Source organism: Bilifractor sp. LCP21S3_F8, assembly GCF_052117805.1.
In the GTDB taxonomy this organism is placed as follows: Bacteria; Bacillota; Clostridia; order Lachnospirales; family Lachnospiraceae; genus Bilifractor.
This window is the reverse complement of sequence record NZ_JBQKIK010000003.1, coordinates 1-57,671: the sequence shown is the minus strand read 5'-3', so window position 1 is coordinate 57,671 and position 57,671 is coordinate 1. Positions and strand designations below refer to the sequence as shown.

Below are 57,671 nucleotides of genomic sequence, written 5' to 3'. Positions count from 1 at the left end.
CGTGATAGCGAATCTGCGTGGAAAAATTGTTCTGCCGCAGATAATTCTGTATATCGGCGTCGGTGGACTCTCTCTGCGCCACGAAATGATGGTGGCTCATCTCCTCAATTCCGATGGTATCTCCCTCGGATTTCTTCTCAAAGTCGGCGGAGACAATACAGAGCAGAGGATCCTTGTAAAAAATCTCAATCGGAATATCTCCGGCGCTCGATGCCGAAAGAAAGCCAAAATCAACGATTCCATTCTTGATCCAGTAACGGACATCATCGTAGGTCCCCTCAAAGACCTCAATCCGGATTGCAGGATACTGCGCCTCAAAAGAATGGATGATATCCGGGATCCAGTTGGTGCAAGCACTTGAGAAACAGCCGATCTTCACAGTTCCGGTCTTCAGGCCCTTATACTCCGCCACGACCTGCTGCAGACGCTCATCACTGTTCAATACCGAATTCACGTAGGGAAGAATGTGTTCTCCGTAATTGGTCAGGGTGACTCCCGATTTGTTGCGGGTAAGAACCGCAAAACCAAGTTCCTTCTCCATCGCGGAGATCGAATGACTGATAGCGGACGGCGTGAGGCCGAGTACATCAGCTGCCTTGTGGAAACTTCCCATCTCTGCAACAGTTTTGAATACCTGATACGTAAGTAGTGTCATCGATTCCCTTTCTTTATACGGATTTCTGTTCCTTGATATGAATCTCTGCGCGGAGGATCTCTGAAAAGTCCTGCCGGCCATATCTATTGACTATATCTATTGAAATGATAGCACAATAACATAAATAGGGTAACATATTTATGTGCGATATGGAAGCCCCTCTGCCGCGTCCGTTTTTGCCGTTCATTTTCCGAATTCAGGAGTATTCAGAAGGCAGGAGCTCAGTATCGCGAACATCTGTACTGGAGGTCCTCCCATCGCTTGTCCACTTCATTCTGAAAAACCTGTATCAGGTGTTCATTCTCCGGTTTGAACAGATGGCGGAATCTTCCCTGCGTTCTCAGAAAGTCCTCGATTGGAAGCTTGTGCTTTGGCACATAAGAAAGCTTCCAGACGCCGTGATCCACCTCAAAGAGCGGCCAATAACAAGTCTCGACCGCAAGACGGCAGATCTCCATGACATTTTCTGCCGGATATCTCCATCCGCGGGGACAGGGGGTCATTACATTCAGGAAAGACGGACCCTCTGTATAGATTCCCTTCTCCGCCTTTCTGTGCAGATCCTTGAAGTCTCTGGTCAGAGTAGTCTGTGCGGCATATGGAACATAGTGCTCGGCAATGATGGCGGTAAGGTCTTTGCGGTACTGTACCTTGCCGGCTGATTTTGTTCCGGCCGGAGTGGTGGTAGTATCCGCAAACATTGGCGTCGCGGAGGACCGCTGGATACCGGTGTTCATGTAGGCTCCGTTATCATAGCAGACGTAGAGCATGTCGTGTCCTCTCTCCATCGCGCCTGACAGGGACTGAAATCCGATGTCGTAGGTGCCGCCGTCACCCCCGAAGGTGATAAATTTGAAGCAATCCTTCTCCCCGAGACGATGTTTTCTTTTTAAAACTTTATAGGCGGTCTCAACGCCGGACAGCGTTGCTCCGGCGTTCTCAAAAGCGTTGTGGATGTAGCTGTCCTCCCAGGAAGTGTATGGATACATAAAGGAGGAAACCTCAAGACAACCGGTGGCATTTCCGATCACTGCATGATCTTCCGGCTTCAGTGCGCGGAGAACGGCGCGGACGGCGATGGTTGCCCCGCAGCCGGCACACATTCTGTGGCCCGGCGCAAGCCTCTCCGGCCTGGCGAGCATCGTTTTTAAGCTATAGTCATTACTCATTTCTGATTATCTCCTGTTTATGAGGGTATATTCGGGTTCTGATATCGTGTTTATCCGCGCAGATTCACATATTTGTGCTGCTGCACAGGTGTGCCTTCCTCCACAGCAGCCCGGAGCTCGGCAAATATTTCCTTTACATGATCTACGGTAAAATCTCTTCCTCCGAGACCGTAGATATAATTGACCGCCTCAATGAATACCCGGCTTCGGTACAATCCTGCCGTCACCTCACTGCCGAGAGGCCCGCCGTTTCCGTTATAGCTTTCGCAGCGGTCCATGATTGCAACCGCCTTGCAGTTCCGAAGTGCCTCCGCGATTTCCGCTTCAGGGAAGGGGCGGAAGACACGGAGTTTCAGTACGCCTGCCTTCCATCCCTTTTCGCGGAGCTCGTCAACCGCCTCCTTTGCTGTCCCGGCAGCGGAACCCATGATCAGCATGATGTAGTCTGCGTCTTCCGTCCGGTATTCCTCAAAAAATCCGTACTTTCTTCCGGACATCTGTTCAAACTTCTCCGCGACCTCCAGGATGACCTGGCGCGCATTTTCCATGGCGGTCTCCTGATTTTTCTTTGCCTCCATCTCATAGTTTGAGATCGAATAAGGACCGACGGAAACCGGCTTCCCGGGATTCAGCATGAACTCCTCCGGCTCGTAGGTGCCGGCGAATTTCTTCACGCTCTCATCCTCCAGAAGACAGATGTTCTGCACGGCATGGCTTGTGATGAAGCCATCCTGGCAGATCATCACGGGCAGGTGAACTCTCGGATCTTCCGCAATCGGATATGCCTGAATATAGTTGTCGTAAACCTCCTGGTTGTCTTCCGCGTAGATCTGAATCCAGCCGGTATCTCTCGCGCCCATGCCGTCGGAATGATCGCAGTTGATGTTGATCGGACCGGAAAGCGTGCGGTTCACCAGGGTCAGAACGATGGGCAGCCGGTTGGATGCCGCCAGCAGCAGCTCCTCCCACATGAGAGCAAGCCCAGCGGAGGATGTCGCTGTCATGGTTCGTGCTCCCGCTGCCTCAGAGCCGATAGCGGCAGACATTGCGGAATGCTCGCTCTCGACCGGAATAAAATCGGTGTCCATCTGACCATTCGCGATGTAGGCCGAGACCATCTGCGGTATTTCCGTAGACGGTGTTATGGGAAATGCCGGCATGACATCCGGCTCAACCTGCCGGATCGCATAGGAGACCGCTTCATTTCCGGACATCCTCTCCTTGATTTCTCTGCTCCTGATGATTTCCAGATTACTCATGGTTCAATGCCCTCCTTCATGACAATTGCGTCAAAAGGACAAACTTTTGCGCAGATGCCGCATCCCTTGCAGTGCATATAGTCAAAATCCAATCGTCTGCCGCCCTGAAAGGGGATAGCTCCGTCCGGGCAGACCGGACAGCACAGAAGGCACTGTCTGCATTTTTCCTTCATATAAACAGGGGTATTTGTCCTCCATTCTCCGGTGTTGAACTGTCTGGAGGTTCCGCCCGCAAAAATCTGCATGCCTTCCGTAAGACCGCCGCAGGGCGTCTGTTCGTTGATTTGTGATATATCGGTACGCATAAAAAATCCTCTCTGGACATTCGCTTCACGCGAAGTCCGTATATTCTCTGATCTTTTCTATAACTTCCGTCCGCTCAGATACAAGTGCAAATCCGCGCACAATGCATGTCCGCATACAGCTGCGTATCGGCTATCAATGTGTATCCGAACATAACCGAATGACCGTACACAACCTAAATGTCCTCACGCGCTGCAGGCGGATACAACTGCACGCCGGCACACTGACCGGCGGTTCAATCACCGACCGCTCTGAAGGCATCCTCCAATGCCCGCATGTTTCCATCGATGACCTCCGGCTTTTTCGCGAATTTGTGCTGAAAGGATTCCCGCATGTTGGCGACAAAAGAATCCTTATCCATGACCCGGCTGACCGCAACTGCTGCTGCAAGCATCGGTGTATTCGGGAAATTCTTTCCGAGTGCTTTTTCTGAAATCTCTCTTGCGTCGACAGTGACTACTCTGCCCTGATATCCGCGAAGCAGCGGCCGGATCTCATCCGGGGTTTTCGGCGTATTTACAATGATGGCGCCCTCTTCCTTCAGACCGTCAGTCACATGAACAGCGTGAAGAAGAGTCTCGTCTACGACAACCACATAGTCCGGATCATAAATATTAGAATGCACCCGGATCGGCATCCGGCTGATGCGGTTAAACGCGGTGATCGGCGCGCCCATCCGCTCCGGACCATATTCCGGAAAGCCCTGCACATACGCGCCGGTCTTAAAGCAGACATCTGCCAGAAGCAGCGCTGCGGTTTTGGCGCCCTGGCCTCCCCGGCCATGCCATCTGATTTCAACTGTGTTCTTCATTGCAAAATCCTCTCTGAATTTCTGCGGCTTCATACCGTATGCGGCAATGTTTCTTGCATAATCATTTTTATTCTGTTTGATATTGTTCATCTTTATGTTGATTTGCACTCAACTTTTACTATTATACAGAAAACACCGGAATTGTAAACAATTTTTGTTTATGTATCTTCACAAGAATGATGAAACTATTTCATCATTCTTCCAACGAGATAAAACACGCTGCGCGAGTATTATCTCGCTATCGCGACGCTCGCCGCACACGAATACTTCACATTCGGCTGCGGCTCACTGTTCGCGCAAAAAAATGAGCGGTCCCGGAGGCCTCAGCGCAGAGGTGATTCGCGCAAAGGTCCCGGGACCGCATCAGACCATATTCATTTTACCCCTCGGAATGAAGCTGTAACCGTCTCAACGTTCAAAGGCAAAATAGACAATCACTGCCTCTGCGTCTCTGTGAATCCAGACGCTCGTGTCCTCGCCGCTGTCGCTCTCGAGGTTTCCCGGATAACAGCCGTACTCGTGACCGGCTTTTTCGTCCTTTCCTCTGTCGGGAGCTTCCCCGAAGTCTCCCTTCTGGAACCGTGTCACATAATGGATGATTGTCTGAAATTCACTGCCGACGAAATAGATTTCACGGATACCTGCGGACAGATAGATGGTCTCTCCGTTGATCGTTCCGTAATACGCGGTTCCGTATCCCTTTTTCTTCCCACTGATGTATTTCTTCAAGTCGCTCAATTTCTCCATAGACGGGACCTCCTTTTGACTCATTTTACCGCGGCATGAGGCAAACGGCAATGAGAAAACGTGTGCGAACGGTCATTGTCCGCAGGTAATTCCGCGCAAAACGGGGCGCCTGTTCATCAGAGAAGCGTTACACCGTGGTCCGCTGCGTACTTCAGATCTTTCTCCGGCCACAGGGAGACCTGAACTTCTCCGATATGCGCCTTTCTGAGGAAGAACATGCAGATACGGGACTGTCCGATTCCGCCACCGATGGTGTACGGAAGCTTCTTCTCAAGAATTGCTTTCTGGAAGGGAAGCTCCGCTCTCTCCTCACATCCGGCTTCCTTCAACTGAAGTTTCAGAGAATCCTCATCCACCCGGATGCCCATTGAGGAAAGCTCCAGAGCAATATCAGTGACCGGATAATATACAATGATGTCACCGTTCAGAGACCAGTCGTCATAATCCGGCGCTCGTCCGTCGTGCTTCTCACCGGACTTCAGTCTTCCGCCGATCTGCTCGATGAAGATCGCACCGTGAATTTTGGCAAACTTGTACTCGCGGTCCTTCGGGGAGTCGTCCGGATACATATCTTCAAGCTCCTGGGAGGTCACAAAGGTGATCTGCTCTGGCAGGATGCAGTGCACATATTCAAATTTGTTCTCGACATACTTCTCTGTCACATGGAGGGCTTCGTAAACATTCTTTACGATCCTGTGAAGCGTCTCGCGGTTCCGCTCCTCCTTTGTGATGACGCGTTCCCAGTCCCACTGATCCACATAGATAGAATGAATGTTGTCTGTGTCCTCGTCCCGACGGATCGCATTCATATCCGTGTAGAGTCCCTGTCCCGGCTGAAAGCCGTAGCGCCCGAGAGCGTATCTCTTCCATTTCGCGAGGGATTGAACGATTTCAGCCTTTCGTTCATTCTGCTCTTTAATTCCGAAGCTGACAGGTCTTTCCACCCCGTTCAGGTTATCGTTCAGGCCGGATTCCGGATCTACGAAAAGAGGCGCTGACACACGCTGAAGATTGAGTTCCGCGGCCAGCTGGTTCTGGAAAAAATCTTTAACTTTCTTTATCGCGATCTGTGTTTCCTTCAGATCAAGTTCCGAATGGTAGCCGTCCGGAATAAAAATGCTGCTCATGGTCTATTCCTCCTATGTTTCTTCTAAAGTAGGTCAAGTACTTCTGACCTAGCTACAATAGCACATTTTTCACCGACGAACAACAAATTATGGATGAAAACAAGCACATCGCGACTCTGGAATACTTAAAATTCAGATGACTTTTGCCGGCATGTGCTCTGAAATAAGACGAGAGATCTCCCGGCGCCGATGCTTCCGGTCTGTTCTGACACAGACCCGCAATTTATGACTCATAGATCTTTGGATTTGATTTGAAATCTATTTTTCTAATGCTATGATGTCTGCTAAGGATGGAGACGTTTCCATATTGTATGTGGGATCGATCCCATCCCGAAACTGAAGCCGGACCTGCTTTGTAAGCATGAAGGAGAGTGAGAGTATGACTCGTTACATCGTAAATATTCCTTCCGTTGAGGAAGCGTCTGTTTTTTCTGCGAGAATCCAGAAAATGCCTTTTGATGTTGATCTGCACAGCGGCAGAACCGTGATCGACGCCAAGTCGGTTCTTGGTTTGATCTACTTTGGGGTAGGTCGGAACGTTTTTCTGGAGGCGCATACCGATCGCAAGGCTGATCAGGAAATGCTCGAAGAAGCGGTCCGGGATTATCTGGTGAAGGACGATCAGATGGCCCGGGTCATATAAAAAAAGCAGCCGCCATATCCTCGTGCTTAGTGGCGGTGACGGAGGAATCTGGTAACAGGTGCGTTGTGCGCGACGGTATGAGCCGTCAGGCTGCTTTGGGTTCCGCAAAGTCGCAGGTGTAAAAGCCTGCGGCTTTTTTTACGGTGCGCCGCAGCCGAATGCAAAGTATTCGTGTGCGGCGAGCGTCGCGATAGCGAGATAAAACTCGCGCAGCGTGTTTTATCCCGTTAACCGTTTTCCGTACAGATACATGCCTGAAAAATGCCTGAAAAACGTAATTGAAAAAATAAAAAAACGCTTGCTTTTCTCATTGAATTTGATACAATGTAATTGCGCAAAGATTTTACGCAATGTTATTGCGCTCAATTTAGTAAAAACATACGATATATTTTATGCCGCCGTCAGATCATGGCCATCTGCAGAGGAGAATGATTCACAGATGATGCCGGCGGAACAGCAGAAAGGACGACAGAATGAGTATTTATGATTATTCGGTAACAACTCCTCAGGGAGAGGAAGTTTCACTTGGACAGTTCAAGGGGAAGGTTATGTTGATCGTGAACACCGCGACCGGCTGTGGATTTACTCCGCAATACAAGGATCTGGAGGAAATCTACGAGGCCTTCCATGATAAGGGACTTGAAATCATCGATATTCCGTGCAATCAGTTTGCCGGACAGACCCCGGGAACTGATGAGGAAATCCATCAGTTCTGCACCCTGAAATACAACACACAGTTCCCGCAGATGAAGAAATCGGATGTGAACGGTGAGAATGCCCTTCCGCTCTATAAATATCTGAAGAGCCAGCAGGGATTCCATGGATTTGGCAAGGGTCCCACCGCTCTGATGATGAGCGCTATGCTGAAGAAGATCGACAGCGATTACAAGAACAACCCGGAAATCAAATGGAATTTCACCAAATTTCTTGTGGACCGCGGAGGAAATGTTGTGGCGCGTTTTGAGCCCACGGAAAAAATGAAGGATGTAAGCGCGGAGATCGAAAAACTGATTTAAATGGAACGAAACAATGAAGATCTGGACGGATTACACTGATTTGATTTCTGATCCAGAATGTAATTGCCCGGGGCCAGAGAATTTTCCGGTTCCGGGCAATTTCTGCTTTTTACGCGAACAGTGAGCCACAGCCGAATGCGAAGTATTCGTGTGCGGCGAGCGTCGCGATAGCGAGATAAAACTCGCGCAGCGTGTTTTATCTCGTTACGGTTCCTCTGCTTCCCGGGTGTCGAGCCAAACATCATACCAGTCCAGACATTTTTCAGTCCAGACATCTCTCGCCTCTTCGCGTTGATGATAGTTTATGGAATCGGCATTCATGTACTCATCCAGCGTTTCCGGAATCTGCCTCTGTTCCTCTTCCATCCTTAGGCAGATCTTCCGGAAGGCTTCCCCGGAGGTCTCCAGCTCCGGTCGTATCAAGCCGAAACGCCAGTCAAGTGTCGCTTCTTCAGTGGAAAATTCCCGAAGGCGGAAGTGCTCTGCCTTCGGAACCGCCTTTAATTCCTCAATTAACCGCTGATCCTCAGCGGTCCGAAGCGCGGCGATGTCTGTTCCGCTTTTCGCGAGTTCCCTCTGTTCCATATAGTGGTCATATCCGAACGGATAGTAGTGGATTCCGGTTTCACAGGAATCAAACAGTAAGAGAGAGTCCGCCACACGGCTCAGAAAGTACCGGTCATGTGAGACAAAAAGTATGGTTCCTCTGTAGCATCGAAAGAGAGATTCCAGTGTTTCCTTTGCGGGAATGTCCATATTATTTGTCGGTTCATCCAGAATCAGAAAATTCGGACGGGGATTTAGCAGGGAAGCAAGCACCAGGCGCGATTTTTCCCCGCCGGACAGGTTTTCCACCATTTTTCCGAGGTCTCTGGCGCGAAACAGATAACCAGCCAGAAAATCACGGATTTCTTTCTCGTTCATCGAAGGATAACGGTCATGGAACCATTCCAGAACATTTCTTTTTGCCTCTTCTCCGGCGATTTCGGCGGAGAACTGATCAAAATAGGCAGATTCGATGTGTGCGCCACTCTTCCGCTCTCCATCCAGAGGGGACAGAAGACCCGCGACCGTCTTGAGAAAGGTTGATTTTCCGGACCCGTTCGGCCCGATCACACCGATTTTCTGTCCTCTGCGAATCCGGAAAGAGATTTCCTTGAGAGGACGGTCCTTCTGGTAACCGATTTTCATATGAACGCATTCAAACACCCACTTGCTGCCCGGGCGCGCGGGAAGCAGGTCTCCGGTGTGTATGAAAGCATCGTCCGTTCGCGGCTTTTCCACAGGATTCATCCTGTCAAGGATTTTTTTTCTGGAGCGGGCAAAGGCAGCCTTCCTGGGTTTGTTCCTGAATTTCAGGATCAGTTCTCTTTCTCTCTGGATCTCCGCCTGCTGCGCTTCATATGCCTTCAGCTGTCTCTGGTATCGCCTTGCCTTTTCTTCCGTATAGGCGGTGTATCCGCCGGAATACCGGGTAACCTGTCCGCCTGCGACCTCCCAGATCACATCAGCAGTCCGGTTGATAAAATATCGGTCATGCGATACCAGGATCACCGCCTTCGGGTAGCAGCGGATATAATGTTCAAGCCATTCTACTGATTCCAGATCCAGATGATTGGTGGGCTCGTCGAGGATCAGAACATCGGGTTCGGCCAGGAGGAGCCGGATCAGCATGATCTTACGCTGTTCTCCGCCCGAAAATTCACAAAGTTTCCTGGTCTTGTCACTCTTAGCGAGCCCGAAGCCCGTGAGCATCCGGTCATAGAGCTGTTCATCGTCATAACGGTCCCTGGAATACCGGTATCCAGCCGGCTTACCGGACATCACTGCTTCCAGAACTGCCTGCTCAAGGGTTTTGTCCGGATCCCCGGCAAATCTCTGATCCATCATCCCCGTCGTAAAAGCCCGTGAGCGGGTGAGCCCCGCGTCCGGATGCTTTTCATCGGCATCCAGGTCCAGCTTTCCGGATATTACGTCGAGCAGTGTCGTCTTTCCCGCGCCGTTCCGGCCGACAACTGCTGCCTTCTCCGTTCCCCGGATCTCAAAGGAAAAACGGCTGAGTACCGGGATGCCGTCACGGCTTACTGTCCCGTCTTTTATTTCAAGAAGCATTTCTTTGTCTCCTTAAGTTTTGACCTGCTGCCAGATAAGCGATGATCCGGGCAGTGAACCTCCCGACATTTTCCCCCTGATTGCAGCTGTGATTGCGGCGGTCAGTTTCGGCTTGATTGCAGCTGTGACTGCGGCAGCCAGTTTCGGCTTGATTGCGTCTGTGACTGCGGCAGCCAGTTTCGGCTTGATCCCGGCTGTGATTGCGTCTGCCAGTGGTTTCAACGGGGAAAACACCAGAATCAGATAGACAGAGGTACACAAGAAGGCGACAAACATCAGCCAGTTGACGACGCCGTCCGAGCGAAACATTTTTAGAGAAAATCCACGTTTTGACGGCCACAGAAGCAGCTCCCACTGCCGGTTCAGAAGATCTGTGAGCAGGTGGGAGAGGTATCCTGCGGCAAAATAACAGGTGATCTGGGGAAAGATGACGTTGACACAGAGGCAGAAAAGGATCATCGCCGCAAAGGAATGCATAAAGCTCCTGTGATGTGTCCTCCTCCCGATGACGCACAGAAGGAGAAAGGCTGCGATTCCGGCGATAACACGCGATGTGCTGCTCCGGGACATCAGTGACTGATAGATACCGATATGGAAGAAATAATCGGCCAGTATGATCAGGGATACTGCCGCGGTGCATACCCCGATGATTTTCTCAGTCTCTCTTGAGGCCCCGGACGTTCCGGCGTCTATATCCGGCAGAATTCCTCCCATGGCTGCGGCCCCGGTTCCTGCCACAAGAATCGGCAGGGAGGACGGCTCAAAAATCGCCAGTGCTGTCGTGATTCCAATAAAAAAATGCGTCCTTCCAAGCATGTGTGAATGATCTTCTCCCCTGATCTTTTTTCTGCGACTATTATAACGGATCACTGTTTTTTCGCAAGGAGCACCTCGGAGAGCAGAGCTGCCCCGCCCGGACACATCGCAGGTGCTTTTTCCGGGGTGATCATCAGGTTGCCTCAGAAGCGGGGTTTCCCCGGCCGGAAATATCGCAGGCGTTTTTCCGGGGTGACCATCAGGTTACCTCACAGGCAGATCTTCCCCGCTGAGGCAGGCGCCGTAATATGCCTGCCCGAGCGCGATCCCTCCGTCGTTTGGGGGGACCAGGTGATGCGTAAGCACGTGGCAGCCGTTCTTTTCGAGCAGATTCTGCATCATCTCGAGAAGGAGCGTGTTCTGAAAGCATCCGCCGGATAAGGCAACGGTGTCGGGCAGACGGCAGTCCAGCCTGCGGAGATGAACGAGCAGACGGCAGGTCTCTCTCGCGAGCAAATCATGAAATAACCAGGCAAGCCGGTCCGGATCTTCTCCGGAAAGCTTACCCAGAATGATCCGTCTGACAATCCTTCCGGTGGGAATCCGGAATATTCCGGAACCGGAAATTTCAATTTCCGGTTTGACGTTTTTTTTCACTGCGGCTTCTGGATTGTAATATGGATCCCGGTTATTCAGATCCGTGTTGTACGAATTCTCTGTGTCACAATGGTTCTTCTGGTACTGCAGGGCGCGGTACATTAAGGTGGTAGAGGCTTCTCCTTCGAAGGTCGATGCTCTGCGGATACCAAGGATTGCGCTGACTGCGTCGAAGATTCTCCCGCAGCTCGTAGATACGACGGCATTCAGCCGCTTTTCGTGCATTTTTCGCATAATTCCGGCCTCTGTCGGAGAACAGAGATCAAGCGCTGTCATGATCTCTTCCGGCGACAGATGATCGATTTCGTTCCGGCTCCACGGAGGAATTCGTTCCTCCTGTGATAATGGGCTGCCGCCCTGATCCGGGAGCGTGAAAATTCCGCAATTGTCACGGGATTCATGTCCTCTGTCATTCTTCGGGAACGGGAGAACCGCGCAATTGTCACGGGATCCATGTCCCCGGTCATTCTTTCCGAACAGGCTTATGATCAAGGATGCGGCGATCCGCCAGCCCTCTCGTGAGGCGGTATCTCCGCCGATATGCAGGAAGGGTTCCACACTTCCGAGCCTTCGGAAACCATGCGTGTCCGCAAGCAATATTTCTCCGCCCCAGATAGTGCCATCGGTTCCGTATCCGGTACCGTCAAAGGAAAGGCCGAGCACGGCATCCGTCCGATCATTTTCCGCCATACAGGAGAGAATATGGGCGTAGTGGTGCTGGACGCGCACTACCGGGACGCCGGCCGCAAGTTCTCCGGCGATTTCCGTGGACCGGTAACCGGGGTGGAGATCACAGACAACCAGATCCGGCTTTGCCTCAAGCAGAGTTTCAAAGCGTCCGACTGTCTCCCGGAGTGCCTGCGCGCTGCGGACATCTGCAAGATCTCCAATATAAGATGATGGATAAAAAAGGTTTCCTTTTCCGATGCAGAAGGTGTTCTTCAGTTCGCCGCCGATTGCCAGAACCGTCCGTCCGGGGGCCGGTCCCTCAGTGACCATGTATGGGAGCGGCGCGTAGCCTCTGGATCTTCGGATCATGTACGGGTTGTTCCGGTAGAAATCCATGACGGAGTCGTCACAGCGGATATTGATTGCGCGGTTGTTCGACAGGATGATATCTGCGATGGTGGAAAGCTCTTCAAGTGCCTCCCGGTCGTTGTGACAGATCGGCGCTCCGCTGACATTTCCGCTTGTCATGACCAGCATAGGCGTCATGGAGCGGCCATCATCATATTGGAAGAGAAGAATCTGAACCGGAGCGTAAGGGAGCATAACGCCGACGCTGGGATTATCCGGGGCCACTGCTGGCGACAGTCGGATGTTGTCTTTCTTTTGCAGGAGAAGAATCGGCTTCTGGTGACCTGTCAGGATGGCTTTCTGTTCCTCTGTCAGGAAACACTCAGCCTGCACACAGGCTTCGTCCCGCATCATCACCGCAAAAGGTTTCGACGGCCGGTGCTTCAGCTCCCGAAGACGCCGGACGGCCTCTGTATTGGAGGCGTCGCAGCAGAGATGAAAGCCGCCGATGCCCTTGACTGCCGCGATGCCGCCATCGATCAGGATGCGCCGGGTCTCCAGGATTGCCTCTCTGCCGGTGATCGAGGGCGCACTCCCGTCTTTTGGAAGGATGTAAACATGGGGACCGCAGTCGTTGCAGCAGACAGGCTGGGCGTCATATCTGCGTGTGGACGGGGTGACATATTCGTGACGGCATTCCGGACACATGGGGAATACCTTCATGGATGTCCGCTCCCGATCATAGGGAAGAGATTCAAGGATCGTAAGCCTCGGGCCGCACGAGGTGCAGTTGATAAAAGGATGCAGATATCTCCGGTCAGACGGATTCAGCAGCTCCGCCCGGCATTCGTCACAAATGGCGATGTCAGGGGACACGAAGATCTCTCCTTTTGTCTTCCGGCTTTCAATAATTGAAAAATCCGAAAAATGTGGCGCTGCTTTCAGTGGACGGACATCCATCTTCAGAATCACTGCCCGTCTCGGCGGCTGTTCGCGGACCAGACGGATAAACGCGTTGATTTTTGCGTCGTTTCCCTCAGCAATCACCTCGACGAAGGAACCCTTGTTGCAGACAGTGCCACGGATGCCGCAGGCAGCCGCATGTCTGGAAACTGTCGGCCGGAATCCGACCCCCTGTACAATGCCGTATATTTTGATCTGTCTGATGATGTCTGCGGTGTCTGTCATTTTCTATATCCTCCTGGCTGTAAGACTCCTCCGGTTTTTCACAGCCTGTGGTCTGTCGTAATGCGCGGTTTCCTGCAGCCGATACGGTTTCAGGCTTTCCTGTTTCCCGCTTCTCTCGCACCGCTGGAAACGGAAGCAACAGGCAATAATTCCTATCTCACAGCTGCCCGTTCTCCGTCTCCCCCGCACCGCCCGAAACAGAAGCGACAGGAGATGATTCATGGTTCACACCTGTCTGTTTCTCCGCTGCACCGCGAAAGTCGGGGTGATCGCCTCTGGATATCACAACGTGGCAGCCGGTTGTTTCGATCCGCCTCGCCATACACGCCCTGCATTCCGCAGCCTCGTCCCCCGTACAGATTTTTCCGTCATAGAGCATATATTTCGCCCGGACTCCCTTTGGAGACAGGTTTGGCATGACAACATTTGCGCCGGCAAGTATTCCCATCTCTCTACCCCTGGGATGAATCGTTCCGAGTGCCGTGGTCGCCGGGAGAAGCGACGCTGGAAACATTAATCTCAGGATGCTCAGAAGATGAAGTGTATCCTCCAGTGTTCCGTCCGGTTCATAGCGGAACGGAGTATCCTTGTGGTGAATAAACGGGCCGATTCCGATCATCTGCGGCTGCAGATCCCGCATATACATAAGATCAGCAATCACATTGTCCCAGGTCTGATAAGGGCTTCCGACCATGATCCCGCAGCCGACCTGATATCCGATGGATTTCAGGTCGCTGAGACAGCGCTTGCGGTTCCGGATGGAAAGCTCCGCCGGATGAAGTCTGGCATAATGCGCCGGATCTGAAGTTTCCTGGCGCAGCAGATACCGCTCTGCTCCGGCGTCAAAGTATGCCTGATATTCTTCCCTGGTTTTCTCGCCGATCGAAAGAGTTATCGCGCAGTCCGGATGCTTTCTGCGGATGCTGCTTACAATATCACAGATATCCTCGGTGCTGTAGGACAGGTCTTCACCGCTCTGGAGCACGAAGGTTCGGAAATCCAGCTGATATCCGATATCGGCGCATTCGAGAATCTGTTCACGGGTCAGGTGATAGCGCTGGGCCTTCGTATTGCTTTTCCGTATTCCGCAGTAATAGCAGTCGTTTTTGCAGTAGCTGGAAAATTCAATGATCCCCCGCAGGTAAACTTCATTTCCGTAGTATTGTTCCCGGACTTCCCGGGCGTTCCCTGCCAGGAAGTCTTCCTCCGCCGGATTCATCGTTGTAAGCAGAGCCTTGAAATCATCCCGGGGAAGTACCTTCTGTTCCCGGAGCTGCAGGATTCTGTCTTTATTGTTCATAAAATTCTGTCTCCAAGCCTTTCTTAAACAGCCATGCTGTAAACAGCGTCACATACCGCATAAAGCCACATGCTCCGCTGCTTTATCACTTCCGGGGAAGCTGGCTTCCGGCTGCCGGAAGCTGTTTTCAGACAGTTGGAAGTTCTGCCGCAAGCTCCGCGAATTCCGGGAGCATGCGAAGGGACCTGCCGAGGATTCCCCGCATATAGGAAACCGCGATGCCGTAATTTGTAATCGGTGTGCCCTGACGGATGGCGTGATCGCGCCGTGAAGCCATCTCCCGGTCGTTGAGCACACACCCGCCACAGTGGATCACGAGCCGGCAGGAGGACAAGTCTTCTTTCATCGTGCTGCCTGAAGACAGTTCGATGTTCAGTTTTCTGCCGGTGTATTTTTTTAAAAGCGCCGGAATCTTTACGGATCCGATGTCTCCGCAGGTCCGGCGATGTGTGCATCCCTCAGCCACAAGAACCGTGTCTCCGTCCGTCAGTTTTTCTATTTCCCGTACGCCTTCAACAGCCGCTTTAAGATAGCCGCGGTACCGGGCCATCAGAATGGAAAAAGAGGTGAGCGGAACGTTGTCCGGAACGATATCCTTCACCCGATAAAACGCCTGGGAGTCGGTGATGACCAGACGGCAAGCCGGGTTCTGGTTCAGGACATCTGCCAGTTCTTCCGTCTGGCACACACAGGCGGAAGCGTGGTGGAGCAGAATCTCATGGAGAACCATCTGCTGAGGAAGAATAATTCTTCCCTTTGGGGCTTCCGCGTCCATGGGAATAACCAGAATGACAGTATCATTTTTCACGATAAGATCATCCAGCATCCCCGCTGTCCGGATCTTCTCTTTCGCCCGGACCCGGATGGCATGTGTCAGCTCATCAAAACCGTATCCGGTCTCCGCTGAGACCTGGACCGCATCCTCCGGCAGCGAGACGGGCAGACCGAGATCCTGCTTATTGAAGCACAAGATGACAGGAATATTCTTTTTTGCGAACCGGGTCTGAAGTTCCTTCTCATCCGGAGATATTTTCCCATCCCCGATTACAATGACGGCAAGATCAATCCGATCCATCATGTCCTTTGTCTTTTGGACCCTCAGCGCTCCGAGCTCTCCCACATCGTCAAGGCCCGCGGTATCAATGACCACACAGGGCCCGAGCCCGTGGATTTCCATGGCCTTCCGGACCGGATCAGTTGTCGTGCCGGGGACATCCGATACCACGGAAAGGCTCTGTCCGGTCAGACGGTTGATTACACTGGATTTTCCGGCATTCCTGCGCCCGAAGAATCCGATCTGCACTCTTTCTGATGAGGGTGTTTCATTCATGCTCATAACGGTTTCCTCCTGATGTCCTGAATTTATGTGTATCCAACAATTTCATACGCAAATTGCCCTGTCTGAGGATTCTGTGTCAGGATGCATCCTTCCTTGTTCCCGGTATTAATGTTTATAGAGAAAGGAAAATGCAGAGATGGCAGAAATCAACCTGAGAGCAGAAGGCGAACCAGTCTGTCTGAAATGCCGCTGTCAAAATAGTTGACGAAATGATTCCGGTAGATTCTTCCGGAAAGCGCAAGCGTCGGAAGAAAAATCCGGCGTATACGTTCAGGCTCCGGGAGGATATGGTCATACATGGGATCACAGACGAGATCCGCATCCGGAAAGCTCGTCAAAAATGCCTCGATTTCCTCTTCGCCGAAGTGAGCCGCATCAACGCCCGGGATTCGGACGGACGGATCGGTTTCCAGCGGGTCGACGACGATGGTTTTTCGTCCGGTTCTCCGGCGGACCATCGAAGCAAGCGATGTGCCAAGTACCGGCTCTGTGAGAAAAATTACCGGCGGGCGGGAGTCCGGTGCCTCATGTTCCGGCTCCTTTTCCCGTAAAGCTGCTCCCTTGAATCCTGCGGTCACAAGCTGCTGCAGAGTGGGATCGTCCTCATCGTCAAGCGGAACGCCGATCACATATGGGATGCCGTATCTGTCGCTCAGATATTTTGCCGGAGGAAGCCCTGCCTTTGAGAGAACCAGCGAGACGTCCGCCTCCGCCATGTCGGGAAGGCAGCGGAAGCTGCAGGTATTACCGTCCGCCAGAGCAGTCCGGATCCGTAATCCTCGTTTCCGGAGAAGCTTTTCCAGAGAAAGCGCGGATCCCTCTGCCGCAAAGTCAAGCGGCATCATACCGAACACATTGACAGAAATGGCCTCTCCCTCTTTTCTTCTGACGCAGGCCTTCGCCGCGGTGTTTTTTCGTTCTCCGAGAAACTTCTGAAGAAGTCTCTGCCAGGCGAGGCCCGCTCCCCGTGCATAGTCATGACATCCGTTTGAAGGGACATAGAACGATGGTATTCCGGTCTTTCGTTCCAGAATGCCTGCAATGGCTTCGAAATCCGTTCCATTCAGCCATGGCACTGGCGAATTACAGAGCGCGATGAATTCCGGACGCGACGGAAGAGCGTTCTGGGCATCCAGGATATCCCGGATAAACCGTTCATCGTTTCCCAGAACGGCGTCCTTCATGTTAAGCCCTGAAATAAAGATGTTTGAAGATTCCCGGTACCAGCGCAGTTCATCATGCGTATTATAGGTGGAATTACATCCGGAGGGGTCATGGATGACCGTCATTCCTCCGAATTCATATAGAGCTCCCGCAATGCCGGATACATCTCCGGCCCAGACCGGAAGCACTCTGTAGGTCTCTTTCATCGTCAGATTCTCTCTCCCTGTCAGCGGCTCGAAAGTGCGAATATGTGCAGGCAGTGAGCCACATCCCCCACACAAAGTTTGAAGCGATGGGCTAAAGCCGCGGCTGACCGACGAAATCAGTCACCTGTAAGACTGCGAGAGTGCGTAGTACGGAGCAATCCGCAGCTTTTACAGGTTATGGCATATTATTCAGGTCAGAAAAAACGCGCCCTTCTTCGGGTGTTCTCCGCAGAGCGGATCCCAGACACCGGGAAGGCCAAGGCCTTTTCCCGTTACAATTTCGGGATTTTTCGGTTCCCGAAGCGCATCGCACATCAGCCGCAGCATGTGCCGGATTCCCATGTATCCGGTGGCGCCGTCGGCTTCTATCGCATTGACGAAATACGGGCTTCCTGTAAAAAAAGAGGCCTTTGGGCCGACCGCGAGGACTTTTCCGGGTGCTGATCCGGATTCAGAGCGCACCGGGCGATACTGCGCGTTGAATCGCTCCCGTTCATACAGTGAATCTGCGGCGCCTGTAGACATCAGCTCAATATCTGGATATCTTTCTTTCAGTGCGGCCAGGTCGGCAGCTTCCTCCGGGCTCACCTGATCCGCCAGGATGCGCACGACATTGAGATGGTGCTCCAGGAGAATCCGGGCGAATCCCACGGGCCTTGGCTCGCAGATGTAGTCCAGTACAATCGGCGTGTCACCGATGACAGCTCTTGCCTCCCGGAAGGCCGTTTCCGTCAGCGCGCGCTGCTCTCTGATCCGGACCGAGAGCTTCTCTCCGGCTTCCGCCCGTGATCTGCCGCTCGCTTCACACAACAGATTCATAAGAGAGCCGAGCTGATCGTCGATTTCGTCATAATTCACAGCAGCGGGGAGATAGAGGCTCTTTCTCCCGCCAAGAGACGACGCCCTTTCCAGACCATATCTGGACAGCGGTGACTTCGTGATCCACAGAAAGGAGTGTCCCATCGCAAGATATTCATCATACGTCCGGCAGTCCTGCACCTGCAGGATTCGGAACCCCTCCTGCTGTAGGATTTCCAGGAAGTCACTGTCCCTCGTCCGCAGATTCTCTCCGAGTATGCTCACGCTTGAAAAATCTGCCGGTACGTTCTCTTTTGCGAGCACCTTCATCATCTGAAAACGCTGCCGCTGTTCCGGTGTGGTCGTCAGCTTCTGCCGGATCGGGTCCATGAAACACTCCATGAAGTCAATCTCCGGGAATGCCTTCTCCACCTGATCGAAGATGTATCGCATATCGCATCCGATGAAATGATGCATGCAGACCGGAAAAAGCTGAACCGCCCGCGGCCGCTCCGGCAGCTTTCGGATCACATCCTTGATCCCGCGTATGGTGATCTCCTCCAGTCTTCCGTCGAAGATTTCCGTTTCGTCCGGCATGACGGATGAAATGCGGTCGGCGGCATCCATCTCATCTGCCGTCATAATGACGCCGCGCAGACAATTATCTGTGCAGACATAGATCTGATGACATTCCGGAATCAGCATGCCGGTGTGGACGATATTCCAGTGCTCATGCACGGGACAGTTATATTCCAGCCCCCAGGGAAAGGTACGTCCCGTGGCAGCGTCCCGGATTTTTATGATATTGTTTCGGCCGTTATCCGGCGTATTCAGCGAATGAAGCATAGTTACCTCGAATAGGACCGTTAAATGTTAGAGTAAGCGGTTTTTACGCTGACGCCGTCAATGGTTCCGAGCTTTCCGGAAATTCCGCTGATAACTGGCTGCGGCGCATCCAGAACAATGCTGATGATGTTAATTTTTCTCGCACGGTAGGGAATTCCCATTCTCCCGATGATGAAACCGCTTCCCTCGTGAAGAATCCGGTTGACTTCGGGTACGACGTCCGGATTCTCAACAATAATTGAAATGACTGCTACCCGTGTTTCGCTATCCATTTGTCCTTCCATCCTCCGATTTGTATCAATGCGCATCCCCGTTACAGACGATCATAGAATGACGACCGGCGGCAGCTGTTATCCGGAAAACGCCCGTACGATAAAATTGTGCCGCAAGCTGTATAAACTGCGGACTGCTGCCCCGTCTCATGTATATTGTGTCAGCAGATTCTTGGCAGCAGCTCGTTTCCGGGTTCCGGGAGATAGGTCTTTGCTCCGATTTCCGTCTCCATAATAACTCTTCCACTGTTCTCGGCGGTTACTGTACCGATGACAGCCGCTCCGGAAGTATATTTCTGCCCGCGCAGGATGTTCAAAGCCTTACCGGTCAGGTTTTCCGGCACAAAAAGTACCATGGTTCCCTCACAGGCAAGGTAAAGAGGTTCAAGGCCCAGCATTCCAGTGACGCCTTTTACTTCTTCTGCGACGGGAATTTTGTTTCTTTCGAGGGAGATACCGACACCTGCCTCCTTTGCAATCTCGTAGAGAACGGTGCCGACACCTCCTCTCGTAGCGTCACGGATCACGTGAACACCGGGAACCTCCTGAAGAAGCGCGTGAATCGGATGCCACAGCGGCGCACAGTCAGTCGTCACATCCGCATCAATTCCATAGTCGTCCCTGGCAAGGAGAATTGCCGTGCCGTGACGTCCGATATCTCCGGTTACGATCACAGAATCTCCGGGAGCCGCAAATTTTCCCGATGTCGATACACCGTCAATAATTTCACCGACTCCGGTCGTCGTGATAAAACATCCGTCTGCCTGCCCCTTTCCCGCGACCTTGGTATCCCCCGCGACCAGATTAACTCCCACCTCAGCCGCTGTCTTTTCCATCGAGGATACGATCTTCTCCAGATCGTTCATGGAAAATCCCTCTTCTATGACAAAGGCACAGGTCATGTAAAGAGGTCTGGCGCCCATGCACGTCAGATCGTTGACCGTTCCGCAGATTGACAGCTTGCCGATATTTCCGCCAGGGAAAAACGCCGGGGACACAATAAATCCGTCCGTCGTCATTGCCATCTTCCCGGAGGGCGCCGGGAGTACGGAGGCATCATCGGATGTGAAATACCGGTTTTGAAAATGTTTTCTGAAAACGCGGTCGATCAGCTCGGCCGTCTGTTTACCGCCTGCGCCGTGCGCAAGTGTGACTGTATCGTTCATAATTGTCAGCTTATCCTTCCTTCTGGGTAAATGTCTCCAAAATATGTCACGAACAGGGCTGCTGCTGTTTCATGCTCTGATCGGAGCGGTGATTTCATGTCCCCCTGCCGCCCGCAGAACAGCTGCGGCAAAAGCGCAGATACTTCTCGCGATCAGAGAAGCGTCTGATGGGATCCGTAAAGATAGTATGCGCTGCACGCTCCCTCGGAGGATACCATACATGCCCCGGCCGGATGCTCCGGCGTGCAGACTTTTCCGAACAGTGGACACTGCCCGGGCTCGATCCTGCCCTGGAGCACGGATCCGCATCTGCACCCGTTATTTGTTCTGCCCTGCATGGGAGGAATCTGGTATCGGCTTCTGGCGTCATATTCCGCGTATTCCGGCCGCAGCCTCATTCCGGAGCCTTCAATCCGGCCAATTCCCCGCCACAGATCATCACAGGGTTCCATCATGGAATCAACGAGCCGGATCGCCTCCGACTGTCCCTCTTCCCGGACGACTCTGGGATAACAGTTCACGAAAAAATATCCGCCCTTTTCAAAGTTCGTCACGGCAACCGCAAGGGCGGTTACGAGTTCTCTGGCCGTAAAGCCGGCGCATACACCGGATACCTGATGGGTATCCGCGAGCATACGCGGTATGGAGAGCCCGGTTATCGCATGTACATGGCCTGGGTAGAGGAACAGATCGGTAGAATCCTTCATCGCCTCGTAGGCCATGGGCATCGTTTTGTTGGCCGTGAGGAGACTGAAATTCCGGATTCTATCGCGAATCGCATTTTTTACCGCGATACAGGAACTGGGCGTGGTCGTCTCGAATCCGACCGAGAGAAAAACGCATTCCTCCTCCGGGTGTGCGGCCGCGTATGCTTCACCGTCCTGTGGAGAATACACCGTGCGGATCTTTGCGCCCTTTGCGCGCGCCTTCTGCAGAGATTCCCTGGAGCCTGGAACACGGACCAGATCTCCGAAGGTGAGAATGGTGCATTCCTTTTCTTCCGCCAGCCACAGTGCCTCATCGATATAGCCCGTCCCGGTCACGCAGACAGGACATCCGGGGCCGGAGATCATGTGAATCGCCGGAGAAAGAATGCCGCGTATGCCCTGACGGAAAATCTCGTGGGTATGGGTGCCGCACACTTCCATAATCCGCACCTCCGGTCCGTCATATCCACGGAGGATGCTTATTGCTCTGTCCATCTGATTCATCTGAGATCCTCCAGCAGAGAATCCGTCTCCTCCTCATCGTCATCGGTGATCTTCGCGATCGCCGATCCCGCGTGCACCATCACATAATCTCCGGGATTCAGGTCGGTAAGAAGCTCGGAGGAAACGGTCTTCTTTGCGCCGCCGGCATCTACAATCGCGACGCCGCCCTTGATACTGACCACTTTAGCGGATATTCCAACACACATGTCTGTTTACTTCCTTTCTGATGCATTTGTTGCAAATTTCTTCAAGGCTCTCCTAAAAAGCCTTCTAAAAATCATGATAAAAAATTTTTTCAAAGCTCTGCACAAATATGATAAAACACGGTTTCTGTTCTTGTGGCTGATGCCCTCTCAGGTAAGAATTCTTTTCCCCGATATGGCAAAGCTCGGGAATGAAATCAGGGATGCCCCTCCCGCCGGAATTTTCGCAATGGCGGGATCGGCAAAGATATAATCGTAGGTCTTCTCGCGCAGCAGTGACAGAAGGTCGTTTTCCTCCCGAAGGGACACATCCGGCTTCACCGGCACACCGCTGACGGTATATGAATCCTGTTCACAGGCTTTTCCCGCAAAAAAGGATGCGCAGTCTATTCTGATCTTCTCTCCGGAAAATTTCTCCAGAAGAGCAGCCTTCAGCGAAGCCGCTGCCACAGGGTCGTGCAGAATCAGGATTCTTGCGGTACCTGCGCGGCAGGTGTCTTCAAAACCGGACGGCAGGTTCCTGAGATACCAGGCGATGCCCGGATATCCGACTTCAAAAGGAGTGCCGAAGGTTTCCCGCAGATATTCGGCGGATCGGATTCCTGCTCCCGACAGGACAAAATTCCTGACGTTCTCCCCGGCGTTTTCATAATCCTGCCGGTCTGCATCAGAGCCGTAGAAAACAACTCTTCCGTATCCTCTACTCTTCAAAAGATCCCGGATTCTTTTCTGGTCCGCGATGTCCACGAATTCCAGCGGAGTGCACCCGATCACGCCGGCAGTTCCGGACGCCTCTGCCGGGTGACCAGACAAAGCCGTTCCGCTATGCGAATAGCCAGGCAGATTGCCATCTGAAGAGGAAGCTTTCCCTTTCCCGGAAAAAGAACGGAATAAGGTCAGATATGTCTGCTCCAATCCGGATTCGCAGGTTTTCATTCCGCAGGTTGGTATGCTGATGACTGGGCAGCCGCATTTTTTCTCCAGCATCCTCTCAAGCGCCCGATAATCCGTTCCGATAATGGAAGGCACCGGAGTTCCGACCAGGGCGATGAACGAGCATTCCGTTCCGGAAAATGCAGAGATAGCCTTCTGAACAAGCTCCCGGTCTCTTCCCATGATGGCATCCATGTCGCGGAGTCCCGCGGAGAAGACAGCTGCCTTGTGGTGCTGCCATCTGGGCTCATCGAATCCGAGAATGTTGCCGGTGCATCCTCCCGCGTCCAGAATGACGATCATTCCATCGAGTGAATAGAGCGCAGAGACAGCGCCGGACTGATCCGGGGCAAAGGGAGTCAGGTACATATCGAGTCCCTTTACCGGTCCGGCAAGTGCCCTCTCAGGTGCCATCGGGACTGCCGCCTCCTCTTGCGCGGATAATTTTTGCGGAGGAGTTGAGCCCTCCCGTGCAGGTGATACCTTCTCCCGGACGAGTTCTCCAAGCCTCTCCCAGAGATACCAGGCAGCTTCATAGCCGAAGGGCTGGGAGTCCTCATTGAAATTCAGATGGAGGGCGTCCGGATGATAGTATGCGGCATCCTTTCCGATGGTGATATGCGTGCCGCTGGTTCCTTCCGCACTGCGGATTTCATAGCCGAGCATCGACGGATCTGTGTTGGAATACACCCGGATGTCGGGACACAGGGCGGCGATGCGGTCGATGTAGGGATAGCAGTCAGCAGCAGGGTTTGCAAAAATTTCGGTTACCCTCCAGCCCATCCGCAGAAGAGCGAGCGCCAGCTCAAAAGGATTGGCGTTTACAACCTCTCCTATGCTGAATGAGAGATCCGGGTATTCTGCCCGGAGCGCCTCCCCCGCACTGTCCGCCCTCTCCTTTGTCATCGCATTCACGTTCTCCGGAACAGTCATGCCCAGTGCCGCAAAGAATGCCTGATATTGATGCCCGGTCAGATCCGTCTCGTAGAAACGGGTGAGCTCGATGCTGGGAATGCCCAGCCGGTTTGTGAGCGCTTCAGCTGCTCCCCTTGCTTCGGGATTCAGCACGAGATTGAAGTTTGCTTCTCCCATTCTGTAAAAATCATTCACATCCTTACAGGCTGAAATCTGACGGATTTTCCGGATTCCCGCAGATTTTAAGAGAGAGAAGAGCTCGCTCTCGGGATGAAGCGGCGCAAAATATCCAAGAAGATTCACACTGGTGCTTCTCTTCTTCTGACGGGGAAGCATGGAGTACAGCGATTCCCGCACATATACCATCGGCGGCTTTCTGCCCTCTCTCGTCAGCGCATACATGTAGCACGGGCGGACGGGAAGGTTCACTTCCTTTTCTGCTCTGCGGCATACCCGTTCCAGATCCGTGCCGAGGAGAGCATCCGCACAGGTGATGCAGATCATGATCACGGACGGCTTCACCGGAAGAGATCCGGCGATCCGGCGGACCGCAGCCGGTATCTTTTTCAGATGCCGCCCTGTAACAAGATCCGTCTCATCCATCTGAAGATAGAAAAAACGATCTTCATAGCCGCGGATTCTCGTGATTTCAGCGGTGTTTCTGCCGCAGCACCCCGGCGATACGATCAGCATGACCGATCCGGGAACGGACAGCCCGGCCCGCTTAACGCCGAAGCCCTCGGCCCCCGGTGAATTGTAAGCCAGTGTGGCCGGAGAAGAATAGATCAGGTGACGTCCCGTCTGATAGAGATCGGGAATATGATCTTTTCCCGCCCTGGAAAGCTCGGCGGCAGTGTAGTAATTCGGTTCGATTTTAAAGTTCTTCTCAGATTTATTTTTCAAAGCAATCCTCTGTCAGCTTAATCTTCCGGAAGAGTCTGTGACGGCCTGGCTTCCAGACAATGCTGTGTCAGCTTGTTTTTACAGGCAATCCTCTGCCGGCAGGCAGAATCCCATGACTGTATACCGGTTGCAGCCGCTCCGTTTGCGGGACAAGGGATGATCAGGTCCCCCGGTCAGGATCTTCTGACTTCCCGGGAATCGGTCAGCAGTTACAGTCATATAGTCTGGAAAAATGAAAACGTTCAGCCTGCCCGGCTTCTTGCGAGTCCACATCCGGAGCTGCCCCGGAGAGAAGGTTTCTGGCGAGATCCATAAATTTTCCGGCGATTTCCGAATCCGGAAACTTCTCAATCACGGTCTTGCCGAGATCCTCCGCCTGATTGATCAGGTTGGACCTGGGGATATCCGCGATGACATCGATGCCCTTCTTTGCGGCAAAGGAACGGACCCGCTCCTCCTCCTCCGGAACATTCCGCCGGTTCAGGATGATTCCCCCGACCGAAGCATATCCTCTGTCCTCAAAATTTTTCACGGCAGTGGAAATGTTGTCAGCTGCATAGAGAGCCATCTTCTCTCCGGATGTCACAATAAGAACCGTATCCGCATATCCCTCCCGAATAGGAGCCGCAAAACCCCCGCACACGACGTCACCGAGGACATCAAAGAGGACCACATCCGGCTTCTCCGTTTCCAGGAGCTCCAGCTCATCCAGAAGGTTGAAGGTCGCAATGATTCCTCTTCCGGCACAGCCGAGTCCGGGGGTCGGACCCCCTGTCTCGATACAAAGAACATTGCCGAATCCCCTTCGGGAAATCTCTGAAAGACTTGAGGGATCCTCCTCATGCTCCCGCAGATAATTCATAACGGGAATCAGCGGCTCTCCCGACAGGAGATTCGAGGTGGAATCCGCCTTCGGGTCACATCCGATCTGGATCACCTTCCTGCCAAGAACAGCAAACGCTGCCGCCAGATTAGAGGTCATCGTGGATTTCCCGATGCCTCCCTTGCCGTAAACTGCGATTTTTAACATATAAAACCTCCGGAAACTTTATCACCGATTCCCCGGATACCGGCCGGTGGTGTAACGGCATGTGCAGGATGTGAAATTCCTGCTTTTTCCGCCGGGCATGAGTGACAACGAGATAAAACACGCTGTGCGAGTTTTATCTCGCTATCGCGACGCTCGCCGCACACGAATACTTCGCATTCGGCTGCGGCTCACTGTTCGCGTAAATAAAAAAGGCCCGCAAAAGGGGCCTTGAAAAGATCAGATCATAGTCCGGCTGTTCTGCTTCTCAGGGAGCAGAAGTCTTTGGCCGGTTTTCTTCTTCACGGACCCTTTCCCACTCAGAAAAAGCCGGTTCCCCGTGCCGACTGTGCGGACAATTCCGGAAAACGGTACATTAACTTTGCAGTCAAGTCTGATATAAATCAGTATACTCTGTTTCACCTTTCAGCGAAAGGGATGCACGCCAAAAAATACACATACATCTGTCAGAAGTAGTGGTACGTCTCCCGCTTTCTGATCAGAAACAGCACAGATATGATAAACGCAAATACATTGGACGCCGTGACCGCCCACCAGATACCGTCCGCGCCGAGCAATCCCGGAAGCAGAAGGACACAGGCACCCTGAAAAACCAGTGTCCGCAGAAAAGAAATCGCGGCTGAGATCTTTCCATTGTTCAGCGCGGTGAAGAAGGAAGATGCATAAATGTCAAATCCGGACAGCAGGAAACCAAGACAGAAAATCCGGAACGCGTGTACTGTCAGCGCATACAGTCCCGCATCATATCCGACAAAAATCCTGGAAACAGGATCTGCCAGAAGGAAGGCAGCAACGGTCATCAGGACACCCGTGACCCCCATGATTACTGAGCTCTTTCGCAGCATGTTTTTCAGCTCGTCTGTATTGCCGGCGCCATAATGATAGCCGACAATCGGAGCAGAGCCGACCGAATATCCGATGTCAATGGCGACAAAGATAAAGCTGACGTACATCAGCACTCCGTATGCGGATACCCCGTCCTCGCCGAGCATCCTGATCAGCTGAAAATTATACAGCATGCTGACAATAGATGAGGAAATGTTGCTCATTAGCTCGGAAGATCCGTTGCCGCAGGCCTTGAGAATCGGAGAGAGCTCAAGTTTCGACGGTTCGAGGCGGAGCCGGCTTGAATTCGTTCGGGCAAAATAAAACAGAGGCAGTACCCCTCCGACAACCTGACTGAACCCGGTTGCCCACGCGGCGCCCGCAACACCCATGCGGAACACGCCGACGAGCAGCGCGTCGAGGATCATGTTGGTGAGGCCGGCGGCTATCGTAACATAGAGGCCGAGCCTTGGCTTCTCTGCGGTTACAAAAAAGCTCTGAAACAGGTTCTGAAGCATGAATGCCAGATTGAAGCCGTTCACGATCCATCCGTAGACCAGACAGTCATGCATCATCTCCTCGGTCGCGCCAAGGAACAGGGCCATCTTTTCCATGGCGAGGTTGCCCAGTATGGAGGTGAGCGCGCCGGTTATGACCGTAAACAGGATCATCATGGAAAACAGCTGATTTGCCCTCTGCTTCCTGCCCTGTCCCATTGTCATGGAAACAAGAGCGGAACCACCTGTTCCGATCATAAAGCCTAATGAACCCATCACCATCAGATACGGCATGATCAGATTTATAGCAGCAAACGCGGTTTTCCCGGCGTAGTTTGAGACAAATAATCCATCGACCACGCCGTAGATGGAGGTAAAGACCATCATGATCACTGGTGGAAGCGTAAAATGGAACAGTCTGCGGTAGGTAAAATGATCCGAAAGACGGATCGCGTTGGTTTTCATCGGAACCTCCTTGAGAATCGTGTTATCTTTCTGTTACGGAGAACACGCCTTGCCGCAGTCGTAACCGTCCGTATCCCTGGTATGGTTCAACTGTTCATCGGACACCGACTGCTGAAGTCCGGAAATATATTTTCCGAACAGCCTGAGAAGCTGCGCTCTCTCCTGCTCTTCCATCTTACAGAGACTCGACGCCTCGGCGCAGATTACCCGATCCGCGGTCCTTCGGGCAAGCGCCTCCCCTGTCTCCGTCAAAGTGACGGTCTTCCTTCTGCCATTTCCCTCCCGGGACAGAGAGATAAGCCCCAGAGCCTCCATTTTCTTGATGCTGGAGTTGATTGTCTGCTTTGGCATGAAGGTTACGTTTACGAGGTCAGCCTGCGCCATTTCGCCGCCGCGAAGCCGCATCTCATAGAGCGTCCACAGCTGCCCCTCCGGTATACCATATAATCTTGACAGATTCCGGTAGCACTCATCATACTCTTTGGCAATGCGGTTCAGTTCTTTCTGCTGGTCAAGCAGTCCCTCATTTGGCGACTTCTCAATGTTCATCAATAAAATCCTTTCGTTTGCCGCAGGCGGAAACCCGCTGCCTTTAGATCGTGGGTAGTTGACGTCGGCAGATCCTTTCTGTATAGATGAAGGATAATATGTCCGAAATCGGACTTATATCTCAGAAGTATAGTCCGATTTCGGACATATGTCAAGGGCTGAGAAATAGAGAAGGATGGCCTGAAAAATAGAGAAAAACAGACCGCTACTGCATGGATTGTAGAAGAGAATGAAACAGAGGTGTGGAAAGCCGATGACTGAAAGTCAGGAGAAAAGCTGATGTGCAAACGATAGAAAAAGAGCCGCAGCAGACTGTGGCTCTTTTGATAAATCTGTTCAATTGCTGCGCAACAATCGATTTTCCCGATCCGGAGATCCTGCAAACCGGATCAGGACGCGCTGGTGTCGGTGCTGTCGGCATCTTCGTCTTCAAGCAGCGCACGATCCTCTGCCTTGATGTGCCGGTGCTCGGATACATGAAGAACACTGGTATCCAACGGAGTCAGCACATGGATTCTGTCGTTTTTCGCGATATCAAGATCCTTTACCTGAAGCTCTGTGTTGACCGGATAATCTGCAACATTGATGACAATATGATCAACAATATCTGCCGGATATGCTTCATATTCAATCTCATTGCAGTTGCTGGTGATGAATCCGTTCGCGTGATCCTCATTCTCCAGAATGATCTCGGCCTCACCTTTAACCTTTTCATCAGCCTGAAGCTGCTGGAAGGTCATATCAATATAATGATTGGTCAGAACGCTGAAATCCGCGCTCTTGATCATTGTCATATACTTTGTGCCATCGACATCGACAAGGGCCTTGCTTCCAACCGTGTGATGAAGCATGAACTGCTTTACGTTCTTCTCAGGAATCTGAAGGCTGATGGAGTGTTCCAGCTTTTTGCCGGAAATTGACCCGGTGATGAAGCCCTGTTTTCTCAGCTGTCTTCCCTTCTTGCTCATGTCTCTTGCGTTTGCCATTAATGTTTCCATACCTGTACCTCTTTCTCCGGGCCGCTTAACCCGGCTGAATCATGTATACGTCCGCTATGCGGGGCGCTGGACAGAAACATCGTATTACATCCTTATCGTCATCCCGCGAAAGATGAATGCGATTGTTGACTACGCCTTTTACTATACCGCAGTTGGCACGAAATGATTCACCAAAATTCACGGCGCAATTCAGGAAAAGATTCCCCTTGATTTTTACAGAAGAACACAGATATTTCACACTTTCAGAAAAGCTGCACAAGATGCGCTCCCGGAAAACTGCAAAAGTTCCGTTCTCAGAAAAACTGCAAAAGTTCCGCTCTTCTGCGGATCCATTCATCGAGCGTCAGGGGACGGTAATCAGAGTAGCCGCAGAAGCAGTTCACCAGGTTGCAGATCACCGGCTCCGCTCTTCCACCAGCTGTTGTGACGGTCACCTGCGCAGCCCTTCGCTCAAAATCATAGAGAAGTTCCGCCTCGCTGGTATCATGAACATGGCCGTGGAGCATAAAGGTCCTGAGATTTCCGTTTTTGTCCCTCATGTGATTCATGCCATAGAAGGGCATGGGATAATGACTGAGGATGACATTTCTCTCCGCATCACGAATTTCCGCGTAATGGCGGATCCATTCGAAACGTCCGCTGTCTATGTCAGGCCGGTCAAACCACTTCAGATCATGGTTGCCGATGATCAGATAAATTCTGCCATTCAGCCGGTGCAGCACTGCATTCAGCTTTTCAGGGTCACGACCGGTTCCGGACCAGGAAAACATGTCACCGATTACATAGATTTCATCATCACTTTTCACCGTATCGTTCCAGCGGCGGATCATACACTCGTTCATATCCTCTACGTTCCGGAACGGCCGGTGATCGAGCTGCAGCATGACGTCATCATCATAGAAATGCTGATCTGAGATATACCGTTTCATCAGGTACCTCCTTCCCGGAGAAATTCCATTTTTTTTACGCGAACAGTGAGCCGCAGCCGAGTGCGAAGTATTCGTGTGCGGCGAGCGTCGCGATAGCGAGATAAAACTCGCGCAGCGTGTTTTATCTCGTTGTCAGAGCCTGGTTTTCAGTGAGTTTTTCAGGTTAGTTCTTTCTTCCTTTGATTCCGCCAGCCGTTTATCGATCTCTTCACGCTGTTTCAGCAGTTCCTCATCGGAAAGCGTGCGGAGCATCAGATCATTCGCGATGTTCTTTACGCTGCTGCTGCGGTCTCTGTATTTTACACTGAAATATCCGATCACGCTGAAGGCGACCGCACCGATAAAATTGACGATGAGGTCCTTCATGGTATCGATGATTCCAATGTCAAGATAACCGCCGTTGATGGTGTAGGTCTTACCGTCCGCCGTGTCGATGATCGTCTTTGTGATGTGGGAGATCCTGACCGGTATCTGGGAGTGTGTCGGATCCAGAGTTACGGAACCGATGGTCTTTACAATAAAATCCTTCTGCATATCCAGGAAAAAAAGCTGATCCAGGGTAAATTCAACGAACTCCCAGATTACGCCAATCGTCATGGAAAAGCAGAAAGCGACAAGGGCGAGATACAAAGGTGAGAGGTTGAGCCTCCGGCTCTTCCGGTTCATGATATCAACGAGAGAAAACCCAATTGCCGCGCACAGAAATCCGTTCAGTGTGTGAAGCATCGTGTCCCAACCGGGTATCGCCGTGTAATAATGGTTTACCTCTCCCAGAATCTCTGCCGCGTAGATAAACAGATAGATGATGCCCTCAAAAAGAGGCGGTATTTCCAGCTTCAGCTTTTCCTCGAAAAATGATGGGAGCAGGAAAAGGATCAGCGACAGAAGACAGAGCGCGAAGCCTTCGTAATTCTGTGTCAGGAAGCACCGCACGGCAGTCAGAATGACAAGAATACGGAGCACCGTATACAGAAGAAAGGTTTTCCGGTCCAGACGGATTCTTTCACGAAGATATTTTGCCTTTTTCCAGATGTTTTTCATACCATTCACTCTTTCTGCGATGAAACGGCATCGTTCTGCCGTAAAAATCCGTCACTTTCTTGAATTCTTCCGATCATTGAAGTAATGAGGCAGCCATTTGTGCAGAGATGCCGTGGATCCCGGTCATGATCTGTTGTTACGGCTTAAACTTGCGGAAAAATTCGTACCCCATCCGGTTGATGTGCCGGATGTGACGAAGCAGAGTCCCCTCAATCGCATCACGCGCATCGATCGACAGGCTCTCATACTCCGCGAGTCGGGGAGAACGGAGCAGCTCGCGGTCTTCCACTTCGTCATAGCGCCAGCCGGCGGAAATCATCCTTATCCTCCATCCCTCATGGAGCAGCTGGCAGAGATACCGGAGATCTTCTCCCTCCGGCTCATGCAGCGTATCCGGCGCGTCCGGGATGATATGGCGGATACCGATTCTGGATCGGGGATCCATCAGATGCTCTCCCACGAAACGGATGATACTGCGGTAATTCTCTCTTCTGTCCTCCCCGACCAGATTCCAGTGGGGCGGTTCGGAAGCGTCTCCTGCCTCATCCTCATTACCGATCTCGTAGAGAGCTTTTGCGGTCGCCTCCATTCCGGCGCCGATGAACTGCTCGAACATGATCTTGTCGCGGAAATCACGAACATCGAGATGGATATCCAGCTGTTCACTGGGCGGAAGAGATGCCGGGGTGAATTTTTTCTCGCCGGAGAGTTTCGACATTGCCAGAATAAATTCCAGCGAACGGGAGCCGTGACGGTACTCCGACACCCTCAGAAGCGCTGAGAGAAGGCCTCGCGAGATATTGATCTGACCGGAATTCTCATCATAAATTGCGGGATATTTCCGGATGATCAGGTTGCGGAACAGCAGCGCTCTGCGAATGATGCTCGTCCGGTCGGTCGGGCTCGTAGGATTCGGTCCCTTGATATCGAGCATGCCCTTTAGGCGGCTTACGAAATCCGGTCCCTTCAGATTGCGGAATTCCGCCCGTTTTTCCTCGGTCTGCGGGAGAAATTCAGAGAATGAACCTGCGGTTCCGCCCGCGAACACGAAGACCGCCGCGTCAATCGTCATCGTCTTTTTCTTGAGTGTGTACTCACCATCCTGCATGGGCGCGAGGAAATATTTCAGCCATCCGCGCTCCATCCCCTCAAAGGTGGAGTCAAATTCATCAAAAAAGATCAGCGGGATGCTTCCGTCCTCCGATTCGGTGAGTTCCCGGTGCAGAGCGAGGAAAAGTGCCTCGGTCGTACGGAACTGGGAACAGTTGATGGTTGCGATCCGAAAGCGTCCGACACTCCCGGCGATCTCTTTGATACCGAAAGACTTTCCGGAACCGGGAGCGCCGAATACAGCGATGGACAGAGGCTGGATCGGAGCGGCGGACGTCCGGTGATCGTACTGGTAGGCATAATCCTGCATGAGTGCGCGGATTGTGCTGTAGCTGTCAATCTCAGATACATCAACGGTCTTCAATGCGCCACAGGAAAGCACCGGAACATTCTGGTACAGCTCCTGGGGACCGTTTACCACGATGTTCTTAGCCACAGTCAGGAAGCCGCCCCTGTGGAGAGCAGCGTACTCATCGAGGATACTGTATTTCTTGGCTCCCATCAGGAGAGAGCGTTCACTGTATACTGGAAGAAAGATACGGACCATCCGTCCCTCCTCCACTTGCTTCAGCATGTCGATATATACAGGATACAGCCGGGTATCCGGGCTGAGTGTCTGGTTTTCTGTCGTTCCCGGAGTAAAGAGGAAGGCCCAGACCCCGCTGTCGCGGACAAGGGCCCCTTCATTATCCAGAAGTACAACCATGTCCTGCCGCTCTTTCAGAGAACGCATGGATTCATTCAGATAGAGCTGCTGAAAAAATGCATTAATCGTATTTTCATAGGAGAGCCCGCGCCCGATCATAAAATCGAGCTGTCGCAGATGTTCCATCTGCAGAAGCGGGACCTTGTCCTCCGGAAATGCCGCGTTCAGAGACAGCCCCGGCCGGTATTGAGCGAAGCTCTCTTCCTCCAGTCGTATACTCATAGACTACCTGCTTTCTTTTACACCACCCGTACGCCTGACTTTTGAAAATCGTCTGTATTTTCGGGCAGCGCTGAATTGTCCAAAACCGCCGGAAGCGGCCTTTGTTTCCACGATCCCTTCCGGTATCGGAGCGTACTCATTGCTCCGGATGAAAGAAATCAATGATCTTTGAGATCGCGAGATCCATGATTCCGGGGTCTGAGAACGGATGATCTGCGTTTTCCATACGGATCAGTTCGATGACGTTGTCTTCCGCAAACTGACGGACAGTGTCAAAGGGGATGAACGCATCCTTTGTGCCCTGGAGGATCAGCATGTCATCGGCAAAATCGAAGTATTCTCTCTTCCGTACATCTGCCGCGCGGAGCTGATCAAAAAATTCCGAGGTGAGACGAATCTTTCGTGTATATCCTCTGACGATCTCCTTTCCGCGGTCCAGTTTCGTCTGCTCGTCCGGTGTGATGTCAGCCATCATGATATCATAGAGATTGATCGCGGGACAGCGCAGAGCAATCTTCCGGAAAGGATTGCCGTACTCTGTCAGATAGCGAAGCGTGATATACCCGCCAAGGCTGGTTCCGTATGCATACAGATTTTGAGCGTTCATTTCCTTTCGGGCGTAGTTTACGGCCAGATCAAAGTAGGTCACACATTCATCCGGGAGGAATCTGTTCAGGGAGTCCGCCCCGTGAGCAGGCCAGTCAAAGACAACGACTCCGAAATGCTTGTATTTCGAGATCAGTCTCTCCGCGAATTTCTCGGTCGCGCTGTTATCCTTATTGCCGCCAAACCCGTATGTCGCGATCACGATATCCGTCACGGAATGCGGGTCCTTTCCGCAGTAGTATTTACAGCGGATGCTGTATTTCTGTTCATTGATGTCAAAATTTTTAACCATGTCGGTATCCACTTCTTTCTGTCTCGTCAGTCCAGTGCCGTATCAGACGCCATTATCTCTCTGTCCTTTCAGCCCAGTGCCAAATTGATCTCGATCATCTCCCTGTCTTTTCAGCCCAGTGCCACATCAAGCGCCATCATCAAAGTGAAGCCCAGGGAAAACATGAGCACTCCGAGATTGGAGTGACTGCCTGCGGACATCTCGGGGATCAGCTCCTCCACAACCACATACATCATTGCTCCCGCCGCGAAGCTGAGCAGATAAGGCATGACAGGGACAAAGACAGAGGATGCGGCGATCACAAGTGCTGCGCCGACCGGTTCGACTGCTCCTGACAGAACACCTGCCGCAAAAGCCTTTCCCTTTCCCTTGCCCTGCGCGTGCAGAGGCATGGAAATGATAGCCCCCTCCGGAAAATTCTGGATGGCTATTCCCACGGATAAGGCGAGTGCGCTTCCTGCCGTTATCTCGGCAGATCCGGTGAGAAATCCGGCGATGACGATTCCGACCGCCATTCCCTCCGGAATGTTGTGAAGCGTAACGGCAAAAACCATCATGGTTGTTTTCGCAAGATGGCTTTTGGGGCCTTCGGCCTGTTCCGCGTTCAGGTGAAGATGTGGGATAACATGGTCCAGAAGCAGCAGAAATAGTGTTCCGAGCCAGAATCCGATGACGGCCGGCAGGAATCCAAGCTTCCCCCATGAGCTGCTCTGCTCCATAGAAGGAATCAAAAGACTCCAGACGGATGCGGCTGTCATAACTCCGGCGGCAAACCCGGTCAGCATCTTCTGAACCGGATTGCTAAGTTCTTTTTTCATGAAAAGGACGCAGCCGGATCCGAGAGCCGTTCCGGCAAACGGGATCAGCACGCCCTGAATGGCCTGTAGTGTCTGCGTGTTCAACGGATATCCTCCCTATTATTATGTAATGATATTGCTGCGTAATGATTGTTGTGTAATGTAATGCTGCAGCAGATTCTAAACTTGTAACTGCCTGTGGAGATGCACATAATAGGCAGAAATGCGTAATGTGATGCTGCAGCAGGTTCTGCACTTGTAACCGGACACGCCGTGAGACGGCTGTTTGTTTTCATCTTAAACGAAATCGCAGACACACACAAGGTATAAATAAATTTTACGCATGGAGGTGTAAATGAATTTCACACATGGAGGTGTAAATGAATTTCACACACGGAGATATAAATGAATTATACACACGGAGAAGATTGCATGCAGGGAATGGATGAAGGCGGCGCTCCCCCAAAAATAGAAAACGGCCTCTCTGATGATGCTTCTTGCCTTACGGCTTTCCGGAAAGTACCGGAATGCCACAAGGAAAGAAGCTAAATCAGAAAAGCCGCATGCATAAGGCAGTCAATCAAAAAGTTACATCGTTATCCGTCAATGATCTCTCCGTTCGTGAGTTTCAGGATAACTTTTTCGTCCTCCTGCCCTCCGGTGTGAAGGACGGCATAGGTTCCTTTCCTGTCGTATCGTCTGGATCTGGTCAGACTGCCCGGATTGATCAGAAGAACGCCTTTTTCTTTCCGGATCAGAGGAACATGCGTGTGACCGAAGCAGATGATATCCGCATGGTTCCGGATACCTGCTGCCGACAAAAAGTCCGTGTCGTCATTTACATAATGATGGTGACCATGAACAATCAGTATCGTATGATCGCCAACCTGCGAGGTCCGTTCTTCCGGAAATGCGGAGCGGAAATCGCAGTTCCCGCTTACGGCAAGGAGCCGGAACTCCGCACGATGCTTCAGAACGAGATCAAGGCTACACTGCGCGTCCCCGCAGTGAATGAGCACATCAAACGGCCATTCCGCCTCAATGATCTGATTCATGGGGAGAATATCGCCGTGATTGTCCGAAAAAATCAAAACCTTATTATTCGTCTTGTTCATGTCCGTTCCTCACAACATGTTTCTGTCATCCTGTTTCGCTGACGGTTCACTGCATGCCCAGATCCGCATCAGACCCACGCGCGGATACTGCCGGGACAATTTTCCTGCGTGCGCCGGTCAGCTCATCCTCCGCATCAAAGCCATGCACGGATCTGGCCATATACACCTTCTCCGTCGAGATGGTACTTGTGGAGAAGCTCCACAGCCGGTCCGGACTCGCCGAATACATCGTTGACGCCGATCCGGAGCACCGGAACCGGTGCCTTCGCCGAAAGTACCTCGCAGACCGCTCCGCCGAGTCCTCCGATCACAGAGTGTTCCTCCACGGTGACGACCCGCCCGGTCTTCTTCGCGGACGCAAGGATAAGCTCTTCATCCAGCGGCTTGATTGTGTGAATATTGATCACCTCGGCATCAATGCCATCCACCGCAAGCTTCTGTGCGGCCTCAAGCGCCGACTGCACTTCCAGTCCTGTCGCGACGATGGTCACATCCTTTCCCTCTCGAAGGGTGATGCCTTTTCCGATTTCAAACCGGTAGTCCGGTCTGTCGTTGATCACCGGAACCGCCAGGCGTCCGAACCGCAGATATACCGGTCCCTTGTACGCATATGCTGCCTCGACAGCCGCCCGCGCCTCAATGTCGTCCGACGGAACGATGACGGTCATCCCCGGGATCACGCGCATCAGCGCGATATCCTCCAGGCACTGGTGGGACGCTCCGTCTTCTCCGACAGAAATTCCAGCGTGTGTCGCGCCGATCTTTACATTCAGGTGGGGGTAGCCGATGGAGTTTCTGACCTGTTCATAGGCGCGTCCCGCCGCGAACATGGCAAAGCTGCTCGCGAACGGAACCATTCCCGCAGCGGCAAGTCCCGCCGCAACGGCCATCATGTTGCCCTCGGCAATTCCGCAGTCAATATGGCGCTCCGGGAAAGCCTTCTTAAAGATTCCTGTCTTGGTCGCTCCCGCAAGATCCGCGTCCAGAACCACCAGGTCGTCGTGCTTCTTTCCGAGCTCCACCAGAGCGTTTCCGTAGCTCTCCCGGGTGGCGATTTTCTTTACTTCTGACATAATGCTTCACCTGCTTTCTTCAGTTCTTCCATTGCCTGCGCGTACTCCTCGTCATTCGGTGCCTTGCCGTGCCAGCCGCAGTTGTTCTCCATATAGGAGACACCTTTTCCTTTCACGGTTCTGCAGATGATCGCCGTCGGCATGCCCTTGATCTGTGCTGCCTCGCGGAAAGCGGCGCGGAGCTGATCAAAGTCGTTTCCGTCCGCCACGGAGATGACGTGAAAACGGAAGGACTCAAACTTCCGGTCGAGCGGAAGGGGGGAATTGACCTCCTCCAGGGTTCCATCGATCTGGAGATTGTTGTAGTCCACAATTACAGTCAGGTTGTCCAGCTTCTTGTCGCCCGCGAACATCGCGGCCTCCCAGACCTCACCCTCCTCGCACTCACCATCTCCGAGCAGTGTGTATACATGATAGCTTTCTCCGGACAGCTTCGCTGCGAGTGCCATTCCACAGGCGACAGAAACACCCTGTCCGAGCGATCCCGTCGACATGTCCACACCTGGAGTGTCGTTCATGTTCGGATGTCCCTGCAGATAGGAACCCACATGGCGGAGGGTGACGAGATCCTCCTTCGGGAAGTAGCCCCTCTCCGCCAGAGCGGAATACAGTCCCGGCGCGCAGTGGCCTTTGGAGAGCACAAAGCGGTCACGGTCCGGCTTCTTCGGATCATGCGGGTCAATATTCTTCAGCTCCTCAAAATACAGATAGGTAAAAATATCCGCCGCTCCGAGAGACCCGCCCGGATGACCGGATTTCGCGGAATGTACGGCAGTTACGATGTCCTTGCGGACTTCATTTGCGATTTTCTGTAATTCCAGATTTTCCATTTCTTTCATTGTCTCCTGTAATAAATGTCATATGGCAGTGACAGCGATGTGGTAAAGATTATTTCCATCAAAAATACACGGTAACGGTAATGACCATCAGCCGGAAGCGACAAGGTCACTGCTGTTTCTGTACAAAAAAACAGCACCGTGACCCAATAGCCTGAATGATCACGGTGCGGCCCTGTGTGGGAATCCGAGACTGATTAAGTCTGTGGCACCAGGTATCTAATGTCTGCTTACTCTCCAAAGACAGCCTTGTAATCGTTCTGGAATTTTACAATTCCCTCATCGGTAAGCGGATGATGGATCATCTGCTTGATTACCTTAAACGGAACGGTTGCAATGTCTGCGCCCGCGAGTGCACAGTCCGTAATATGCATGGGGTTGCGGATCGATGCGCAGATAATCTGGGTGTCGATATCATCGGCAACAGCAAAGATGTCGGAAATCTCCTGGATCAAATCAACGCCTCTCGTGCTGATGTCATCCAGACGTCCCAGGAAGGGAGATACATATGTCGCGCCTGCTCTTGCGGCAAGAAGTGCCTGATTTGCCGTAAAGATCAGCGTGCAGTTTGTCTTGATTCCTTCCGAGTGAAGAACCTTGATCGCTTTCAGCCCCTCTGCTGTCATCGGGATTTTTACAACCATGTTCGGATGAATCGCGGCAATCTCCCGTCCTTCTTTGATCATTCCTTCCGCATCCGTTGTGGTAGCCTTTACCTCTCCGGAGATCGCTCCATCAACAATCGTGGTGATTTCCTTCAGAACCGTCTTGTAATCGCGGCCTTCCTTTGCGATCAGAGACGGGTTTGTGGTAACGCCGCAGATAACCCCCATGTCATTTGCCTCACGGATTTCATCTACATTTGCTGTGTCGATAAAGAATTTCATGATTAAGGTCCTCCTTAAAAATAAATGATATCACATCTTACATTGAAACCAATGAATGGATGAGCAAAGCTCTCAGAAGCCTGATGGCATATATCTTTGCTCAACATATAGATTAATTCGATTAATACATAAAGTCAATATTAAATTTCCCTGTGAGGCACGGGCAGTCCAAATCTTATACCGTTTGTCGCACGATTTGTCGCATGGTTGTTTGGTTTACAAAGATTACTGATCTTCCACATTCATGGTCCGTCACGATTTTACAGTGAAGGCTCACACGAATAAAGTCACGGGAATGCGGCAGCATCATATGCAACAGGCGCTGCCGGAATGGATCACTCGCCTTTCTTTTGCGTGTCACTGAAAAAATCAGCCGGATGACGGAAAATATCCGTGATTGCCACTATAGCAGCGCCATTCACCATCGAGTCATGTTCAACAACGGAAAGACTGATATTTGTGCTTTCGAAAATTGCCGGGATTGTGCGCTCCCGCACCCTCTGTCTCACCCTCTGAAGCATCAGGTCCGGCGCCACGTGGGACATTTCATCCCCCAGCATGAGGTATTTCGGATTAAAGCTGTTGATAATATTGACAACGCCGACCGCCAGACGATCGCAGCATTCCAGATAGACTGCTACGGCATCCGCATCTCCATCACGGACCAGTTCCGCTGCCTCCCGGAATGTCAACACTCTGTCTCTTTGCGGCGAACCGGAAGAGCTGTCTTCCGATGAACTGCGCCTGCGCATCCGCTCATTGACAAATTTTGTAAATGCAATCGATGAGCAGTAATTCTCGAGGCATCCTCTGTTGCCGCAGATGCATCTTGGCCCATTCATATCGATGGAGGTATGCCCGATTTCTCCGGCGGTGCCGATGCTTCCACGAACAAGCTCTCCGTCACTGATGATTCCGGCGCCGATGCCCTGCCCGGCAGCGACATAGACAAGGAGATCATTGTCCAGTTTGTCGCGATTATACCAGTACTGAGCAACAGCCGCCGCGTTTGCATTCTGTTCGATATAGATCGGAATGTGATACCGGTTTTTCAATTCCTGCTCAATCGGGACCTCATTCCAGCCGGATGCCCCCGTCATAAGCTCGATTCTCCGGGTTACCCTGTTATAGGGACCCGGAATTGCGACTCCGATTGCAAGGATCTTACGTCCCCCTGCCTCGTCAATGCATTGATCCACGGATGTTAACAGGTGGGAAAATACCTCCTTTGCGGACACTCCGGTGAAATCTTCAGATATACGGGAAAAAATCTCTTCTCCTGCAATGTTGAACAACCCGAATGAGTAGTTCTTCCTGGTGATCCGGATTCCGATGACACCGTATTCTTCCTTGTTCAAAGAAATGCCGATCGATCGACGCCCCTTCTCCCCGGTCAGAAAACCGACTTCTTTTACAATTCCCCACCGGATAAAGTCATTGATAATGTTCGTCACCGTGGCCTGCTTCAGACCGGAAAGCTTTGCGAGTGTAATCCTTGCGCACTCGCCCTCACTTCGTAGAAAATTCAGGAGAAGCTCCCTGTTCAAATCCTGGATGTTCGTCTGATTCATGCCTGTTCTCGCTACACTCATATCTCGTCCTCATGTCTGCCGATCCGGATCCGGCCCCCTGTTCAGAATGTGTTCCCGGACAACGTTCTTTTATCTGATTATAACACGGAAACGAATAACTTATAAGACGTAACTAAGTGAAAGATACCGGAAGAACCGGCAATAGGACTGAAAAATCCTTACCGCACATAGTTGGGGTGAACAGTAACCGGCAGGAAACGGCCTCGCGGTGAGAAACGGGAAGTAAGAGCCTCTGGCAAAACAACGGAAAGGAAACGGATGAAGTGATCCTCTGGTCAAACATGTTGTGGTACAATGAGAGAAACCCTGGAGGAAAACGATTCGATGAAAACACAGAAATACCGGGATTATTCACTCAAATTCTATTATGAGGTAGCAGGAATCCGCTGTGAGGTCCTGGATCCTCAGAAAAACGTGCTGCAGGCAGGACTTTTCCAAAGTCAGGACGAGGCGGAACGGTGGGGACGTGATCTGATTGATCGCATTATTCGTTCGCGTGGCGACCGCTATTCGCAGGGAAATTCGCCTTTCGAGGCGGATGCCGGCTTCTCTTCTGGCACTTTCGGGAGGAAAAAACGGTCCGGCCGCGGGACTACAGTTCCTGTCATCACAATTCTGCTGATTCTCGCGAATGTGCTTGTGTTTCTGTTTGAAGAAATGACCGGAGGAAGCAATGGAGACAACGCAGTCGTCGCGGCAGGCGCGCAGTATGCGCCGCTGATGATCAAAGAGCATCAGTGGTGGAGGCTGTTTACAAGCATGTTTATCCACTTCGGGTTCAGCCATATATTTTCCAATATGATCTCACTGACTTACTGCGGCTGGTCTCTGGAGCAGCAGTATGGAAAAATCCGGTATCTGATTCTCTACCTGGTCAGCGGGATCGGCGGAAATCTTCTCAGCCTTGCTGTCGACCTCTCTACCGGAAACTACGGAATATCTGCCGGCGCGTCCGGAGCCGTTTTCGGGCTGATCGGCGCATACGCAGGGGCTGCGGTCATAGACAGAAAGAAGACAAACCGCCGCGCGAATCCATGGCTGATGATTATTTTTTCCGTTTTTATGTTTCTCCAGAATATCGGGGCTGGTGTCAATGCCTGGGCCCATCTCGGAGGCATGATCACCGGTTTTATCCTTGGCATGGTTCTACGGGATAACGACCGAAACGGCAGACCGGATTTCCTTCAGAGAAATATCTGATCATATTTTTTTCTCCCGAATTGGAAATACTCATATATCCAAAAGCGTATAGAATAAGACGCAGATTTTCAAAATTCAATGGCGGGAGGAAACAATTATGACAGAGAAAAATACGACAAAGAAAACAGCAGCATCAAATGTAATCCCATTTAAAAGCCGTACTCAGGATCTGGTTACCACTGCGTTGATGATTGCCCTCACCTATGTGGCGACCTGGCTGATTAACATCCGTCTTCCGTTTGTGGGAAGCGGCGGACTGATTCATCTGGGAAATGTTCCCCTGTTCATTGCCGCGATTCTCTTTGGCAGGCGAACCGGTGCCCTCGCGGGCGGAATCGGGATGGGGCTTTTCGATCTGCTGAGCGGATGGACCGCCTGGGCGCCTTTTACCCTGATTATTGTCGGATTCATGGGCTTTGTAGTCGGTCTGTTCGCAGAAAAACGTCCGATCCGGAATGTGCATCTGAATGACACGGTTTCCATGATACTTGCTCTCTTGATCAAAATTGTCGGTTATTACTTTGCCGAGGTCATCCTATATGGAAACTGGATCACTCCCCTCGGCTCCATCCCGGGAAATGTTCTGCAGGTCGTAACGGCAGCCGTTATCGTTCTGGCTGTTCTTCCGGTACTTCGGAGAGTTACCCGCCGGGCCTATGCGGTGGCTGTCTGAGTCTGTCAGCGTCATTCCACCGCGGAGGCACACGTTTTTTGTTGTGCGGATGTTCATATTTTTTCCATCAGAGGTGATGATATTATGTACAAGATCATGACGGCGGGGCCCTCTCAGGTCCGCCAGAACGTCAGAGACGCAAGGGCGCTGCCCTGCACCAATCCGGACATTGATCCGGCATTCTACGATTTTTATCATGAAACCTGTGCGCTGCTCTCAAAGGCACTGCACACCGATCAGACTGCCTTCATTCTCGGAGGAGAGGGTATTCTGGGGCTGGAAGCCGCCTGTGCTTCGCTCACGGAGCCCGGCGACCGGGTTCTTGTCATCGACAACGGCATTTTTGGAAAGGGATTCGCGGATTTTGTGAAAATCTACGAAGGGGTTCCTGTCCTCTTTACCACGGATTATCACGAGCCGGTACCAATGAACGCCCTGAGAGCTTATCTGCAGAATGACCATGACTTCAAATATGCGACCGTTGTCCATTGCGATACACCGAGCGGTGTACTGAATGACGTGGAGGCCATCAGCAGACTTCTGAATTCCTACGGCATCATGGTCGTTGCGGACTCTGTTGCAGGCATGTTCGGAGAACCTCTTGATCTCGGGAAAAGCTGCATCGATATCCTTTGCGGCGGGTCTCAGAAAGCGCTCTCCTGTCCGCCCGGCCTGACAATGATCTGGGTAAGCGACCGTGCTTTCCGTGCCATGGAAGAACGGAAAACTCCGATAAGGAGCTTTTACGCGAACATTCTGGCCATGAAAAACTATTATAAGGATCAGTGGTTCCCCTACACCATGCCGGTCAGCGACATCAACGGTCTCCGGCAGGCGCTCGACAACTTCCTGGATGACCCGGATGTCTTCGACAGACATGCCCGGATTGCCGGTGCCGTACGGGAAACTGTAAGGGCAGCCGGTCTTTCCCTTTATCTGAGAAGCGGAATGTCCAACACGGTAACGGTGATCAATGTGCCGGATGGTATCACAGACCGGGAGCTGCTGAAGGAAATGGCGGAAGACTACAACATTCTGATATCCGGATGCTTTGATGTTCTTGCCGGAAAGGTTGTGCGAATCGGGCATATGGGCGAGAGCTGCAACCGGCCGGATGTCGCGGACACGCTCTGCGCGATGCAGAAGGTGCTGGAGAAGCATGGAATCCGCCTGAAATGTGACATGAAGCAGACATTTCTGACGCTCACAAAATAATCAGAAAACGCGGTTCATTCCCACAGAGAAATTGATCCGGACGGGTCAGAAAATATCACGTAACAACCCCAAAAGACGGTTCCAGGATACAGACATGTGGATCCGGACGGATCAGAAAATATTACACAAAAATCAAAAAAGGCGGCCCTGTCACACCCGGATCACGGGCAGTGACGTGGACCGTCTTCTTGGACTGTTTTCTCCACCGGTCTTTACCGGAAGAGAAAACAGATAATAAAATCAGCGGATTTCGGCCTTTTCCAGCAGTTCCGGAATCTTGTCCTCCCATCCGAGCGACATGATGTGAACGCCCTGACAGTAGGGTCTGCACTCCCGGATAATCCGGGCAGCGATTTCAACACCGGTGATTCCGGCTTTCGTCTTCTCCTTGTCTGCTCTGAGCTCATCAAGCATGGAATCCGGGACAGAAATTCCCGCGACATTGTTATTCATGAATTTGCACATGCCGACAGATTTCGGAATGATGATGCCAAGCATAACCGGTTTGCCGAACCGTTTTGCCTGTTCCATGAATTTGATGAACTTCTCCGGCTCAAAGACAGCCTGCGTCTGGAAGTATTCTGCGCCTGCCGCTACCTTTCGCTCCATTTTCATGAGCTGTGCGTCTACGGAGTCGCTGCATGGAGATACAACGGCACCCTTGGCGAACTTCGGCGGCTCGCCGACGAGATCGTTTCCTCCGAGATCCCTGCCCTGTTCCAGCAGACACATGGTGTGCAGAAGGGAAACGGAATCCAGATCGAATACCGGCTTCGCGTCCGGATGATCACCCAGCTTTGTGTGGTCTCCGGTAAGCGCAAGCACATTGTCGATGCCGAATAGCGCGGCGCTCAGCAGGTCAGATTCCAGAGCGATCCGGTTTCTGTCACGGCAGGCGAGCTGGAAAATCGGATTGAGCCCTGCATCCTTCAGTGTCTTGCAAACAGCCAGAGAACCGATCCGCATGACGGAAGACTGGCAGTCCGTTACGTTGATTGCGTCAACCTTGCTCAGATATTTCTTTGCGCTCTCCACCAGTTCATCAATGTGAAATCCCTTTGGCGGACCTACCTCTGCAGATACTACAAATTCGCCCTGTTTAAACAACTCTGTAATTTTCATAATTGTCTCTCCTGATATTTGTGATCTATGGCAGATATTCAGCCTCCGGCCCCGGGAACTGTAATTCACGGTATCTCAGGTCCGGAAGCCGAATTGCTTTCCTTTATGATTCTTTACATTCTCTGGTTGCTTCATCAGTTGCAAAATTGTGCAGCTGGGTAGGACAGCGCATGGCGTCGAGCCGACCGAGAGCTTTCAGCCGTTTGTATATGCGCTCCCATCCGCATTCCATCTCGGGATCCACTTCACACATACCGTTTCGGGCACCGCCGCACTGACCGTTCACAAGGCTCTTGGAGCATGCGGTGATCGGGCAGATTCCTCCGGTCAGATTCAGATAGCAGGTCCCGCACTGTCCGCAGTCTGCCTCAAGTGGAGTGACGCCCTGATACCCCGGCAGCCGGATCGTATCGCATGCGGCATACACTGGTTTGTCCCGGTAGAGATCCGCAACCGTCTGGACACCGACTCCGCATGAGAATACAAGAATTGAGTCAGCCGCCTCAATTTCAGCCGCATGGTTTTTCAGCTGGAGCTTCAGGTTGTCCGGGTTGCAGATATAATCTGTTGTGACGATACCGGTCACTCTCCCGCTCTCTGCAAGAGATTTCTCAAGCGCATCTGCTTCCTTCTCGGGGAAGCGTACCTCCATGCATCCGTGACAGTTAATAATGAATGCTTTACCGGTCACAAGGGACTCGATGGTATCTTTTGATTTTAACTCCGTAATCAGCACTTCACTTCACCTCCCTGATCATGACTTTTCCTTTTCTGATCTTGGTGACCAGAGGAATCTTGGAGGAGCAGATATACTGGCAGCAGCCGCACTCAAAGCAATCTCTGATATTTTCTGCAAGAAGAGCCTTCGCGTCGCCTTCATCCACATATTTCGCAAAATTCAGCGGTGCAAGTTCCATCGGACAGACATCCACACAGCGTCCGCAGCGGATGCAGGCTTCCTCTTCACTGTGCTGTGTATCGACAGCGATGATGCCGTTGGAGCCCTTGATCACAGGAACGTTCGTATCGGAAATCGCGAAGCCCATCATCGGGCCTCCCATCTTGATGGTGATATCGTCTCCTGTCGTGCCGCCGCAGTAGTCAATGATCTCCTGCACATTCGTACCGATCCTGACCATGAAATTTCCGGGATGAACCATATGCTCTCCCGATACGGTCACCGCCCGTTCCACCAGCGGCATGCCGGTTCTGATGGCGTCAGCAATCGCCTTCGCTGTGCTGACGTTGTCTACGACAGCGCCGACATCCGCAGGAAGTCCGCCGCTCGGAACCATTCGTCCCATCACATTCTTAATGAGCATCTTCTCGGCGCCCTGCGGATATTTCGTTCGTACGCAACGCACCTCGATGTTCGCAATATCTTCCACCTTTGACTGAAGCAGGGCTACAGCGTCCGGTTTGTTGTCTTCTATAACGATGTATCCCTTCGGCGCATTCACCGCCTTCATAATCGCCTGCAGTCCGAAAATGACAGCGTCCGGATACTCAAGAAGAACGCGGTGATCCGCGGTGAGAACGGGCTCGCACTCACATCCGTTCAGAAGGACCGCGTCAATCGGCTTGTTCGGCTTGAGCTTCACATAGGTCGGGAAGCCGGCGCCGCCCATTCCGGTGATGCCCTTCTCCTTTACGATTTCAATGATCTCATCCGGTGTGAGATCCTCCAGCTTTCCGGCGGGTTTCACAGATGCGTCCGGAGTGTCCTTGCCGTCAGACCGGATCACAATCGACATCACGCCCGGTCCCTTGTTCGGATGGGTATGCGGCTCGATGGCAGTAACGGTTCCGCTCACACTGGAGTGAATGCAGCAGCTGATAAATCCATCCTGCTCGGCAATTTTCTGTCCGACGTTTACGTGATCTCCGACCTTGACAATCGGAACCGCTGGCTTTCCAACATGCATGGACAAGGGAATAATTACCTGTTCCGGCTCCGGGAATTTCGCGAGCGGAATATCCTCGGTAATTTCCTTGCGTTCGCTCGGATGGACACCTCCGTAATAACCGGAGAATCTTCTCTCCCGGAGATTCTTTACATAGTCGTTGATTTCCTTGTGGCTGATTCTGGAATAATCGCGGTACTGCACAGGCTGAGCAAGAAATTCCTCCAGCCTTCCCTGTGCCTTCAGTCGGTCATAAATTCTCTGCCATGCGCAGTCCTTCTCCGGGTCAACTTCGCACTTTCCGTCCTTTGCGCCTCCGCACTGGCCGTTTAACAGGCTTTTGGAACAGTCAACAATCGGACAAATACCTCCGGTAAGGTTCAGATAACACTGAGAACACGCACCGCAGGTCTTCTTCGTCAGGGCCATACCATGATAACCGGTATAGTTCAGTGAATCAGCCGCAGCGAGTACGGGTTTAACCTCCATATTCGCGACTGTCTGAATACCAAGACCGCAGGCAACAACCGCAATATGGTCAGTTCCTTCTGGAATCATATCCGGCAGACGTTCTTCTGTCCGGACCTGATTGCAGAGGAAGTCAACCTTGGCAATGCCTGTGATCCTTTTGCCCTGTGCCTCCGCAAGCTTCGCGAACTCGTCCGCATCCGGCTCGTTCAGGGTGTCGAATTCCTTGAAGCATTTGTTACAGGCGACAACGAAGAGATTGTCTCTGTCTTTGAGAAGAGTTTTCAATTCTTCGCTGTCTTTCAACGCATACTTGGTATAATTCACCATTTTTCTCCTTTCTGAAATATTTGATTGTCCTGACCATCTATGTCCACTTCCGTGAAATTTCGGATTCTCCGCAATCCTACCGTTTCCATTAATCTCGGTTATCCGTTTCATACGCCTAAATAACCAGGACTTGTGTCTATTTTAGCATATTTTTTATCCAAATTCTCTATGATTTTTGGAAATTACATACAGATAATTCTGTCAACAGAACGCGGTCTGTGCCGCGCACGAATACTTCGCATTCGGCTGCGGCTCACTGTTCGCGTAAAAAAACAGGGCAGGGCTTCACAGCCGCGCGAAAAGCGTGCCGTGAAATCTCTGCCCTGTCGGGTGTGGCTCACTGCCTGTGGATATTTCTTGTTGCAACGACATCGATTCCGGTTCCGCAGACGTCCGGAATGACGACATCTCCGATCTTTACGGGAGCTGAAATGCAGACGCGATTGATGGCGTCCATGCATTCGAAAATCATGTCCTTCGGGATATTTCCCCTGGTCTTCACCGAACAGCGCTCCTTGTCCCCTCCTGTCACCGCGACGGTTGAGGTTACGGTTCTCTCCGGGTGAATGACCTCTTTTCTCGCGTACCGGTCTCCGATTTTGCAGCTGTTTCCGGTTACGCTCTTTATTTCTTCCCCTTCAAATTCTACTGTGATCTGGCAGCCCATGGGGCAGCCGATACAGGTCAGATCTCTTTTCTGCATCATACTCCGTGCCTCCTTCACATGGTCTGCCGGTGTGCGGCGCTGTCCGCAGCTCCGGACGTCTCATTCGCATGGCTCATGGTATTCTCCTCAGAAGCGCTCTTTACCGCTTCCGGGGTATCGTCTTCCTCGATTTTTATCGTGATGGTGCGCAGGTCCGGCTTTTCCAGAAGCTTTTTCTTCTGGAGAATGATTTGTTCCATCTCTCCGGGCGCCATTATTTTCTTCTTCTGATGCTGAACCCGCTCGTCATCAAAATAAACGCTCACATAGGCCTGACGATAAACCGCTCCGACCCGGAAGCGGACTGTCAGCAGATCATCCATCCGATCCGTGTGAATCGTTGACGGAACGGTATACCGGACTCCGCCGGCAGCGACAAGCCGAATAGGTGACTGTTCCCCTGATGCCTCAGCGCATCCGCTCTGCACATATCTGGCAGCAGCTTCACCTGCCCTGCCTGCCTCTTCTGATACGTAATCAACCAGATCATGGACATGAAGGACATTCCCGCAGGCAAATACACCGGGAATGTTCGTCTCCATGATTTCATTGACAAACGGTCCCTTCGTGACCGGATTCATCTCCACTCCGCAGCCTGCGGAAAGTTCGTTCTCCGGGATTAAGCCGGTGGACAGAAGAAGCGTGTCGCAGGTATACCGTTCTTCCGTACCCGGAATCGGTTTCATGTCCTTTCCCACCTTTGCTATCGTAACCGCCTTCACACGGTCCTTTCCTTCAATGTCCACCACGGTATGTGAAAGCTTCAGCGGAATTCCAAAGTCATCCAGGCACTGCACGATATTTCTCTTGAGTCCTCCGGAATAAGGCATCAGCTCCGCGACAACCTTGACGGTTGCCCCTTCAAGAGTCATTCTGCGCGCCATGATCAGCCCGATATCGCCGGATCCCAGGATGACGACCTCATGTCCCGGCATGTAACCCTCGATATTCACCAGGCGCTGTGCCGTACCTGCGCTGTAGATTCCGGCAGGCCGGAATCCCGGTATGTTCAGAGCACCTCTTGGTCTCTCCCTGCATCCCATAGCGAGAATCACGGCACCCGCCTGAATCCGGAACATCCCGTCAGTCCGATTCATCGCGGTCACAACCTTATCTCGGGAGATGTCCATCACCATCGTATCGAGTCTGTACTCGATACCCAAATCATATACCTGCTGAATAAAGCGGTCTGCATATTCCGGACCGGTCAGCTCCTCCTTGAAGGTATGAAGTCCGAATCCGTTGTGGATGCACTGATTCAGAATTCCTCCGAGTTCCTTATCTCTTTCCAGGATCAGAATCCTCCGGGTTCCGCTTTTTCTGGCCGCGATAGCCGCCGCAAGGCCGGCGGGACCGCCGCCGACAATCACAATATCATAAGACATCATCTCATTTGTCTCCATCATTCTTCCTCCCCGCTATGCTCTTTCGTGCGGCCGATAACCAGTCTGGAATTTCCCCCGCTCTTGGTGATTTTCTCATATGGAAGTCCAAGTTCCTGATGAAGGATCTCCATGGTACGCGGAGAACAGAAGCCTGCCTGACAGCGTCCCATGCCTGCTCTCGTTCTGCGCTTGACGCCGTCCAGCGAGCGGGCGCCGAGCGGGCGGCGGATTGCGTCCAGAATTTCTCCCTCGGTCACGGATTCGCATCGGCAGATAATTCTTCCGTATGCGGGATTTTTTCGAATCAGCTCGTTTCTCTCCTCAAAGGAAAGAGAGGCAGGATTCAGAATTCCCTTTCGGGTACCGGTCCAGTTCTCCTTCCGCTCCGGTTTCATCTTCTCCTCCAGCAGCTTTCTGACATATTCTCCAATCGCGGGACTCGAGGACAGGCCGGGGGATTCAATTCCCGCACAGTCGATAAAATGAGGCGCATCCTCTACCTCTCCGATAATGAAATCATGGCCGTCTTCATGAGCCCTGAGCCCGGCAAAGGAGGTGATCACCTGGCGCATAGGTATATTTTTCACACTCTTCGCGGCTTTTTCTATGATTTCGTTCAGGCTGTCCGCCGTTGTATTTGTGCCTTCTTTGTTCTCGATATCCTGGGCATTCGGGCCGATCAGCAGGTTGCCGTGAATCGTAGGCGTTACCAGCACACCCTTGCCCATTTTTCCGGGCTGTGCGAAAACCGTGTGAGATACATGATTTCCGGCTGAATGGTCAAGCAGGCAGTAGCTGCCGCGTCTCGGGGTGATATGTATTTTCCTGGCGCTTACCATATTGTGGAAGACATCCGCGTAGACGCCGGCCGCGTTGACAAGGTACCTGGTCCGGTATTCTCCGTTGCAGGTGCGGATCTTCCAGATCCTCTCTCCGTCCGGCTTCAGGTTATCCGCTTCGATTTTTTCCACCTCAGTATTGAAGAAAAAGTCGACGCCGTTGACGTTTGCGTTTTCCGCCATCGCAATATTCAGAAGAAACGGGCAGACAATTCCGCTTGTTTTTGCATGGAACGCGCCTACCACATCGTCCGCGAGATTCGGCTCAATGGCGAGGGCTTCCTCCCGGCTCAGAATTTCCATGCTGTCGGCGCTGAGGCCGTTGGCAATTCCCCGGTCATACAGCTCCTGAAGTCCTCCAAGCTCCTCCGGGTCCGTGCAGACCACAAGAGCGCCGTTTCTGCGGAACGGCACATCAAGATCAGCGGCGATCTTATCCATCATTTCGTTACCGCGAACATTCAGCTTAGCCATCATGCTTCCTGTCGCCGCATCAAAACCGGCATGCACAATCGCACTGTTGGCCTTTGTTGTGCCGCAGCAGACGTCTTCTTCCTTTTCCAGCACACAGATATTGAGTCTGTATCTGGAAAGCTCCCGGGCAATCGAGCATCCGCTCACTCCCGCTCCTACAATGATCACATCATACAGCATCGTACATTCAACCTCCTGATTTGTGGACTTCTGCCCTGCAGGGATACCCGCAGGCTGCAGGGAAAAAACTTACGGATTTTTCTCCGCGATCGTGAAGCTTGCCACATCCGGCCGTCCCACATTCGGATGCGGCCTGCAGCTCGCTATCGCGACGCTCGCCGCACACGAATACTTCGCATTCGGCTGCGGCTCACTGTTCGCGTAAAAAAGAGTCAGCACATAAACAGTACGATGTACTGTTCAGCGACTGACTCATTGTTCTCCAGCTGCAATATTAGATTTGACTATTCACTCTTCCGGAATTCATCGAGGTCTGTCAACAGGGATCGCCGCGCTACCGGCGGTACTTTGACCTCTAAAATCCGAAACTAAATGTATTGTAACACATCTTTCATCGTTTGTGTGTTATTTATCCGTTAATTTTTTTTATTTTTTTACCGGTTACTGATATTCAGTAATAAACCATACATTACATCGTGCCACAAACTGTATAAGCTAAGGATTGCTCCGTGCTTCGCGCTCTCGCAATCCTGGAACTCTGACATCTGCTACGCAGCTTCCGGACCTTGCAGCGGGAAATGCTGAGGATGTTGCTTTTCTTCTTATTATTGCGTATACTGTCTTTATTGCGCAGAAGTTGTGACAGTGAGATAACCCGTGAAACACGGTTGAATCGGTCGGAAAAACCAAAGATTTCAGAGCCAGCAGCTGATGAAAATGTTTTGTCAGCTGCCCACAGCCTGAAGCGAGTGGGCTTCCGCCTGCAACAAACGAAAGGATTTTATTTATGAAAATTGCAGTTACTTATGATAACGGAAATATCTTCCAGCATTTTGGAAGAACAGAGAATTTCAAGATTTATACCGTTGAGGACGGACGGATCGTGTCGAGCGAGGTGATTGGAGCCGGCGGAATCGGACATGAGGCGCTCGCAGGACTGCTTGCAGACCTTGGCGCTGATACAGTTATCTGCGGCGGAATCGGCGGCGGCGCCCAGTCGGCTCTCCAGTCCGCGGGGCTGCAGATTGTCTCCGGCGCACAGGGTGATACGGATGAGGCGGTTCAGGCATTTCTCGCCGGAAAGCTTTCTTCAGCGGGAGTGAATTGTGAGCATCACCATGGATCCGAAAGTCACGGCGGATGCTGCGGAGACAGCGAAGACGGATGCTGTGGTGACAATGAAGACGGATGCGCCGGCGGCTGCTGCGGCGGCGAGGAGGAAGAAGGCTGCGGCGGATGCTGTGGAGGCGGCTGTCATGAAATGAAGGTGATCCTGGAGGGTAAAAACGCCGGAAAGACAGTGAAGACGCATTACGAAGGCACCTTCAACAACGGGACGGTCTTTGACTCATCGTACGACCGGGGAGAACCGCTGGAGTTTGTCTGTGGAACGGGCATGATGATCCCTGGCTTTGACAAGGCGGTCGTAGATATGAATGTCGGAGATATTGTAAATATTCATCTCACTCCGGACGAAGCTTACGGCGAACGCGATCCAAGAGCGATTTTCACGGTAGAGATCAGCCAGATGGAGGGTGCCGCCGGTCTGAAGACAGGCGACCATGTATACCTCTCAAACGCTATGGGACAGCCGTTTCCGGTTGTCGTCACTGCAAAGGATGACAGGACAATTACTTTCGATGCCAACCATGAGATGGCTGGAAAGGAGCTCAATTTCAAGATCGAGCTTGTCTCCGTGGAAGCATGATCGGGATATAAAAGGCGACACCTTGTCCCCGACTGTTTTTTGCATATGACTGACCAGGACAGAGAACGGATCGGAAACGCTTTTCCTGATGCGTGTAAAGCTGCACCGGACTGATCACGACAGCGGGACAGACGCCGGCCATTTCAGCCGGCGGCAAAAATTCCTCCCACCAGAGCCTGATTTCCATATCAGGATCTGTGAGGGAGGATTTTTTACGCGAACAGTGAGCCGCAGCCGAATGCGTAGTATTCGTGTGCGGCGAGCGTCGCGATAGCGAGATAAAACTCGCGCAGCGTGTTTTATCTCGTTTTGCTGCGGGGCTCAGGTGTCATCTCTACCGACGTTCTTCTGTGCTCTCGCGTTTGTATCGATGGCCTTTCCAATATAATGGTGCCCCGTGCGCGGTATAACAGGGGTATAATGAAAAAGTAACCCTGAAGCATACCGGACAGGATCTGTCCGTCAGGAAAATCCGCACCAGATGTATGCCGCCGGATTTGGAAAGGATATCTATTATGAATGTTAGATTAGATCAGATATACGACAGACTCTATCAGAGTGTATTCGGACTTGGGATCCGGGTTTTGCCGGAAAAAGGCCCTGAGGTGGTTTCCGGAGCCCACGCATTGAATCGTATCAATGAAATACTGGAAAAAGAAGGAAAATTACATCCGATGATTGTCACGGGACCGAGAATTGTAAAAAGCGATTTTTTCGTAAACGCGTGTAAAAAGCTGAAGGAATATTCGCTCTTCTCCGATGTCCGTCCGGATCCGGATACGATAACAGTGGAAAAGATCGCTGCCATGTATACACAGGAGCGGTGTGACTGCTTTGTGGCAATTGGCGGTGGATCAAACATGGACGCGGCGAAGGCAGCTTCTGCCCGGATCGCCAGACCGGACAGGTCGCTGCAGGAGATGGGCGGAACTCTGAAGGTTCGCAGGAAGACGCCTCTCTTCCTTGCGGTACCGACGACTGCAGGCACCGGTTCCGAATGCACAGTCGCCGCCGTTATAACCGACACGGAGACACATCATAAGTATTCGATCAACGATTTTGTCCTCTGTCCGGACTATGCGATTCTCGACCCGGTCCTGACTGTCTCTCTTCCGCCGTTTCTGACCGCCACAACGGGGATGGATGCGCTTACGCACGCGGTCGAGGCATACCTCAATCGGCCTTATCACCGGCGGGAGACACCCGGACAATGTCGGGAAGCCGTCAGAGCCATTTTCCGTTACCTTCCTGAGGCATTTGAGAATCCGGACAATCTGAAGGCAAGGCAGGAAATGCTTTTAGCCTCTTATAAAGCAGGACTGGCTTTCACCACCGCCTGTGTGGGAAACGTACACGCGGCGGCGCACACCATCGGCGGCCTGTATCATGTTCCGCACGGGCTCGCCAACGCGGTCCTTCTGCCCATCGTTCTCGAGGATTATGGAAAAAAAGTGGAACGGCCGCTCGCAGATCTCGCCAGAGCAGCTCATATCGCAGCAGGCACGGACAGTGAATGCGCTGCGGTCTTTATTCAGAAAATCCGCGACATGAACCGGACGTTTGGCATTCCGGATCACATTGAGAAAATCTCCGAAGATGACCTGGATCAGATGGCCTCGTGGGCAGTTCAGGAAGCCAATCCTCTGTATCCGGTTCCGGTTATTTATGACCGGGAGCATTTCAAGAGGATTCTCCGCAGAGCCGGACAGCTGTCCTGAACATTTACGGCTGTTTTCTGACCTCACAGTCTTCCAGGTGATCGTTTACGATTCCGACAGCCTGAAGAAAAGAATAGGTAATGACAGGTCCTACATAGGAAAGTCCCCGCTTCTTCATGTCCCGGCTCATCTCCCGGGAAAGCCCGGAGACCGCGGGGATCTCCTCCGGGGTTTTCCAGTGCCCGTCCCGTGGTCTGCCATCCGTAAAGCTCCACAGATACGCGTCAAAGGAGCCGAATTCATCCCGGATCTTCTGAACCGCGGCAGCATTCCGGCGCACACTGAAGATCTTGCTCCGGTTCCGGATCAGTCCCTCATCAGTCATAAGGCCTTCCAGTTCAGCATCGGACATTGCTGCGCAGGCGTCTATCTCAAAATTGTGGAAGGCCCTCTGATAGAAGGCCCTTCTGTGAATGATCGTCTTCCAGGATAATCCGACGCTGGCGCCCTCGAGGCAGAGCATTTCGAATTCAAAGCGGTCATCATGCCTGATTCTGCACCATTCCCTGTCATGGTATTCCATCAGAATCGGATCATCTCTGAAATATTCTGTACATCTGCTGCTCACTGCGATTCCTCACTTTCTTCGTATGATTCGGACAATCTGAATAATTGCCGTCGGTATCAGCGCCAGAACGCCGATGGTCAGAATATGTATGCTGTTCAGGGCTGATACCGAGAACAGGCTTCTGCCCACAGGGGTGACGGAAACAAGGATCACCAGAACCAGTCCGAGCAGGAATGCACCTAGGCTGTAGGGATTTTTTCGGAATCCCAGGCGGAGCAGGCTTTTTTCTCCGCGGCAGTTGAAGCCGTGAAGCAGCCGTGAGCAGGTCAGCGTCAGAAACGCGAGCGAGCATGCCATGGCAGGGGATTCTCCAAGGCCGATATGATAGGCGGTGATAACAGCCACGGAAATCAATCCTCCCTGAAAAATCATCCGCAGCACAAAGTTGCGGTCCATGATTCCAGCCTTCGGGTCTCTGGGCTTTTTCTTCAAAACATCGTCTGAGCCGGGCTCCATTCCGATCGCCAGCGCCGGAAGTGAATCTGTCACCAGATTAATGAACAGAAGCTGTACCGGCTGGAACGGAATCGGAAGCGCCAGAAGCGAGGTAACCAGAACGGTGATAATTGCCGAAAGATTGCCGGACAGCAGATAGAGAACGGCGTTACGGATATTTGTGTAGATGGTCCGCCCGTTCGCCACTGCCTTGATTATCGTCGCGAAATTGTCATCTTCCAGAATCATGGACGCCGCATCCTTGGACACTTCCGTTCCCGTGATGCCCATTGCGACGCCGATATCCGCTTTTTTCAGAGCCGGTGCGTCATTTACGCCGTCTCCGGTCATGGAAACGATTTTTCCCTTTTTCTGCCATGCATCGACAATCCGGATTTTATTCTCCGGAGATACTCTGGCATAGACGGATATTTTTTCGATTTTTCCGCTGAGCTCTTCATCCGACATTTCATCCAGCTCCATGCCGGTTACCGCGAGATCCCCCTCCTGGAAGATGCCGATCTGCTTCGCAATCGCGGTCGCTGTGATCTTATGATCTCCGGTGATCATCACGGTTCGGATTCCCGCTTCTTTTGCATGCCGTACGGCCTGAATGGACTCCTCTCGCGGCGGGTCCATCTCGGAAATCAGTCCGAGGAAGGTGAAGTGATACTCCGTCTCCGGTGAAAGCTCCTCTTCAGACTCCCGGTACGCAAACGCCAGAACACGGAGCCCGTTTTCAGAGAACTTCCGGTTCTGTTCTGTGATATTCTTCCGGTCTTCCTCAGTAATCGGCCTGATTTCCTCATCGCTGATCCGAATGCTGTCACAGCGGTCAAGCAACACATCTACAGCGCCCTTGGTGAAGATTGTGGAAACTCCGTGGATCCGGTGCTTTGTACTCATCAGCTTCCGGTCGGAATCAAAGGGCACCTCCTCAATCCTTCGCAGCATGGTGCGAAGGTCCTCGTAAGAAAGCGTCAGATCCTCTTCCTTCTGCATCAGGCCCTTGACCTTGCCATACATCTCCAGAAGCGCGTATTCTGTCGGATCTCCGACTCCCTTTCCGTTTGATAATGTCGCATCGTTGGTGAGAACGGAGTCGTAGAGAAGATAACGATGTGTCTGCTGATGCATATCAAACTCCTCCGGCCCGAACACTCTGCCGCCGGCATAAATCTGCTGCACCGTCATCTTGTTCTGCGTCAGAGTACCGGTTTTGTCCGAGCAGATAACCGATACGCAGCCCAGAGATTCCACTGCGGAAAGTTTCTTGATGACCGCATGTTCCCGTGCCATTTTTTGCGTTCCCATAGCCTGCACGATCGTAACGATGGAACTGAGTGCCTCGGGAATTGCTGCAACCGCAAGCGCAACGGCGAACAGGAGAGAATTCAGAAGCTCCATGCCCCGCACGATTCCCAGTACAAAAATTACCGCCGAAATAATCAGAATCCCTGTCGCAAGTTTCTTTGAAAAATCATCCAGATTTTTCTGAAGGGGGGTCTTTTTCTCACCGGTCTGGTTCATCAGTGTGGCAATCCTGCCGATTTCCGTCTGCATTCCTGTTTCCGTCACCAGAACCACAGCGCGGCCATAAGTGACAAGGGAACCTGAATAGACCATGTTCTTCCGGTCCGCAAGTGGCAGATCGCCATTGAGCACAGCATCACTCTTGTCCACATTAAGAGATTCTCCGGTCAGAGAGCTCTCATTGACCTGAAGGGAATAGTTCTCCAGGATCCGTCCATCCGCGACGATCAGATCACCAGCCTCCGCCACAAGGATATCGCCCGGCACAACCTGTCTGGATTCGACTTCTACGCGCGTCCCATTACGAATTACCTTTGCGGTGGGCGAGGACAGTGCCTTCAACGCCTCGAGAGATTTTTCCGCTTTTACATGCTGAACTGTCCCCAGAACCGCATTCAGCACAAGAACGGCAAAAATAACCAGTGTACTCTCCACATCGCCGGTCAGCATGGAAATTGTCGCGGCGATAATCAGTATAATCACCATCAGGTCCTTGAACTGTCCCAGGAAAACCTGCAATACCGATTCCTTCTTTTTTTCCTTCAGTTCATTGAACCCATACTGTTCCTGACGTTTCCTGACCTCATCATCTGTGAGCCCTTCCTTACTGGAATGAAGCTCCTGAAGGGATTCTTCCGAATTCTTCTGATACCAGTCCGCCATAGCTGCACCTTCCTTTCTTCTGTTCTGTTCCGTCAATTGTCACGCTGTTCGTGCTTATACCTGTTGCCTTCGAAATCGCATACAGTAAACCTCATACGATAAGTCGTGCCACATACTGTATAAGTCCCCGCGTCGCTTCGCTGCTTCGCAGCTTCCGTGCCGCTAACAGGTGACCGACTTCGTCGGTCTGTCGCGGCGTTCGCCCCACCGCTTCACACTTTGTGTGAGCGGATGTGGCTCACTGCC

At 52.2% G+C, this 57,671-nt stretch carries 47 protein-coding genes and 2 pseudogenes (1 of these 49 running past the window's edge); 7 read left to right on the top strand and 42 right to left on the bottom strand.

Annotated elements, in window-relative coordinates; translation table 11 throughout:
• From ACTQ3A_RS02360 to asnA, 7 genes are all read right to left on the bottom strand, one after another.
• Positions 1-655: the 5' portion of a LysR family transcriptional regulator gene (locus ACTQ3A_RS02360; RefSeq protein WP_441099089.1), read on the bottom strand. Its footprint begins 221 nt before the window's first position; 655 of the gene's 876 nt are visible here — the first part of the coding sequence; the start codon lies at positions 653-655; its stop codon lies off the left edge, out of view.
• A 221-nt stretch (positions 656-876) separates the two neighbouring features.
• Positions 877-1,824, bottom strand: a complete 948-nt coding sequence (locus ACTQ3A_RS02355) for a thiamine pyrophosphate-dependent enzyme (protein WP_441487159.1) — start codon at positions 1,822-1,824, stop codon at positions 877-879.
• A 50-nt stretch (positions 1,825-1,874) separates the two neighbouring features.
• On the bottom strand, positions 1,875-3,083 hold the full coding sequence (locus ACTQ3A_RS02350) for a transketolase C-terminal domain-containing protein (protein ID WP_441493985.1): 1,209 nt from the start codon (positions 3,081-3,083) through the stop codon (positions 1,875-1,877).
• Positions 3,080-3,388: a 4Fe-4S binding protein gene (locus tag ACTQ3A_RS02345; protein WP_441493986.1), complete on the bottom strand. Its 309-nt coding sequence runs from the start codon at positions 3,386-3,388 to the stop codon at positions 3,080-3,082. Before ACTQ3A_RS02345 ends, ACTQ3A_RS02350 begins: the two co-directional genes overlap by 4 nt.
• A 233-nt stretch (positions 3,389-3,621) precedes the next feature.
• Positions 3,622-4,197, bottom strand: coding sequence for a 2-oxoacid:acceptor oxidoreductase family protein (locus ACTQ3A_RS02340; protein ID WP_441475488.1), 576 nt, complete (start codon positions 4,195-4,197; stop codon positions 3,622-3,624).
• Positions 4,198-4,605: 408 nt separating this feature from the next.
• Complete coding sequence (locus ACTQ3A_RS02335) at positions 4,606-4,944, bottom strand: hypothetical protein (RefSeq protein WP_441099094.1); 339 nt, start codon at positions 4,942-4,944, stop codon at positions 4,606-4,608.
• Positions 4,945-5,060: 116 nt separating this feature from the next.
• A complete protein-coding gene (gene asnA / locus ACTQ3A_RS02330; RefSeq protein ID WP_441487162.1) occupies positions 5,061-6,071 on the bottom strand; it encodes an aspartate--ammonia ligase in 1,011 nt (336 codons plus the stop codon).
• A gap of 379 nt (positions 6,072-6,450) precedes the next feature.
• Here asnA and ACTQ3A_RS02325 point away from each other — a divergent pair, with 379 nt between their 5' ends.
• Together ACTQ3A_RS02325 and ACTQ3A_RS02320 are read left to right on the top strand one after the other, a co-directional pair.
• On the top strand, positions 6,451-6,714 hold the full coding sequence (locus tag ACTQ3A_RS02325; protein ID WP_441493987.1) for an HPr family phosphocarrier protein: 264 nt from the start codon (positions 6,451-6,453) through the stop codon (positions 6,712-6,714).
• A 473-nt stretch (positions 6,715-7,187) separates the two neighbouring features.
• Positions 7,188-7,730: a glutathione peroxidase gene (locus ACTQ3A_RS02320; RefSeq protein WP_441475490.1), complete on the top strand. Its 543-nt coding sequence runs from the start codon at positions 7,188-7,190 to the stop codon at positions 7,728-7,730.
• A 204-nt stretch (positions 7,731-7,934) separates the two neighbouring features.
• Here ACTQ3A_RS02320 and ACTQ3A_RS02315 read toward each other — a convergent pair whose 3' ends face one another.
• The 26 genes and pseudogenes from ACTQ3A_RS02315 to ACTQ3A_RS02190 form a co-directional block, all read right to left on the bottom strand.
• A complete protein-coding gene (locus tag ACTQ3A_RS02315) occupies positions 7,935-9,842 on the bottom strand; it encodes an ABC-F family ATP-binding cassette domain-containing protein (protein WP_441493988.1) in 1,908 nt (635 codons plus the stop codon).
• Positions 9,843-9,854: 12 nt separating this feature from the next.
• Positions 9,855-10,658, bottom strand: coding sequence for a metal-dependent hydrolase (locus ACTQ3A_RS02310; RefSeq protein WP_441493989.1), 804 nt, complete (start codon positions 10,656-10,658; stop codon positions 9,855-9,857).
• Between the two features lie 204 nt (positions 10,659-10,862).
• Positions 10,863-13,460 (bottom strand): carbamoyltransferase HypF, encoded by a 2,598-nt coding sequence (gene hypF / locus ACTQ3A_RS02305; RefSeq protein ID WP_441493990.1) that lies wholly within the window; start codon positions 13,458-13,460, stop codon positions 10,863-10,865.
• 157 nt (positions 13,461-13,617) lie between these two features.
• Positions 13,618-14,760 carry a [FeFe] hydrogenase H-cluster radical SAM maturase HydE gene (gene hydE / locus ACTQ3A_RS02300; protein WP_441475494.1) on the bottom strand — a complete coding sequence of 381 codons (1,143 nt, stop codon included), beginning with the start codon at positions 14,758-14,760 and terminating at the stop codon, positions 13,618-13,620.
• 127 nt (positions 14,761-14,887) lie between these two features.
• On the bottom strand, positions 14,888-16,096 hold the full coding sequence (gene hydF / locus ACTQ3A_RS02295; protein WP_441493991.1) for a [FeFe] hydrogenase H-cluster maturation GTPase HydF: 1,209 nt from the start codon (positions 16,094-16,096) through the stop codon (positions 14,888-14,890).
• Positions 16,097-16,245: 149 nt separating this feature from the next.
• Positions 16,246-17,469 (bottom strand): nitrogenase component 1, encoded by a 1,224-nt coding sequence (locus tag ACTQ3A_RS02290; RefSeq protein ID WP_441493992.1) that lies wholly within the window; start codon positions 17,467-17,469, stop codon positions 16,246-16,248.
• A gap of 189 nt (positions 17,470-17,658) precedes the next feature.
• Positions 17,659-19,113: a nitrogenase component 1 gene (locus ACTQ3A_RS02285; RefSeq protein WP_441099104.1), complete on the bottom strand. Its 1,455-nt coding sequence runs from the start codon at positions 19,111-19,113 to the stop codon at positions 17,659-17,661.
• Positions 19,114-19,133: 20 nt separating this feature from the next.
• Entirely contained in the window at positions 19,134-19,385 is a 252-nt protein-coding gene (locus ACTQ3A_RS02280) for a TM1266 family iron-only hydrogenase system putative regulator (RefSeq protein WP_441099105.1), read from the bottom strand.
• Between the two features lie 161 nt (positions 19,386-19,546).
• Complete coding sequence (gene hypE / locus ACTQ3A_RS02275) at positions 19,547-20,551, bottom strand: hydrogenase expression/formation protein HypE (RefSeq protein WP_441099106.1); 1,005 nt, start codon at positions 20,549-20,551, stop codon at positions 19,547-19,549.
• 152 nt (positions 20,552-20,703) lie between these two features.
• Positions 20,704-21,762, bottom strand: coding sequence for a hydrogenase formation protein HypD (gene hypD / locus ACTQ3A_RS02270; protein ID WP_441099107.1), 1,059 nt, complete (start codon positions 21,760-21,762; stop codon positions 20,704-20,706).
• Complete coding sequence (locus ACTQ3A_RS02265; protein ID WP_441099108.1) at positions 21,759-21,968, bottom strand: HypC/HybG/HupF family hydrogenase formation chaperone; 210 nt, start codon at positions 21,966-21,968, stop codon at positions 21,759-21,761. The genes hypD and ACTQ3A_RS02265 overlap by 4 nt, the downstream gene beginning before the upstream one ends.
• A 561-nt stretch (positions 21,969-22,529) precedes the next feature.
• Positions 22,530-24,716 (bottom strand): annotated as a pseudogene (locus ACTQ3A_RS02260) (nitrogenase component 1); the annotation flags it as partial.
• Positions 24,717-24,918: 202 nt separating this feature from the next.
• Complete coding sequence (locus ACTQ3A_RS02255) at positions 24,919-25,746, bottom strand: nucleotide-binding protein (RefSeq protein WP_441099109.1); 828 nt, start codon at positions 25,744-25,746, stop codon at positions 24,919-24,921.
• 464 nt (positions 25,747-26,210) lie between these two features.
• Complete coding sequence (locus ACTQ3A_RS02250; RefSeq protein WP_441099110.1) at positions 26,211-27,551, bottom strand: MATE family efflux transporter; 1,341 nt, start codon at positions 27,549-27,551, stop codon at positions 26,211-26,213.
• 33 nt (positions 27,552-27,584) lie between these two features.
• Positions 27,585-28,100, bottom strand: coding sequence for a MarR family winged helix-turn-helix transcriptional regulator (locus tag ACTQ3A_RS02245; protein WP_441099111.1), 516 nt, complete (start codon positions 28,098-28,100; stop codon positions 27,585-27,587).
• Positions 28,101-28,489: 389 nt separating this feature from the next.
• Entirely contained in the window at positions 28,490-29,098 is a 609-nt protein-coding gene (locus ACTQ3A_RS02240; protein ID WP_441099112.1) for a hypothetical protein, read from the bottom strand.
• 293 nt (positions 29,099-29,391) lie between these two features.
• Positions 29,392-30,027 carry a phosphoesterase gene (locus ACTQ3A_RS02235; RefSeq protein WP_441099113.1) on the bottom strand — a complete coding sequence of 212 codons (636 nt, stop codon included), beginning with the start codon at positions 30,025-30,027 and terminating at the stop codon, positions 29,392-29,394.
• 132 nt (positions 30,028-30,159) lie between these two features.
• Positions 30,160-31,068, bottom strand: a complete 909-nt coding sequence (locus ACTQ3A_RS02230; protein ID WP_441099114.1) for a hypothetical protein — start codon at positions 31,066-31,068, stop codon at positions 30,160-30,162.
• 136 nt (positions 31,069-31,204) lie between these two features.
• Positions 31,205-33,106, bottom strand: coding sequence for a RyR domain-containing protein (locus ACTQ3A_RS02225; protein WP_441099115.1), 1,902 nt, complete (start codon positions 33,104-33,106; stop codon positions 31,205-31,207).
• A 136-nt stretch (positions 33,107-33,242) separates the two neighbouring features.
• The gene (locus ACTQ3A_RS02220; RefSeq protein ID WP_441099116.1) at positions 33,243-34,004 is read right to left on the bottom strand and encodes an alpha/beta hydrolase family protein; all 762 of its coding nucleotides are present in this window, start codon (positions 34,002-34,004) and stop codon (positions 33,243-33,245) included.
• 110 nt (positions 34,005-34,114) lie between these two features.
• Entirely contained in the window at positions 34,115-34,906 is a 792-nt protein-coding gene (locus ACTQ3A_RS02215) for a ZIP family metal transporter (RefSeq protein WP_441493993.1), read from the bottom strand.
• A 491-nt stretch (positions 34,907-35,397) separates the two neighbouring features.
• Positions 35,398-35,916, bottom strand: coding sequence for a metallophosphoesterase family protein (locus ACTQ3A_RS02210; RefSeq protein ID WP_441099118.1), 519 nt, complete (start codon positions 35,914-35,916; stop codon positions 35,398-35,400).
• A 134-nt stretch (positions 35,917-36,050) separates the two neighbouring features.
• Positions 36,051-36,989 (bottom strand): transketolase family protein, encoded by a 939-nt coding sequence (locus tag ACTQ3A_RS02205; RefSeq protein ID WP_441493994.1) that lies wholly within the window; start codon positions 36,987-36,989, stop codon positions 36,051-36,053.
• Positions 36,977-37,828, bottom strand: a complete 852-nt coding sequence (locus ACTQ3A_RS02200) for a transketolase (RefSeq protein WP_441493995.1) — start codon at positions 37,826-37,828, stop codon at positions 36,977-36,979. The genes ACTQ3A_RS02205 and ACTQ3A_RS02200 overlap by 13 nt, the downstream gene beginning before the upstream one ends.
• A gap of 227 nt (positions 37,829-38,055) precedes the next feature.
• A complete protein-coding gene (gene fsa / locus ACTQ3A_RS02195; RefSeq protein WP_441099122.1) occupies positions 38,056-38,712 on the bottom strand; it encodes a fructose-6-phosphate aldolase in 657 nt (218 codons plus the stop codon).
• A gap of 335 nt (positions 38,713-39,047) precedes the next feature.
• Positions 39,048-40,304, bottom strand: a complete 1,257-nt coding sequence (locus ACTQ3A_RS02190; protein ID WP_441493996.1) for an ROK family protein — start codon at positions 40,302-40,304, stop codon at positions 39,048-39,050.
• 324 nt (positions 40,305-40,628) lie between these two features.
• Between ACTQ3A_RS02190 and ACTQ3A_RS02185 the strand changes: the two genes are divergently transcribed.
• From ACTQ3A_RS02185 to ACTQ3A_RS02175, 3 genes are all read left to right on the top strand, one after another.
• A complete protein-coding gene (locus ACTQ3A_RS02185; protein WP_441493997.1) occupies positions 40,629-41,504 on the top strand; it encodes a rhomboid family intramembrane serine protease in 876 nt (291 codons plus the stop codon).
• A gap of 97 nt (positions 41,505-41,601) precedes the next feature.
• On the top strand, positions 41,602-42,177 hold the full coding sequence (locus ACTQ3A_RS02180) for an ECF transporter S component (RefSeq protein ID WP_441099125.1): 576 nt from the start codon (positions 41,602-41,604) through the stop codon (positions 42,175-42,177).
• 84 nt (positions 42,178-42,261) lie between these two features.
• A complete protein-coding gene (locus ACTQ3A_RS02175) occupies positions 42,262-43,392 on the top strand; it encodes a pyridoxal-phosphate-dependent aminotransferase family protein (RefSeq protein ID WP_441493998.1) in 1,131 nt (376 codons plus the stop codon).
• Between the two features lie 240 nt (positions 43,393-43,632).
• Here the strand turns inward: ACTQ3A_RS02175 and ACTQ3A_RS02170 are convergent, their stop codons facing one another.
• From ACTQ3A_RS02170 to ACTQ3A_RS02140, 7 genes and pseudogenes are all read right to left on the bottom strand, one after another.
• On the bottom strand, positions 43,633-44,514 hold the full coding sequence (locus ACTQ3A_RS02170; protein WP_441493999.1) for a methylenetetrahydrofolate reductase: 882 nt from the start codon (positions 44,512-44,514) through the stop codon (positions 43,633-43,635).
• Positions 44,515-44,617: 103 nt separating this feature from the next.
• Entirely contained in the window at positions 44,618-45,250 is a 633-nt protein-coding gene (locus ACTQ3A_RS02165) for a methylenetetrahydrofolate reductase C-terminal domain-containing protein (protein WP_441099128.1), read from the bottom strand.
• Position 45,251: 1 nt separating this feature from the next.
• Positions 45,252-47,216, bottom strand: coding sequence for an electron transport complex subunit RsxC (gene rsxC / locus ACTQ3A_RS02160; protein ID WP_441099129.1), 1,965 nt, complete (start codon positions 47,214-47,216; stop codon positions 45,252-45,254).
• A 337-nt stretch (positions 47,217-47,553) separates the two neighbouring features.
• Positions 47,554-47,919, bottom strand: coding sequence for a DUF1667 domain-containing protein (locus ACTQ3A_RS02155; RefSeq protein ID WP_441099144.1), 366 nt, complete (start codon positions 47,917-47,919; stop codon positions 47,554-47,556).
• 125 nt (positions 47,920-48,044) lie between these two features.
• Positions 48,045-49,310 (bottom strand): annotated as a pseudogene (locus tag ACTQ3A_RS02150) (NAD(P)/FAD-dependent oxidoreductase); the annotation flags it as partial.
• 14 nt (positions 49,311-49,324) lie between these two features.
• Positions 49,325-50,797, bottom strand: coding sequence for an NAD(P)/FAD-dependent oxidoreductase (locus tag ACTQ3A_RS02145; RefSeq protein ID WP_441494003.1), 1,473 nt, complete (start codon positions 50,795-50,797; stop codon positions 49,325-49,327).
• Positions 50,798-50,869: 72 nt separating this feature from the next.
• Positions 50,870-51,019: a hypothetical protein gene (locus ACTQ3A_RS02140; protein WP_441495232.1), complete on the bottom strand. Its 150-nt coding sequence runs from the start codon at positions 51,017-51,019 to the stop codon at positions 50,870-50,872.
• A gap of 568 nt (positions 51,020-51,587) precedes the next feature.
• Here ACTQ3A_RS02140 and ACTQ3A_RS02135 point away from each other — a divergent pair.
• Both ACTQ3A_RS02135 and ACTQ3A_RS02130 read left to right on the top strand, forming a co-directional pair.
• On the top strand, positions 51,588-52,508 hold the full coding sequence (locus tag ACTQ3A_RS02135; RefSeq protein WP_441099130.1) for an FKBP-type peptidyl-prolyl cis-trans isomerase: 921 nt from the start codon (positions 51,588-51,590) through the stop codon (positions 52,506-52,508).
• 515 nt (positions 52,509-53,023) lie between these two features.
• Positions 53,024-54,226, top strand: coding sequence for an iron-containing alcohol dehydrogenase (locus tag ACTQ3A_RS02130; protein ID WP_441494000.1), 1,203 nt, complete (start codon positions 53,024-53,026; stop codon positions 54,224-54,226).
• 4 nt (positions 54,227-54,230) lie between these two features.
• Here ACTQ3A_RS02130 and ACTQ3A_RS02125 read toward each other — a convergent pair whose 3' ends face one another.
• Positions 54,231-54,794, bottom strand: coding sequence for a DNA-3-methyladenine glycosylase I (locus ACTQ3A_RS02125; protein ID WP_441099132.1), 564 nt, complete (start codon positions 54,792-54,794; stop codon positions 54,231-54,233).
• A gap of 9 nt (positions 54,795-54,803) precedes the next feature.
• Entirely contained in the window at positions 54,804-57,425 is a 2,622-nt protein-coding gene (locus ACTQ3A_RS02120; RefSeq protein WP_441494001.1) for a cation-translocating P-type ATPase, read from the bottom strand.
• Positions 57,426-57,671 lie beyond the last annotated feature (246 nt).

Bases quoted from the DNA above. Each gene is read 5' to 3' on its own strand.
- ACTQ3A_RS02355 (WP_441487159.1), bottom strand. From the start codon at position 1,824: ATGAGTAATGACTATAGCTTAAAAACGATGCTCGCCAGGCCGGAGAGG.
- ACTQ3A_RS02350 (WP_441493985.1), bottom strand. From the start codon at position 3,083: ATGAGTAATCTGGAAATCATCAGGAGCAGAGAAATCAAGGAGAGGATG.
- ACTQ3A_RS02345 (WP_441493986.1), bottom strand. From the start codon at position 3,388: ATGCGTACCGATATATCACAAATCAACGAACAGACGCCCTGCGGCGGT.
- ACTQ3A_RS02340 (WP_441475488.1), bottom strand. From the start codon at position 4,197: ATGAAGAACACAGTTGAAATCAGATGGCATGGCCGGGGAGGCCAGGGC.
- ACTQ3A_RS02335 (WP_441099094.1), bottom strand. From the start codon at position 4,944: ATGGAGAAATTGAGCGACTTGAAGAAATACATCAGTGGGAAGAAAAAG.
- asnA (WP_441487162.1), bottom strand. From the start codon at position 6,071: ATGAGCAGCATTTTTATTCCGGACGGCTACCATTCGGAACTTGATCTG.
- ACTQ3A_RS02325 (WP_441493987.1), top strand. From the start codon at position 6,451: ATGACTCGTTACATCGTAAATATTCCTTCCGTTGAGGAAGCGTCTGTT.
- ACTQ3A_RS02320 (WP_441475490.1), top strand. From the start codon at position 7,188: ATGAGTATTTATGATTATTCGGTAACAACTCCTCAGGGAGAGGAAGTT.
- ACTQ3A_RS02315 (WP_441493988.1), bottom strand. From the start codon at position 9,842: ATGCTTCTTGAAATAAAAGACGGGACAGTAAGCCGTGACGGCATCCCG.
- ACTQ3A_RS02310 (WP_441493989.1), bottom strand. From the start codon at position 10,658: ATGCTTGGAAGGACGCATTTTTTTATTGGAATCACGACAGCACTGGCG.
- hypF (WP_441493990.1), bottom strand. From the start codon at position 13,460: ATGACAGACACCGCAGACATCATCAGACAGATCAAAATATACGGCATT.
- hydE (WP_441475494.1), bottom strand. From the start codon at position 14,760: ATGAACAATAAAGACAGAATCCTGCAGCTCCGGGAACAGAAGGTACTT.
- hydF (WP_441493991.1), bottom strand. From the start codon at position 16,096: ATGAGCATGAATGAAACACCCTCATCAGAAAGAGTGCAGATCGGATTC.
- ACTQ3A_RS02290 (WP_441493992.1), bottom strand. From the start codon at position 17,469: ATGAAAGAGACCTACAGAGTGCTTCCGGTCTGGGCCGGAGATGTATCC.
- ACTQ3A_RS02285 (WP_441099104.1), bottom strand. From the start codon at position 19,113: ATGCTTCATTCGCTGAATACGCCGGATAACGGCCGAAACAATATCATA.
- ACTQ3A_RS02280 (WP_441099105.1), bottom strand. From the start codon at position 19,385: ATGGATAGCGAAACACGGGTAGCAGTCATTTCAATTATTGTTGAGAAT.
- hypE (WP_441099106.1), bottom strand. From the start codon at position 20,551: ATGAACGATACAGTCACACTTGCGCACGGCGCAGGCGGTAAACAGACG.
- hypD (WP_441099107.1), bottom strand. From the start codon at position 21,762: ATGAATCAGATGGACAGAGCAATAAGCATCCTCCGTGGATATGACGGA.
- ACTQ3A_RS02265 (WP_441099108.1), bottom strand. From the start codon at position 21,968: ATGTGTGTTGGAATATCCGCTAAAGTGGTCAGTATCAAGGGCGGCGTC.
- ACTQ3A_RS02255 (WP_441099109.1), bottom strand. From the start codon at position 25,746: ATGTTAAAAATCGCAGTTTACGGCAAGGGAGGCATCGGGAAATCCACG.
- ACTQ3A_RS02250 (WP_441099110.1), bottom strand. From the start codon at position 27,551: ATGAAAACCAACGCGATCCGTCTTTCGGATCATTTTACCTACCGCAGA.
- ACTQ3A_RS02245 (WP_441099111.1), bottom strand. From the start codon at position 28,100: ATGAACATTGAGAAGTCGCCAAATGAGGGACTGCTTGACCAGCAGAAA.
- ACTQ3A_RS02240 (WP_441099112.1), bottom strand. From the start codon at position 29,098: ATGGAAACATTAATGGCAAACGCAAGAGACATGAGCAAGAAGGGAAGA.
- ACTQ3A_RS02235 (WP_441099113.1), bottom strand. From the start codon at position 30,027: ATGAAACGGTATATCTCAGATCAGCATTTCTATGATGATGACGTCATG.
- ACTQ3A_RS02230 (WP_441099114.1), bottom strand. From the start codon at position 31,068: ATGAAAAACATCTGGAAAAAGGCAAAATATCTTCGTGAAAGAATCCGT.
- ACTQ3A_RS02225 (WP_441099115.1), bottom strand. From the start codon at position 33,106: ATGAGTATACGACTGGAGGAAGAGAGCTTCGCTCAATACCGGCCGGGG.
- ACTQ3A_RS02220 (WP_441099116.1), bottom strand. From the start codon at position 34,004: ATGGTTAAAAATTTTGACATCAATGAACAGAAATACAGCATCCGCTGT.
- ACTQ3A_RS02210 (WP_441099118.1), bottom strand. From the start codon at position 35,916: ATGAACAAGACGAATAATAAGGTTTTGATTTTTTCGGACAATCACGGC.
- ACTQ3A_RS02205 (WP_441493994.1), bottom strand. From the start codon at position 36,989: ATGTCAGAAGTAAAGAAAATCGCCACCCGGGAGAGCTACGGAAACGCT.
- ACTQ3A_RS02200 (WP_441493995.1), bottom strand. From the start codon at position 37,828: ATGAAAGAAATGGAAAATCTGGAATTACAGAAAATCGCAAATGAAGTC.
- fsa (WP_441099122.1), bottom strand. From the start codon at position 38,712: ATGAAATTCTTTATCGACACAGCAAATGTAGATGAAATCCGTGAGGCA.
- ACTQ3A_RS02190 (WP_441493996.1), bottom strand. From the start codon at position 40,304: ATGAGTGTAGCGAGAACAGGCATGAATCAGACGAACATCCAGGATTTG.
- ACTQ3A_RS02185 (WP_441493997.1), top strand. From the start codon at position 40,629: ATGAAAACACAGAAATACCGGGATTATTCACTCAAATTCTATTATGAG.
- ACTQ3A_RS02180 (WP_441099125.1), top strand. From the start codon at position 41,602: ATGACAGAGAAAAATACGACAAAGAAAACAGCAGCATCAAATGTAATC.
- ACTQ3A_RS02175 (WP_441493998.1), top strand. From the start codon at position 42,262: ATGTACAAGATCATGACGGCGGGGCCCTCTCAGGTCCGCCAGAACGTC.
- ACTQ3A_RS02170 (WP_441493999.1), bottom strand. From the start codon at position 44,514: ATGAAAATTACAGAGTTGTTTAAACAGGGCGAATTTGTAGTATCTGCA.
- rsxC (WP_441099129.1), bottom strand. From the start codon at position 47,216: ATGGTGAATTATACCAAGTATGCGTTGAAAGACAGCGAAGAATTGAAA.
- ACTQ3A_RS02155 (WP_441099144.1), bottom strand. From the start codon at position 47,919: ATGCAGAAAAGAGATCTGACCTGTATCGGCTGCCCCATGGGCTGCCAG.
- ACTQ3A_RS02135 (WP_441099130.1), top strand. From the start codon at position 51,588: ATGAAAATTGCAGTTACTTATGATAACGGAAATATCTTCCAGCATTTT.
- ACTQ3A_RS02130 (WP_441494000.1), top strand. From the start codon at position 53,024: ATGAATGTTAGATTAGATCAGATATACGACAGACTCTATCAGAGTGTA.
- ACTQ3A_RS02120 (WP_441494001.1), bottom strand. From the start codon at position 57,425: ATGGCGGACTGGTATCAGAAGAATTCGGAAGAATCCCTTCAGGAGCTT.